Genomic DNA, 57671 nt, shown 5'->3' with positions numbered 1-57671 from the left:
AATAAAGGATTTCCAGATTCTACTTCCTACAATTTTAGAAAATTGATATACTACGCCTAGATTTTGAAATTTTACCAAATCGCTGAAACTATTGCAAGATCGTTGATAAATAGAAATTATTCTCAATAAAATATTAAGAAAATATGAATATGAAGTTATATTAATTTTTGTAGGATAGAAATATTTAAACTATTTTTCAAATATCTATAATTTAAACTTATAAATTAAGGAAATAACAGGGTTAAGAGCAAAATTTTTGTTGTACTCTATTAAATAGTATTTATATGTTATTAAACACTTATAGGCTTTAATTAAGTAAGTCTAATTGTTAGACTACTGAAAAGTAGTCATATTAAACATCGCTATTGAAGTATAATAAATTGGATAATATGTAATAAGTAATAATCAGAATTATGAATGTTGATAAAATTATCGTTCCTTTAGATGTACCAGATTTAGACAGTGCGATCGCTCTTGTTGATGAACTTCCTCAAGTCACTTTCTGGAAAGTTGGTTTGGAGTTGTTTACTAGCACAGGTCCCAAGATTCTGGATATCCTCAAATCTCAAGAAAAGCGGATTTTCCTCGATTTGAAATTTCACGATATCCCCAATACTGTTGCTGGTGCTTGTCGGGCTGCGGCTAGTTATGGGGTGGATTTATTGACAATTCACACAACTTGTGGTAAAGATGCTTTAAAAGCTGCGGCGGAAGCGGTGCAAATTGGGGCGGAAAAAGCCGGGACAAAACCACCTAAGTTAATCGCTATTACCTTGTTAACCAGTATTTCGGCGCGACAATTGGCGTTTGATTTGAAAATACCTTTAGAATTGCCAGAATTTGCTTTAGAAATGGCACTTTTGGCGCAAGAGTCTGGTTTAAATGGGGCGGTTTGTTCTCCCCAAGAGGTGCAACAATTAAGAGCAAGTTGTGAAAAAGACTTTTTGCTGGTTTGTCCAGGGGTGCGGCCAACATGGGCTGAGAAGGGAGATCAAAAGCGATCGCTCACTCCCTCTCAAGCTATCACAGCGGGTGCAGACTATCTCGTTATCGGTCGTCCCATTACTGCGGCGGCTGTTCCTGAGTTAGCTTGGAATCAGATTTTAGAGGAGTTGAAGATATAATCTGATTATCAAGATAGTTCTTCCTCGTCATCTTCATGATAACAAATTCAAAATCAATTGTCAACCCTCTTAATACTATTTTTTTGCTTTTGTTGGGAGTAAATTAATAACGAGCAAATATTTGAATCAAATCGGTTTTACGTTTTAGGAAAAAATATCTGTCTAACAATCAAGATTTATCAATTACTGCCAAATTTGCAGATAGTTCATCTTCTTCAAACGCATCTGAATACAGTCTTTTATTAAAGACGTTCATTAGATCCTGAACTGCAACTTCTTTAACGCGAATTCCGTCAACATCATACAATTCTCTAGTATTGTTCTTAGTAATTATCCATACCTGACAATTTTTACCCTGGATTTGCAGAGTTTTTTTTCTAACATCGCCATTTGTTAATCTAAAATCAATTGTGATCTGAGAGTTCTTCAATTTATTGACATAATTTTCAATTTGTTCTTTTTTGTGTTCTTCAAAAGTGTTTCTGAGAGTACAGTCATACATCACTGCTAGACTACCAATTATGAAAAAACCATCGGCTCTACCAGCTTGGTTTTTTTTATCGTATTGATATAAACTGTGAATACCAAGTAGCCTGAGAATCATAAATGTATAATCCTCAAACTCTGCTGGATCTGATAGTGTCTTATGATTACCCAAAAATAAACAAATTTTTTCCTTGAGTTCTTTTAAATTGAAAATATTGTTATTATAAACTTGTAAATTGGTGATTGATTTTTCTATCTCAGAAGTTTGTGAATTGATTGGTGATACTATATCAGAAGTTTGTATATTAGTAACTGAATGTATAGGTTGATTTGTTCTAGGTGACAGCAATTGGATATGTTTAACTGATTTTATAACCCTCCCATCTCTATAATTTATAATTTTTACTACAAATCTAACTTTATCTCCTTTTACAATATTTTCTATTTGTATTTCCTCTAAATCTTCTTTAAAAAAGAATAAATCTTTATTTAGATTGTCTAATGGTTGGTCGGTTTTGATAAAACCGTTACCTTTTTCTATGCTTACCCAATTGATAACACCTGTTAAACTAATGGTCTTATTCAAGAAACGCACTTCCTCGGCAATTTTTTGTATAGTCCCATCTTTTCTATTCCATTCAGTAATACTGAATTCTACTACATCTGCTCGTTCAACATATTCAATACTGATACCAATCAGTTTATCAGCAAAGAAAAGTATGTCACCTTCATGACCAGGTATTGGTCTATCGGGATCAATAAATCCCAGACGACTTTTGCCTTCCTTAATACTAATAGCTCGGATTTTTCCTGTGAATTTCACGCTCATTGACTGACAACTCCTAAAAGTGGTAAATATAGGCCTGCCTAAAAACTGCACAAGCTAACAGTTCTCGGTGTTAGTATTTTATACTATACATTTTGGTACAAAAGATGTCAAAGCTGTTATTGCTTATCAGTACAAGTAAATAGAAAATCGGGATCACCATAAAGCGATAGGTTTAGGTTAATTAGACACCAATTATGGCAAAAACAAGCAATGCTAAAGCCTTTCTGTAGTTTAGGAGTTCAAAAGCAAGAAAGAAGAAGGAAGAAGAAAGTAAATTTCTCTCCTGCTTTTTGGTGCTTATATTTGATAGCCTGTAATTGCTGGCTATTTATTGCTCCTGGATTTCATTACTCCGCTTATGCTAAAAATATTCCTCCCAAACCTGTAAATCCCAAAATTAGTAATTCTTGTTCTGAGCAAAGTTTAGAAACTTTAACAACTCAGCTAATGTTAGATTTACCTAGCTATACTAATCGTGTTATCCAGCGTGCGCGTATTCTGAAACGGAGTGTTGATACTTTTTCCTATATCTTAGCTGCGGGTAAACCAGAGTTTGAACCTTTACCATTAAATCCAAGTATTGATAATGGGGATAAGTATAACGCCGAAGGAGTAAAACAGGTTTTCTTTACTACCCTAGAACGGACATATATCCACAAAAAACCTGTGGAATTACAAGAATTTCACAGGCTATTTTTGACAAAAACGAACATTGGTTGGACTGTGGTAATGATGTTTACCCAAGACGGTAGTTATCCAGTCAAACCACCTATTGCACCACCCAGGGATAGTAGTAATAGTGCGATCGCTCAAGGTGTTAAACTGTGGTTACGAGATTGTCAAACAATTGATTAAAGAGTCAGGAGTCAGGAGTCAGGAGTCAGGAGTCAGGAGTCAGGAGTCAGGAGTCAGGATAAAGAAGAATAAAGAAAATTTCTCTCCCTGTTCCCTGTTCCCTATTCCCTATTCCCTTCCCGATAAGTTCTCAACTCAACTAGAATTGCTATATTTTTACAGAGTTTGGAAATACTTCTCCAAAGCCTCATGTACCAAATCAGTCATCGGTCGTTCTTGTTTTTCCGCAGTTTCCCTGAGTTGAGCGTAAAAATCATCCCGCAGACTGACACGGTGACGGGATTTACCACTGCTGGTAGAGTCTCCTGGGGTGTATTCAGCCACAAATTCCCGAATCGCATCAAAACCCAATCTGTCGCAAAAATCCCCAAAACTTTCTTTTGGCGTGCGGAACTTTTTAAAGAAGACAAAAATCGGTTCTAGGAAACTTTCAATATCATCATGGTGCAATTTTTCTGTAAAAGGTTGTGCTAACCGGGTTTGATGTGGTGAACCACCCAACCAAACTTGATAGGATTCTGGCGCACTACCCACTAAACCCAATTCTGCCATATAAGGACGAGCGCAACCGTTAGGGCAACCGGTCATTCTGACCACAAAATGTTGATTTTGTAAACCCAGTTTATCTAATAAAGCCCTAATTCTCTCTAAAATTCCAGGAATGGCTCGTTCTGATTCTGTGATGGCTAAACCACAGGTAGGTAAAGCCGGACAAGCCATAGCATATCTTGTTAATGCTGCTATTTGATCAGGGTCAGCAACAACGCCGCAGTTATCCAGAATCTCTTGAATGGCTACTTTATCTTCTGGTGCGATGTCGTAAAATAGTAGGTTTTGATTACCTGTGAGGCGAATTGGCAGGTTAAATTGTTCAACAATTGTCCGCAAAGCGGTTTTGAGTTGAAATGTGCCATCATCTTTGACACGCCCGTTATCAATAGAAATACCTAAGAAGAGTTTACCGTCTCCTTGTTCATTCCAGCCCAGGAAGTCCTTATATTTAAACTGGATTAGGGGTTTAAATGGTTCGAGTTTTTTGCCAAGGTATTCTTCTACTTGAGTGCGGAATTTATCTACACCCCAATCATTAATTAAGTATTTTAATCTCGCGTGTCGTCTGTCCGTGCGATCGCCATAATCTCGTTGTGTCGCAACTATAGCTTTTACAAGATTATATACATCAGCTTTGGCTACATAGCCAATCGGGTCAGCGGTTCTGGCAAAGGTTTCTTCTTTATTATGAGTTCTACCCAAACCACCACCAGCAAAAATATTAAATCCTGCTAATGCGCCTTTTTTATTGGTAATCACTACCAAAGTCAAATCTTGGGAATATAAATCAACAGAATTATCGCCGGGAACTGTGACGCAAATTTTAAATTTGCGGGGCATATAGTGAGTTCCATAGATAGGTTCTACGGAATCATGAACAATAGTACCATTACCGTTGCTGTGTCGGGCTGCTTTAACATCTGGATGTTCTTCGGCACTGACGGCTTTTTCCCCGTCTAACCAAATTTCGTAATAAGCACCGGTTTGGGGAGAAAGTAAATCAGCGATATTTTGGGCATATTCCCAAGCATACTGATATTCTGAGCGATTTTTAAAGGGGGCTGGCGGAGCCATGACGTTGCGGTTAATGTCACCACAAGCGCCCAAGGTTGAACCGAGATTTTCGACAATTGTAGCGATCGCCGCTTTCAGGTTCTTTTTCAGGATACCATGTAGTTGAAAGCCTTGGCGAGTAGTAGCTCTGAGGGTATGATTACCATATTCATCAGCCAATTTATCCAAAGCCAAATATAGCTCAGGGGGTACTAACCCGCCGGGATTTTTTGTCCGCAGCATCATTTGGTAATCTTTTTCCTGACCCTTAACGCGGTTATCACGGTTATCCTGTTGATAAGAACCATGAAACTTGAGAATCTGAATTGCGTCTTCAGTAAAGTGGGTGGTGTCTTGGAGGATTTCCGTCGCCACAGGTTCACGCAAAAAATTACTATTTTCTTTGATACCTTCAACTTTAGAAGGCTTACGATTAGTTACAGGAGAAGCAGCAGAGTTAACCATTACAGTAGATACTTGTGTCAAAAAATAAGGCGTAAGTTGAAGCAGGTAAAAGGGGGTAAGAGACGGATGCAAACCCCGAAAAATCGGTCGGAATTATGAATAATATTTTAATTTTAACATGGTGAGAGGCCAGCTTGATTCATGATGTAGCTTATCATTTTAGTTGACACTGAGATTAATATTTAAAATTATGCTAGATACCACTAAAATACTATCTGGTTTCATGGGTGTATGTGTGGGTGATGCCTTGGGTGTACCTGTGGAATTTTCTCTTCGTACTGAACGCATCAAGTCACCAGTCACAAAGATGTTAGGTTATGGAACATGGAACCAACCTCCTGGAACTTGGTCTGATGATAGTTCGTTGATGTTATGTTTAGCAGATTCTTTATGTAGTGGCTATGATGTGAATGATATAGGCAAATCCTTCTGTCGCTGGTACAGAGAAAATTACTGGACTGCTCATGGTGAGGTATTTGATATATTTAACGGTAAAATTGCCGCATTACCCATAGAAGAAATTAATTCTGGTGGTTATGTCATTGACACACTAGAAGCGTGTATTTGGTGTTTATTAAATAGCTCATCTTACGCTGAATCGGTTCTCAAGGCTGTTAATTTGGGTGGAGATACAGATACTACTGCTGCGGTGACAGGTGGGTTAGCAGGAATTTATTACGGGGTAGAAAATATTCCCCCGGAATGGTTTCAACAAACCGCACGGAAACAAGACATTATTGATTTATCTCATCGTTTTGCCGCAGTTTGATCAAGCAGAAGTTAGAGTAGTGAACTACTCTAACCAGCAAGTACCTGCATGACCTTTAAACTAAAGACAAAGAGTAGACTTGACCATCAATTAACAGTCTGGTAATCCCCTTAGCTTGTAGATGGCTACTAGCCTTATGGAGCATTTGACTATCGGGGACTTTAATCACGCGATCGCGCTTAGTAGAAAAGCGTTTAGCTACACGATGATTATCAAAAATCGGCAGTGTTTTCTGTTGATTTTCCAGACTCGGAATCAGACCCAAATCACCAAAGTCCTTGAGTGGACGGGTAATTAACTCCGCAGAGCGATCAATTACCAAATAGCAAGTTTTTGGTAAATGGGCAACCGACAATGGTAAAACCTGAACAGATACTTCCCCATTTCCGCGTCTGGTAACTAGGGGTTTTGGGGCTTCATAGTCTTCGTCCTCAAAATCCTCCTCATCCTCATACAAATCATCATCTAAATCGTCATCCAAATCATCAGGTTCATCCAGCAAATCCTCATCCAAGATTTCCGCAAACAAATTGGGCTGTGAATATGGAGATTCTACACCTATCTTAGATCTGGGGACAATTGGTGTTTCTGTCGGCTTGTGTCTGACAATTTCTAATTCTTTGACAACAGGAGTTTCCTTAACAACGGGAAGTTTGGGTTTTTCCACTGCTGAGGAGCGTGTTTTTACCCGTCTAATAACTGGAATAGGGTGAGTAAAATCAGAATCACCTTCTGGTTCTGGTTTTGGTTCTGGTTTTGGTTTTGGTTCTGGTTCTGCTGCTATTGTCGGCTGTTCTAGTTCTAGATCAGATAACCTCTCCACCGTATCAGCAGTGCTAGAAATTTCCACTGTCAATGGTGGTTGATTCAACAGCGGTAACTGCTCATAACTTACCTGCGCTCTGCCTTCAGGGGTTCTAGCAGCACGTTTTAAAGAAACGAGAAATTCATACTCTTCTTCTGGTAAGGTACTTTTGAGCAGTCGGCTAATTGTGGAATTACTCACACCATAGCGTTCTGCCAAAGTCGAGGTTGTTTCGGCAGTTTCTCGATATAGCTTGAGAATTTCTTGTTTGTCAGAATCTGTTAATTTTCTCACGGTAGACACCAAAATTTGTTAAGTTCGTTTGCGTCCACGGTCTCGGCGTTTAAGACTCAATGATGCGTCGTATTCTAGGACAGCACCCAGACCGAATAACACTCCACTAAACACCCAGAATACTTCTAGTATGTCTCCACTTTGATAATCCGGTCTTTGAGCGAATTTAAACCACATATCTGCAATGTAGAGCGAAAATGCGGCTGCGGCAATCATTCGCCAAGACAAGGAGACTTTACCTACCCAAAAAGCCAGTAGCATAGTTGTGGCAATCATTAGTAACGCCACATCGCTAACTATGTAAAACAAATTCAGCAAAAAGGCAATTTGTTCAGTTGATGCTTTTTCCTTTTGAGAAATCAACCAAGCTAGAAAACTGCCTAATGCTCCAACTGCCGCCACAATTAGCCACTGCCGTGCTGCCAGGTTAATTCGGCGAGAAACCAAGGCTAAAGCCATACCATTCCCTAAACATAAATATGTGAGGACAAAAAATATATCAGCAATAGATACATCTGGATCTTGTTTTAGGACGATTTCTGTATAGCCGAAAACGAGTCCACCTATAAAATAGGCAAACATTCCTAACCCGATTGACAGCCAGACTTTTCCACTACTAACCATTTGGGTACCCCGCCAGTTCCTCCAGCATAAGAGACTTGCGACCAAATAAGCCACAGCTTTAAAAATATTTGTGCCAATTACATACCACTGAGCGTGGACTTCTATTCCTCTTTGCACTGGGTCGGGGATTTTGGCACTAAACAACAAAAAGTATAACAATGCTAAGAAAGCCCAGCTAACACCAGCTAAAATAAGATTTTGAGTAGTTGATAGGGACTTAACGGGAGATGAATTATTGTAAGATTTACTCATAGAGACTAACTAAGTAAATGCTCTGAATGTAATATTTTTTGCACATTGAATAAAATATATACTGCAATTGGTTCATAGTTTAACCAAATATGAAACCCCTCTGGTAAACCTCTCCCCGCAACGGGGAGAGGCTTTGAACCTTGTTCTTTGTATGACAAAAAGTCCAGATTCTAGCCGTTTTGAGTATAGCAGATGGCAGATCAATATCACTTGCAGTTTATTACTAAAACTAGGAAATTAAAAATTTCCTCTTGCCTATTTAGACAATTTCAGATATAATGGTGAAGGTTTCATGGGTACGTAGCTCAGTTGGATAGAGCATCCGCCTTCTAAGCGGACGGTCACAGGTTCGAGTCCTGTCGTACCCATTCATTAAATACAGCAGAATTCAGGAGTCAGGAACTAGGTTGCTGTCTGGCTTTGAATAGAGGGCGTTGCTGATAGCCTGCGTGGCGAAGCCATATTGAGGCATGAAAATCAAAAATTCTATTTCTCAATCTCTTACTCTCTGCGACTCTGCGCCTCTGCGTGTTAGCGAAGCGGGGCGAAGCCTGATAAATTCACTAACGCCGAATAGAGAATTGTTGGTTTATTTACGCTGTGTTGTACTAGATTTAAACAAGAATAGTTGAGGGTGTTAGGGCTAAAGTTTTCGTTAAATCTGTCAGGAGAAAGCGATCGCAGAGTTTAAATAATTCTATCTCTGTAGAGGTGTGTCGCATCAGCCGCAGAAAATGACCGTCAGTATCAACATTCAAAGCAATGTAGTTAAGAAACATTTTCAGGTAGCCTATCCGCGCTCGTTCTGGCATAGTGGAAGCTGTAGGGGTTTGCCATAAGCGATCAATGTAATTGCGTACCTCTGCTAACGGCACTAGTGTGATCTGTTCTCCCCGTAAAGCCTGACGAATTTGATTAAACAGCCAAGGATTTCCAATCGCCCAACGTCCCACCATCACCCCCGCTGCACCTGTTTGCGAAAGCACTTCTAAGGCAGTTGTCGCCGATTTGATATTGCCATTAGCCAGCACTGGACAGTTAACCCGTCTCACCGCTTCCGCAATCAAATCATACTTAACTTCCCCGTGATACATATCTTTCACCGTGCGACCATGCAAACTCAATAAATCAATATTGTTATCAGCAATTATATCTAGGATTTTATAAAAGTTATCTGTATTTTCAAAACCTAAGCGCATCTTCACCGTTAAGGGTCTATCATTAACCACAGAACGCAGTTCTCCCAAAATCCGCTCGACTTTTTCCGGTTCTCGGAGTAATCCACCTCCAACATTTTTGCGATAGATTCTCGGCGCAGGACAGCCCATATTTAAGTCTACTCCAGCGATATTATAGCCGCAGAGTTCCTTTGCGGTTCTGGCTAAATCGGGGATACTTTCGCCAATCATTTGGGCAAAAACCGGGCGACCTGTATCGTTTTCGGTAATTGCTGCCAGGATTTTCCGATTGAGTCGTGAGGTATCATTGACACGAAAATACTCAGTAAAGAAGTAGTCAGGGCTACCGTAGTGGGCAATGACTTTCATAAACCAGAGATTGGTTACATCCTGCATAGGTGCAAGGGCAGTAAGTGGTAAGTCTTGCTGAAGCGATTGGGGGAGCAATACCTGGGACATAGAGTTGCAAAGCGTTCAACGGTAATTGAGAATTAATTATAACAAAATCCTTACGGAGTAAAGTTTTGACTGTGGTATGGGCATTTCTAAATATAAGGACGGGCAGGATGCCCATCCCACAAAATTGGGTAATTTATTTTTTGGTGTTCTCTTGAGAGAACTAAGTAGGTTGGTGTTGAAAATTGTCGTTATGGCAAGGCACTCATGCAAGAGGCAAGAGTGAAGAGGGTTTGGGCGATTTTACATTTCTTTACACAGTTTGGTTTTATTGTGTTCACCTACTTATGAGCCTTATTCTGTCTGCATCTTAACTCTTTTTGTCATCCCGTCAGCTATCAGACAAATTGATTAATTCGTTGCCAAACACTTTTTAATAAATCAGAATTATCCATATTAACATATTCAAGATTAGGAGATTGTCTAAACCAAGTCCGTTGACGTTTAGCGAATTGTCTGGTATGTAAAACAATTAATTCTTTTGCTTCTTCTAAAGAAAGTTCACCAGCTAAATATTGCTTGATTTCTTGATATCCCAAAGTATTTAATAAAGATAAATCAGTACCATATTTTTGACAAAGATATTCAACTTCACCAACTAAACCATCTGCTATCATTTGCTCAGTTCGCTTGCGAATTCTCACGTCTAAATGTTCTGCATCAGAATCTAAACAAATTTGCAAAATTGGATAATCCGGTGGGTTTTCTCCTTGCTGTTCAGAAATAGGTATACCAGTTGTATAATAAACTTCCAAAGCTCTTAAAGTTCGCACCAAATCGTGAGCATGAATTTTTTGGGCAGCGATCGCATCAACTTGTTGTAATATCTGGTAAAGTTGAACTTGTCCTAAAGATTCTAATTGCGATCGCAATTCTGGTTGTGGTGAAACCCTGGGAATCTTCATTCCTTGCACAATGGAACGAATATATAAACCAGTTCCACCCACTAACAACAGTGTTTCACCCCCCAATCTAGCAATTAAAGCTTGTGCTTGTTCCTGATAATTTGCTAATGTCATTATTTCAGTTGGTTCACAGATATCTATTAAATAATGGGGAACTGATTTTTGTTCAACCATATTTGATTTAGCCGTACCAATATCAAACTCACGATATACTTGACGAGAATCAGCACTAAGAATTACAGAATTTAACCTTTGTGCTAAACTCAAAGCCAAACCAGATTTACCCGTCGCTGTCGCTCCACAAATTACAATTAATTTAGTCATTGGTCATTGGTGATTGGTCATTGTCTCTTGAATTCCCGTTAGGGTTACAACCCCTAATAAACTTCTCACAAAATTGCGCTACAGACGGCAGGAAGGCTTTTGTGTTATAATGTTGGGGTGATTTGACTTTTTTAGCCTTTTGGCGATATTAACCCCAAGCATCAGGAGAATTTTCATGACGAGCAGTTACAGTGCCGATCAGATTCAAGTTCTGGAAGGTCTGGAAGCCGTCCGCAAACGACCAGGGATGTACATTGGTACTACAGGTCCGCGAGGACTCCACCATTTAGTTTACGAGGTAGTGGACAACTCTGTTGATGAAGCTTTGGCGGGTCACTGTACCCATGTTGAAGTGGATATTAATGCTGATGGTTCTGTGACAGTAACAGATGATGGTCGGGGTATTCCCGTAGATATTCACCCAAAAACCGGAAAATCAGCTTTAGAAACTGTGTTAACTGTTCTCCACGCTGGTGGTAAGTTTGGTGGTGGTGGCTACAAAGTTTCCGGTGGTTTACACGGGGTGGGGATTTCGGTTGTTAACGCCCTGTCCGAGTTTGTAGAAGTTACGGTTTGGCGCGATCGCAAGGTACATACCCAACGATATGAACGGAGTTTCCCTGTTACGGAATTGGTAGCAACGCCTTACAAAGAAGATAGAACTGGTACTTCTATTACCTTCAAGCCAGATACACAAATTTTTACCACCAGCATAGAATTCGATTACATTACTTTATCAGGAAGATTGCGCGAGTTAGCGTACTTAAATGCAGGTGTCAGAATTACTTTTACCGATCATCGTTTAGAAATCATTAAAAGCGATACACCGAGAATAGAAACTTATGAGTACAAGGGTGGTATTAAAGAATATATCGCCTACATGAACCGTGAGAAGCAACCTCTCCATGAAGAAATTATCTATGTCCAAGGGGAACGTAATAACGTCCAGGTAGAAGTTTCTTTGCAGTGGTGTACTGATGCTTATACAGATAATGTCCTCGGCTTTGCTAATAATATTCGGACTATTGATGGTGGTACACACCTAGAAGGTTTAAAAGCCGTTTTAACTCGGACATTAAATGCAACCGCTCGCAAACGGAATAAAATTAAAGAGAATGAATCTAACCTCAGTGGTGAACACGTCCGTGAAGGTCTAACTGCTGTAATTTCTGTTAAAGTCCCTGATCCTGAATTTGAGGGACAAACTAAAACTAAATTGGGAAATACAGAAGTTCGCGGTATCGTTGATTCTTTTGTGGGGGAAGTTCTCACTGAATATCTAGACTTTCATCCGGCGATCGCTGATGCTATTTTAGATAAAGCTATCCAAGCGTTTAAAGCTGCTGAAGCTGCCCGTCATGCGCGGGAATTAGTCCGTCGGAAATCAGTATTAGAATCCTCTCCTCTACCTGGTAAGTTAGCAGATTGTAGTTCTCGTGATCCGGCTGAGTCTGAAATATACATCGTGGAAGGCGATTCAGCGGGAGGCTGTTTTCATGGTGATACATTAGTAGCATTAGTTGATGGGCGATCGCTCAGTTTTAAAGAAATCGTCGCCGAACAAGCAATCGGCAAAGAGCATTTTTGCTACACCATTCGTAATGATGGCACTATTGGGGTAGAACGGATTATTAACCCCCGCATGACTAAAGCCAATGCTGAAGTCATTAAGGTGACATTGGATAATGGCGAAACAATTGTTTGCACACCAGATCATCGCTTCATGTTACGCGATGGCAGTTACAAGCAAGCCGCATTATTAACCCCTGATGATTCCCTCATGCCTCTATATCGGCAAATATCTGATATCAGCAATCCAGGGATTACCATTGATGGTTATGAAATGGTTTGGAATCCCCGTTCTGATTCTTGGTTGTTTACCCATACCTTAGCGGATTGGTATAACCGTTATTTAGGTGTTTATCAGCTAACAGATGGAGAACACTGCCATCATCTTGATTTCAACAAGCGTAATAATAACCCTACGAATTTACAGCGGTTATCGGTTGAGTCACACTTAGCTTTGCATCGCGCTCATATTGAAAAAACATTACATCGTCAAGATGTAATTGAAAAGAGCCGGAAAACTCGTCAAGGTAAAGAATTTCGTGCCAAGATGAGTCAAAGAATGCAGCAGCCGGAAACGCAGCAAATTTTGTCAGCACAAGCTAAGGAACAATGGCAAGATGAAGCCTATCAAAGTTATATGCTGGGCAAATGGAGAGAGTTTTATGACAATAACCAAACTTATCGTCAGGAAAACCATAAACGCCTCAATCAAGCACAGCAAGACTATTGGAGTGATGAAGCTAATCGGTTAGCCCAATCCCAAAGAGTTAGCGCCTATTTTGCTAATAATCCCCAAGCCCGTGAAACTCAATCACTTTTGGCTAAGGAACAATGGGAAAATGAAGCTTTATTGGCATGGCGGCGAGAAAAAACACAGCAGCAATGGACACCTGAATTTCGCGCCCAACGTCATGCTACTTTGCAGCAAACCTACTATCGCAAAACTATTACTGTCCTCAAGCAGATTGAAGTTGAGCAAGGTAAGCTTGATTTAGAAGCTTATAATACGTACCGTCAACAAACAAAAGACAAGTCTTTATTACGGTTTGATAATTTTTGTCAACGCTACTTCGATGGTAATCCAGCGTTAGCCTATGAAGCTGTTGCTAATTACAATCACCGCATTGTCAGTATTGAACGTTTAGCAGAACAGGTAGATGTTTACGATATCGAAGTTCCGCAAACACATAACTTCGCTTTAGCCAGTGGTGTATTTGTTCACAATAGTGCCAAGCAGGGACGCGATCGCCGAACCCAAGCAATTCTGCCTCTGCGTGGTAAAATCCTCAACATTGAAAAAACCGACGATGCCAAAATCTATAAAAATAACGAAATTCAAGCCTTAATTACCGCACTGGGTTTAGGTGTCAAAGGTGAAGAATTCAACGCCTCGCAGTTACGATATCATCACGTAGTATTAATGACTGATGCTGACGTAGATGGGGCGCACATCCGCACGCTGTTGTTAACTTTCTTCTATCGTTATCAACGGGCATTGATTGAACAAGGTTTCATCTATATCGCTTGTCCTCCCTTGTACAAAGTCGAACGGGGTAAAAATTACCAGTATTGTTATAGCGAACGGGAATTGCAACAGCATTTAGGTACTCTTCCCAGTAATGCTAACTATACCATTCAACGTTTTAAAGGTCTGGGAGAAATGATGCCAGAACAACTCTGGACAACCACCATGAATCCAGAAACCCGTACCCTCAAACGAGTGGAAATTGAAGACGCAGCCGAAGCTGATCGGATTTTTACCATTCTTATGGGCGATCGCGTTGCACCCCGCCGGGAATTCATTGAAACCTATGGTTCTAAACTGAATATGACAGATTTAGATATCTAAGGTAATGAGTAATGGGTAATGGGTGATTGGTAATTACGGATCTACCTCCCCCGTTCCCTTTCTCGATAAATTTTTCCCTAAAAATCATAAATTTTCTCCACAAAGGGGGAAAGCATTTGCTATGCTTATAAAGCGCAACTAGATATTATCTACAAAGCAAAGCTTAGTAAGTATACACAAAACTTTTCATAACCAGATGACAGCCACCTTCTTAAAATCCGAAGTATTCATAACTACAATTGACATACGTTAATTTACCCAAATATATCTTTGGGCAACTTTAGCAGCAATATTATTTATCACCTGATTAAAATATCGTTGTATACCATAAGAACAGTTTGTCAAGTTGCACAGGGTAGAAATCTCAACTCTGCGCTAATGTGTGAATAAGGCTAAATCGAGAGAAATCTTAATTCATCTCTTACCTCGCTAAAAATATGCCATAACTTTAACTCCTTAGTTCAAGTTCTTGGTATAGCATATACAAGAGTTAGTGCCTGGAAACAAACACCAATCACTAGCTAATAGTGAATATGTACAATTAGTTTAACCAGAACTAATTTCTGTAAACAAATATCCGCCTTCGGACTAAGTTCAAGCAGAACATAAATACTATTTGTTCAGTTAGGAACAATTTGTATAAGTTTTATAAAGCAGCAAGTGTGCCTACCTTTTAATTTAATAAGAATGCCACTGACCAACCCAAAAGTTTTCGACAAGATTTAATGGTATTACCACCATTTTTAATGTCTTTTTGATAAAGGTGGCTTAATCTTAGTAAATAAGTTCATAAATAATGCACGAAAAGAGTGTAATTTTTGTGAAACAGGCTACAATTGGAACAGTATTTACAGTTAAATCTGCTAAATGTCATACACTGTATCCGCACCGGGAAACTTTTTGAAAAAGATGGATCTAGGTTTATAGATTCGGTTAATCAAAAGTGATATGTAGGATGATCGGGTATGACAATTAAAAAAAGCGGCCAATTCGCTTTCAAAGTGATATTTGCCACTTTTACTCAACAATCCTGCATCAAACAGGAAAAAAATCACCGAAAATATCTGAGGTTAACCAGCCAAAACCCGATTTTCGGTTCACAGATTACTCCACACTAAAAGTAATCGCAATGTCTTCAGTAACTGATTCTGCAAGGAGCATGAGGAACGCGGCATGAACCAGGCTAACAACGTACTCGATAATATTTATCAGCCTGACCTAGAAATGATAAATCCGCCTGAGATCGAATTACAAGCACTCTTAATAGAAGAAGAGGACTTATTGCTGACTGATGACGGCGAAATTGATGATTTTTTAGAGCCTCAGTCTGATGAGGACGACGCAAAGTCTGGAAAAGCCGCTAAATCGCGTCGTCGGACACCAATCGCCAAGAAAAAGCACTATACAGAAGATTCAATTCGTCTGTACCTGCAAGAAATTGGACGGATTCGTTTGTTACGCGCAGACGAAGAAATTGAACTAGCGCGGAAAATCGCTGAGTTACTGGAATTAGAACGGGCGCGGGAAAGGCTTTGTGAACGCCTAGAACGCGATCCTAGAGACAGCGAATGGGCAGCAGAAGTATCATTACCATTACCAACCTTTCGTTACCGTCTGCACGTGGGACGGAGAGCGAAAGACAAGATGGTACAGTCTAACTTGAGACTTGTAGTTTCCATTGCCAAAAAATACATGAATCGGGGCTTGTCCTTCCAAGACTTGATTCAAGAAGGTAGTTTGGGTTTGATTCGTGCGGCTGAAAAGTTTGATCACGAAAAAGGCTATAAGTTTTCTACCTACGCTACATGGTGGATACGTCAAGCAATTACAAGAGCGATCGCTGATCAGTCCCGCACTATCCGTTTACCGGTTCATCTCTACGAAACCATTTCTCGGATTAAGAAAACTACCAAACTCCTCTCCCAAGAAATGGGACGCAAACCCACAGAAGAAGAAATTGCAACTCGTATGGAAATGACCATCGAGAAACTGCGGTTTATTGCCAAATCTGCCCAGTTACCAATTTCTTTAGAAACACCTATCGGTAAAGAAGAAGATTCTCGTTTAGGTGATTTCATTGAATCTGATGGTGAAACTCCAGAAGATCAAGTTTCTAAGAACTTGCTGCGGGAAGACCTAGAAAAAGTCCTTGATAGTCTCAGTCCTCGGGAGAGAGACGTTCTCCGACTTCGCTATGGTTTAGATGATGGGCGCATGAAAACTCTGGAAGAAATCGGTCAGATTTTCAACGTTACCCGCGAACGCATTCGCCAAATCGAAGCTAAAGCACTCCGTAAATTACGCCATCCTAATCGCAATAGCGTATTGAAAGAGTATATTCGTTAATTGTTAGGGGTGGGTTTAAGTCATTAATCTCTTAAACCTGCCCCCAGCATTAATTACATCTTGCCTTTCTGCATCACTTCTTGGAGATGATGACGAATTTCGTGCGCCTGTTCAATTTCCGATTGCCGTAATTTTTGGAAAAGTTCTACACAGGGTTGAGAATTAGCTTCCTTGGCATCTTTGATATAATTTTCATAAGCTTGAACTGCTACGGCTTTAGTATGCAGGACGCTGATAAAATCATACTCTAAATTGCTAATAGGTTCTTGAGTTTTAGTTTTAGTCATGTCTCTACTCCGTTACTTATTTAATTAACTTCTACTTATTTCTCTAGATTTATTCATCTGTCCAAAAGCTGAGAAAATATTGGATTAGTACCTGATGAAAGAGTAGAGACGTTCCCGATAACGTCCCTACCTACTTATTTAAGTTTTTCAATTGTTGTAATAACTCCTGGGAATTTTTCACCCACTGTAAATTACCTTGAATATTATATAAATCTTGAGCATATTGGAAGACTTGTACAGCTTCCTTGTATTGTTTCAACTGCATAAAAACTAATCCTGCACCATAATAAGCGTTAGCATAAGTAGAATTAGCTGCGGCTGATTTTCTGAAAGCTGCTAAAGCTTCATTTAATTGACCTTGATTAAACAAAATTGAGCCAAGATTATAGTGTGCTTCCGCATATTTGGGATTTATTTGAATTGCTTGATTAAAAGCTGCTTTTGCTTGTTCAGTTTTCCCTTGTTGCAAATAACAGATACCTAAATGATATGCTGGTTCGGGAGCATTTTGACTATAGTTTCTAGCTTTTTTAAAAGAAGCGATCGCACTTGCCCAATTTTTCTCCTGTTCCTTCAGCAACCCCATGTTATAATGGGCAAAACCCAGATTTGGATTTAACTTCAAAGCCTGATTTAAATAATCTTGCGCCAATTTTAAATTATTTCCTTCTAATAGCGCCCCACCTAAATTTGCAAAAGCTAAAGCAAATTGAGAATCAGCTTGGGTAGCTTGATAAAAAGCATCTGCCGCAGGTTGTAATTTTCCTGATTGTCGCAGTGCTAAACCCAAGTTATAATGCGCTGCTGCTAATTTAGGATCTAGTTTAATAGCTTGACGAAAAGCGGTAATTGCTGCTTCTATTTTTCCCAATTGAATCGCTTGTAACCCTTGATTTAAAGAATCTGTAGCCGCTTTACTATTGGTGTTTTGTGCCAGTATTAGAGTCGGAGGAGAATTGGAAAATGCTGGTTGAATATTAATACTTAATAATAACAAATTGATTATTCCCAAGATGGGATATTTAATGAGTGATAATTGCATGGATTTATTTCGCGCAAAGGCACAAAGGATCAAAGATGCAAAGGAAGATATTGATATCTACATCTAGATAAACATATTAAAATAATAGGCGTTGCTGATTAAGGGTATGAATTTTAGTCTCACGCAAAGGCGCAAAGACGCACTGAGGTTTGAGTTTTAAAGGTTCAATTTGGGAATTTCATACCTCAATTCAGCAACGCCAAATAATACTACTTGTATTTAGCCCATGCACCATTACTCAAATTCCTCAATAAAGGTAAATCTTGAGTAGCCTTTATAAATATCTCCGTTTCTCCAAATACATCCTCAAGGCTTAATAAATGAATCTTTAGCTGTGTATTAATCTGCTTACTTTGAATAGCTTTATTTAAACGAGAACGAAATCCGTCTGTATAACCAACACCAGCTAACATTATGCCAATATTAGCTTCATGGATTATCATATTACCAATCAATTCTGCTGAATAAGTGCCATTTTGAATGGCATTATCAACAAAAAAATTTTTACTTTGAGTAGTTACTTTATCTTCTCTAGACATAATTCATCTCCCAACATTATCCATCTAATAAATCAACAAAGTAATCGTATAAATGTTCTAAACCTTCATAGTCCCAAATGTATTTTCATATCTTTCCCAATCTTTTAATTTTTCTGGATTGCGATCAATGTAAAACTGCCAAAAATCTGCCTGATCATCACAATCAACTAGAAGTGTACTATCTTGTCTGTTAATAAGAACACCAGCAACATGAACAGCAAGGGTAGTTTTTCCCACACCACCATCATTATGAGTACATAGAATAATCAATGGAAACAGCCTCCCTAAAATCCAGGTATTAAGACATCAAGAGAATAACATATCATCATTACTAAATTACCAAAAGACACACAAGGACTATCAATTTCTACTGCTGGAGTGAATGAATTACAAAAAGTGACAGTAGCACAATTAATTGCCAACTCATCAGGGTGAGTGCATTCTAATTTGATATAAAAAGCACACTCTTCACAAATAGTTTTATGTAATAATTGCATTATTATCTTGCGTTTATTGTAAATTGACAACAAAAGAGCAGTTACGAAACTGGACTTTATTAACTTATCTTGTTTTGATTAGTTTGTAGAATTAAGCTATTTTTGGTACATAGAATAAGTAGCCTACATAAATAATTGGCTTTTATCCCATACGTGACATCAAACAAGCGTGAGTGCTAAACGTCTGCCAGAAACTACTGCTCATGTGAGAGTTACCCGCCAATCTTGGCAACAAGGCTTTCTTGAAGGTGAAGTTAGCGCCGGTAATTTTCAGTGGCATTTCCAGTGGCATTTCCGTCGGGGAGAACTTTCTGTAAAGCCTTCCCAGGGTCGTGCTTTAATCAAAGAACCTCTAGGGCGGTTTTTAGAACAACAGGACTATCAGTTAGAACCTGGAGGGGATTATGCTTTTACAATTCGGGCTGAATTGTAAATTAGTTGTCAGTTAGTCGGTTAAGATATCGTTCAATCAGGAGAATGGCCACAATGTCATCTATTGGCCGGGGGGGTTGACGCAAACCCTTGGGTAATAGTTTAGTGATGCCTTGGGGTGGATACATCTGCCAATAGCGATCGCGTGCTTGTAAAGTGGAATAACGTTCATCAACTAAAATGATATTGGTGGGTTTGCTTAATTCCTGATTAAGTTGCTGTTTCCACTTTTTAGCCGTTGTTTGATCTCCCATCACCATTAAGGATACAGGGAATTTTTGCAGTTGTGTTTCAATATTAGCGATCGCCTCATTTGCCAAAACAACTTGATGATAAAATAGTTGTCTATCCAATCCCATCACCGCAATCCCGCATTTATCACGACCGGGATCAAATCCTAAAATTACAGGTTGTGTATTTGTCATTGGTCATTAGTCAGTTGTCATTGGTCAGTTGTCATTGGAAAAATTCTTTCTCCCCCTACCTCCCCTACCTCCCCTACCTCCCCTACTCCCCTGCCCCCTTGCCTACTTCCTCACGTACTAAAAAGAATTTGTCCATTCAAGAGGGCTACTAACTTGACTCTTAGCGGACCTACAGTATAAGTATTTTCTGCGGCTACAGCTTTGATTTCTACTTCCTGTTCCGTTTGCTGTAATTGGGTAACAAAGCGCGGAAAAGTTCCTTCTATTTGGACACTTTCGACAATTCCCGCATTGCGGGCGCGAAACTGGGAAGCGGAAATTAGTAAATCTAAGCGTTGACGCATTTGTTCAGATGTCATATTTTTTAAATCCGCTGTAGTAGTAGCCAGCACTTCCCCTGATGAAAATACGAGTTGATTTCTCGCTGCATCTGCAAAAAATTCTATTTGCTTTTCACCTCTGACATAGTTACCTGCGGAGAAAATTCGGACTACATATTCTCGACCATCTTTAATTTGTGCAACTAGTGCTTTAACCTGATCTTTAGTGACACGGAGTATTTCTTTATTAGCCGGAATAGCACCAGGTTCAGTTAATTGAATATTGGCATTGCGGTTAGCTTCCTGAAGAATTTGGATAATTGCCTGCTGTGCTGCATCAGGCTTGTCTACAGTAATTAATCCTGCCGCTATTACTTGACCCTTTACTAAGGCTAGTTTACCCAAGCGGAGGTCACGGTAGGACTGATAATATTTTTCTAGTCTGGCTACTTCCTGCTCTAAAAATTGTTGTTGTTTCTCTAATTCTTTTAAGCGAGATTCTCTAGTCATAATAACTTCTTCCCGCTGTTTAATTTCGAGGTTACGATTTTGAATAAGTTTATCTAATTTAACAATTTTGCGATCGCGTTTTTCAATTACCGTCTTCGCTTCATCAATTGCCTGTTTTGCTTCAGCGTATAATCTTTTCCGTTCCGCCTTTAACTCTTCTACTGCCGTTTGTAATGTTTGTCGCTGATTATAAAGAGTTTGTAATTCACTTCTTGCCTGTTGATACTGAATCACAATTCCACCAAGATGGCTTTGAGTTGCATTAAGTCGGGCTTGGGTTTTGGCTTGCTGATTAAGAGTGCGATTGAGTTGAGCTTGTGTGGTCTTTTGTTTAGTATTTGCTGCCTGTAATGACTTATTAATTTTCTGTAATTCTTCCTGTGCTTGACTTTGTTCTTGTTTGGCTTTATTTAACTCACTCTCAACCTGACTTTTTTGCGCTTCTGCGATTTTTAGTTGTTCCCGCTTGTTCCCCAAATCTCTTTGAATATCCTCTAATTCAAATACGCCCTTTCGCAATCCGCCATCAGCCGCAAAGAGAATTGCTAAAGTTGATGCAGAAATTAGACCGCCTGTAAAAATAGTCACAATTACAGCAGTTTTTTTCGGACGTAAATTGAAAAGTGAGAGACGAGCTTTGCCAACTCGTGTGCCGATGCGATCGCCAACGGTAGCAATTACGCCTCCCAAAATAAGAATTGCTGCAATAAGGATGTACCCGGTGGCCATTTTTAACTACCGCAATGCTGACCGATACAGCCTACTACGTTCAACCATTGTCTGTGAGTAAATGGAGTTAGGCCAAAGTAGGAATTATACAATTTTGAGACTTTCCTCCACATTAACGGTTTAATCTCTATGGTAGTGACGCTACTTAGGGAGACCCTAAGACCGCATTACCTCAAAAATAGAAGCCGTGCCAACTCCATTTACCCATAACTTTTAAGTAAATTGCTTACTTAAAGCAACAGGTTTATGCACAGTAATCTTCTTTTTATGAATGGAAATCATTTTCTTCTCGCGTAGATCTCCCAGCAGTCTAGTGACTGTAACGCGAGTAGAGCCAATTGCCTCAGCGATCGCCTGATGGGATAACTTCAGATCAATGGTAATACCATCAGCGCAAGGAACGCCAAAATCTCGACAAAGAATCAACAAGAAACTAATTAACCTTGAACCCATATCACGGTGAGCAAGAGTTTCAATCATCATCTCCGTCTGCAAAATCCGCGAAGAAAGACCTCGCAGCATTAACATTGATAACTCTGGGTTTTCCTTCAGTGCCTGTTCAACTTGTTCAATTGGGGCTGAAAGTAATTCTACAGTAGTAAATGCCACTGCATGATAAAATCGATCAGACTTATTGCCTGTCAGCAACGACAGCACACCAAAGACGCTATTTTCTCGCAGCAGAGCCACCGTTATTTCTTCTCCTGCCTCGTACACCCTTGAGAGTTTCACAGCACCCTTGAGAAGAAAATAAACTCGTTCAGCAGGATCTCCCGGAAAAAAGATCGTCTTGTTCCGTTCAAATGTTTCCACAACCGGAGGAAAAGCCCCGGTCGCCATTTGACGAAAAACATTTGCTAGGGCTTTATCTTGTGTCACTATCATTTCTCCCTTCCCCTACCCAATGCCAGAAAAACAAAAACTAATTACCTAAGAATACACCCGAAAAATCAATAAATCACCATTAACCTTGCTGTTTTTTCCTATACCTAAACGCGGAATTCCTAGCCTTCCGTTTATAATGATACATAATTGTTGTTCCGTTTAGCTAGTAATTATTGATAAGTAGTTTCACCAATTATACTCCAAAAGTTTTGCCTCTAAAAATTGTCAATTTCTTGAGAATTTTTGTAAACATGGGCATGATTTTTTGGGGCTTACTGCTTGCTTATGGAGCATTTTGGAAAATCCCTAGCCCAATGCAGTCAAACTAGGCTCAGATTCTAGTATGCTCCTAATGATGAATTAAATTAGCAATTTCTATGCTCAATCTATCTGGAAAAAATGCCCTAGTTACAGGTATTGCCAATAACCGTTCTATCGCTTGGGGAATTGCCCAACAACTACACAAAGCCGGGGCTAATTTGGGCATTACCTACTTGCCAGATGACAAGGGTAAAATGGAAAAAAAAGTTTCTGAATTGGTAGAAACGCTCAGTCCTAGCCTATTTCTGCCCTGCAATGTTGAAAATGACGAGCAAATTCAATCTACTTTTGAAACCATCCGGCAAGAATGGGGGAAAATAGATATTCTAGTGCATTGTTTAGCCTTTGCAAAAAAAGAAGATTTGACCGGAGGTTTTAGTCAAACTTCTCGTTCTGGTTTCAATACGGCTCTGGAAGTTAGCACCTATTCACTGGTACAGTTAAGCGGTGCAGCTAAACCTTTAATGACTGAAGGCGGAAGTATTATTACTCTTACATATTTGGGAGCAGTTCGAGCAATTCCTAACTATAATGTCATGGGTGTGGCTAAAGCTGGTTTAGAAGCCAGTGTTCGCTACTTGGCAGCGGAACTCGGACCCGATAATATTCGCGTCAATGGTATTTCTGCTGGACCTATTCGCACCTTAGCGTCTTCAGCCGTTGGTGGCATTTTGGATATGATTCATCACGTCGAAAAAGTAGCACCACTCCGTCGCACCGTCACTCAACTAGAGGTAGGCAATACAGCAGCTTTCTTATGCAGTGATTTAGCAAGCGGTATTACTGGACAAATCCTGTATGTAGATGCGGGATATGAAATTATGGGGATGTAGGGGATGTAGGGGATGTGGGGGATGTAGGGGATGTAGGGGATGTAGGGGATGTGGGGGATGTGGGGGATGTGGGGGATGTGGGGGATGTGGGGGATGTGGGGGATGTGGGGGATGTGGGGGATGTGGGGGATGTGGGGGATGTGGGGGATGTGGGGGATGTGGGGGATGTGGGGGATGTGGGGGATGTGGGGGATGTGGGGGATGTGGGGGATGTGGGGGATGTGGGGGATGTGGGGGATGTGGGGGATGTGGGGGATGTGGGGGATGTGGGGGATGTGGGGGATGTGGGGAGAAAGAATTTTTCCAATGACAACTGACAACTGACAACTGACAACTAACAACTAACAACTGACAACTGACAAATGACTAATAAACAAACTCATCGGATAGCTTCAGTTCACCGCACTACTGGTGAAACAGATGTTCACGTTACTATCAATCTGGATGGTACAGGGATATGTAAAGTTTCTACAGGTATTCCTTTTTTAGATCATATGCTCCATCAAATCGCTTCTCATGGGCTTTTTGATTTGGACATTCAAGCTAAAGGTGATTTGGAAATTGATGATCACCACACTAACGAAGATGTGGGGATTACCTTGGGACAAGCTTTATTCCAAGCTTTGGGTAATAAAAAGGGAATTGTCCGGTTTGGGAATTTTCTTGCGCCCTTAGATGAAGCTTTGGTACAAGTTGCTTTAGACTTTTCTGGTAGACCTCATCTCAGTTATGGTTTAGAAATTCCTACTCAACGGGTGGGGACTTATGATACTCAGTTAGTGCGGGAGTTTTTCGTAGCCTTGGTGAATCATAGCCAAATGACGTTACATATTCGCCAATTGGATGGAATTAATTCCCATCATATTATTGAAGCCACATTTAAGGCTTTTGCTAGAGCCATGCGAATAGCAGTGGAAATTGATCCTCGGCGGACAGAAACAATTCCTAGTTCTAAAGGTGTGTTATAAAAATCCTCAGCATCGGTTAATCTGTAGTTAGCTCTAAATAGTCAGTAGTTGGTAGTTTCATCGCTATGAATTCTGTTGTAGACAACCCCGATTCTCAGCAAAATCCCTTAGATAAACAACCCGTAGTCCTGACTTCTGAATTGCGAAAGGTCTATCGCACGGGGTTTTGGCTCAATCAAAAGGTTGTATCGCTCAAAAACTGTTCTTTACAAGTGTACCCAGGAGAAACCTTTGGTTTGTTGGGTCCTAATGGTGCGGGTAAAACCACGTTGTTAAAATTATTGTTGGGAATTATCCGCCCTACATCTGGAAGGGGATTATTGTTAGGTAAACCCATAGGCAACGCTAAAGTCAAGCAGCATATTGGCTACCTCCCAGAAAATTCCTATTTATACGAATATCTGAGCGGTTGGGAATTTTTGCAATTAACAGCGGGTTTATTTCAAATTCCCCAAAAGTTACAACGTCAACGCATTCCCCAATTGTTGGAATTAGTGGGATTATCCCAAGCCGATGCTCGTAAAAAGCAAATGCGGCGCTATTCTAAGGGAATGCTTCAGCGCGTGTGTATGGCTCAGGCATTAATCAATGATCCAGATTTAGTTTTTTTGGATGAACCTATGTCTGGACTTGATCCTCTGGGGCGTTACCAAATGCGAGAAATTATTCTTGCTTTGAAAGCATCTGGTAAAACCATATTTTTTAATAGTCATGTATTGAGTGAAGTGGAACAAATTTGCGATCGCGTGGCTATTCTTGATCAAGGAGAATTAATCTGTTGCGGTTCTCTCAATGAACTTTTAGGTAATCAAAACACCTATCATGTTAAAGGTCAAGGCGGAGACGGGGAAATCTTGAGAAAATGGATAGGTAATTTAGAATTTCGGTCTGATGGTTCTTGGCAGGGTATACTCCAAGAAGATTATTATGATTTTCTGTCTAGTTTGAGGTTAATGGGGGGAAAAGTTATCACTATGAATCTGTCACGTCAATCTCTAGAAGAGTTTTTTATCCATCAAATTCAAATCCGAAATCATCCGCTTAATTAGTACAAACAGGTAGAAAATAAGAGAGATAAATCACCCATAAGTAGTAATTTTTGCGAATTATTTGATGATTCTAAAAGTCAGTTACTTATGTGTTAATAATTCCTGATAAATTTAGTGTTATGACTGTACCATCAGCGGATGAATTAGTTGTTGACATAGGACGAAAATTGTTATCAGCGAGGAACCGTAACTTGCAAAAAGCACTGAAAATATTTCCTAACATTCAGAGAAGATTTAAAATCAAATTCCTTACGCAACAAATTATTTATGTCCGGAAAACTAAAGATTTATTAGAAAATAAAATTGTTGAGTCACTAGGATTCTTCAGTATACTCGATGTTAAAATGTTTCCGAATAACTCTAAATATCGTCATTTTCAATTCTCAGGTAAATATGCTTAATAAAGATTTGTGTAAATTTCTCACCCACTCAACTATGGGTTTAGCATTGTTAACAACAGTGAATATCGCTTTGCCATCGGTGAGTTTAGCGCAAAAACAGCCAGTAAAATCAACACCCAGTATCGCTACAGATTATTTATTAGGCGGCGGCGATCGCATCCGTGTCAATGTATTTGAAGTACCAGAATATACGGGTGAATATCAAGTTCCTCCTGGTGGTTCAATTAATATGCCTTTAATTGGCAGTATCCCCGTTTCGGGCTTAACCACAGAACAAGCTGCTGATACAATCGCCAGAAGATATGCTCGCTTTCTCAAACGTCCGCTCATTTCCGTCAACTTATTATCACCCCGTCCCATTAATGTGTTTGTTGCTGGGGAAGTAACAAGACCGGGTGCTTATACCCTCAGCTTGGAAGGGGGAGCAGGAAATAACCCCGGTGTCCAATATCCAACAGTATTAGCTGCCCTGACCAGCGCTCAAGGTGTGACACTAGCAGCAGATGTAACTCAAGTACAATTACGCCGCAAGGTAGGACGTTCTGGAGAGCAGACAGTTTCCCTAAATTTAAAGGAATTGACGCAAACAGGTAGAATATCTCAGGAGATTACCTTACGAGATGGAGACACCATAATTGTCCCCACTGCTGCCAGTTTGAATGTGGCTGAAGCCCGGAATTTATTTGCAGCTAACTTTGCCGCTAGTCAAAGTTCACCCCGCACAGTGGTGGTAATTGGTCAAGTTTACCGTCCTGGTTCTTATCTTGTTACTGCTGGAAATGCCGGTGGGGCAGAGGGTGGTGGTGCTGGTGGTGGTTTACCCACTGTCATGCGGAGCTTACAACTAGCAGGGGGAATTACGTCCATTGCGGATGTTCGGAAGATTAAATTACGCCGTCCTACCCGAACTGGTACGGAACAAACTATAGATATTAACCTATGGGAATTACTACAAAGCGGTGATATCAATCAAGACATAGTGGTGCAAGATGGCGATACTATCATCATTCCTACAGCTACGGATATTAGTGCCGCTGAATCTACCCAATTAGCAACAACAACTTTGTCCCCAAATACTATTGAAGTGGGTGTAGTGGGTGAAGTCAAAAGAGCAGGGGCGGTAAGATTACAACCAAATAGCTCTTTAAATCAGGCATTATTAGCCGCTGGTGGTTTTAATGATAGTAGAGCCAGTAAAGGAACTGTAGAATTAATTCGCCTCAATACCAATGGTACAGTTACTAAACGTCCAGTTAAAGTGGATTTAGCTAAAGGAATTAATGAGGAAACCAATCCGATCCTTCGCAACAATGATGTTGTCGTAGTTGATCGCAACGGGTTAGCTAAAACTGGTGATAGAGTTAATACTGTAGCCGGTCCTTTAGGTACTATCTTGGGGATTATCAGACTATTTACTACTGGATTTTAGTTTAAGTCGAAAGGTTGGTTTTCTAGGTTTCCACTCAAAAAATCTAGACCCAAAACATAATTATTATACATCTTAGGTTATTTTTTTCGGCAACTCATGATTAGAGGTGTAGCGATCGCCTATAATGCGATCGCAGGTTTATCATTTTTATAGTTAACAATCGGGAAATTACGCAATTAACCCATTTTAATTTACAGTTAATGCCAGCCATCACCCTAACAATCAATTCTGCCCGAAGCCGAAAGAGGAGAATAACTGAATGGACCCAATAATTTTTATCATATTTTTAGCTCTAGTAGGTTATGCCTTCGCATCTGCAAAGATGGTAAATCAAGGAGATGTCGCCTTAGTTGAACGCTTGGGGCGGTATCATCGCAAACTAAATCCTGGACTAAGTTTCATAGTTCCCATTCTCGATCAAGTTGTGATGGAGAATACAACCAGAGAGCAGTTATTAGATATAAAACCGCAAAATGTAATTACTAAAGACGGAGTTTACTTAGAAGTTGATGCAATTCTTTACTGGCGGATCAAAGACATTGAAAAAAGCTTTTATGCTATTGATGACTTAGAAACAGCTTTAGCTAACTTAGCCACAACCACCCTTCGGGAAAATATCGCTCAAAATTCCTTAGAGGATACTAATATGTCCAGAGCCGAGATGGACGGAAGCATATTAGGTGTATTAAATCCAATTACATCCGCATGGGGAATTGAAATTATCCGTTTAGATATTCAAAGTATCACCCCACCAGAAGCTGTACGCAAGTCAATGCAAGAACAACAAACAGCACAAATTAAAAAAAAGGCAGCAATAGAAGCAGCAGAAGGAGAACGACAAGCAGCAGTTAAACGAGCGGAAGGAACTAGAACATCAATAGAAATAATTGCTGAAGCCTTGCGTTCTCACCCCGAAAGTAAAGATATTTTAAGGTATCTTGTTGCCCAAGATTATGTAGATGCTAGTCAAAAACTGGGTGAAAGCAATAATGCCAAAATTGTCTTTGTAGATCCTGCTAACTCAACAGAAATGTTTCAGGAATTGATTTCTGATTCAGTACAAGAAAATCATGGTAAAAATCCCACTAATGGAAAGGGTAATGGCAATGGTAAAGGTAATGGGAATGGATCTAATTAGAGCTTGACACCATTAACTGGGCGCGAGCCCCGCGCCCCTACCTCCTAACCTATGGCTAACGCCACGCTGCGCTATCACGAAAAATAGCATCTGCTACCAGAGTAACTTCTTGCATTTCTCGAACATCGTGGACTCGGAGAATATCTGCACCATTAAAAATAGCCGCACAACAAGCTGCGGCTGTTCCCCAAACCCGTAATGTTGGATCTGGTTGATTAAGAATATTACCAATAAAACTTTTACGAGATGCTCCCACCAAAATTGGAGAATTAAGTGTTTTTAGTGATTCTAAACAGCGAAAAATTTCTAAATTCTGGTCATGGTTTTTAGCGAAACCAATACCAGGATCAATAATTATTTTATTTTTGTCAATTCCCAAAAGTGTAGCCTTTGTAATTTGCTCAGATAAAAATTGATAAATATCAGGAATTAAATCTTCATAATCAGTACATTTTTGCATAGTTTGGGGTTTTCCTCGGATGTGCATTAACACAATCGGCACATTTAAACTAGCAACAGTTGGCAACATTTGGGGGTCAAATGTACCAGCAGAAATATCATTAACTATATCTGCTCCAGCGGTAATTGCGGCTTTGGCTACTTCTGCTCTAGTTGTATCTATAGAAATAGGAATATCAATAACTGGACGTAGCAACTCCAAGACAGATAGCACCCGCTCAAGTTCTGCTTCTAGGGATATTTGTTCTGCCCCTGGACGGGTTGATTGTCCACCAATATCAATAATATCAGCACCAGCCGAAACCATTGCTTGTGCCTGGGTTAAAGCCGCTGAGGTGGTGTTAAATTTACCACCATCACTAAAACTATCCGGGGTGACATTCAAAATTCCCATGAGATAAGTCCGCTTTCCCCAGGTAAAACAGTGATCTCGGATAGTTAAGTTGTTAGACATGAAATTTTTTAACTTTTAATTGATGTATCCCCAATCCCCAATCCCCATTATTGATAGTTGACAATTCTGGCAAAACTATCAGCTTTTAGACTAGCGCCACCAACGAGAGCGCCGTCAATTTCTGGTTGTTCCATAATTTCATCAATATTATTCGGGTTGACTGAACCGCCATATTGGATAGGAACTAGGGGATTAGTTAATTGACTGCGAATTAAGCCAATTACCCGATTTGCTTCCTTCGATTCACAGGTATCACCAGTACCAATAGCCCAGATTGGCTCATAGGCAATGATCAAGTTAGTTTGATCAATATCTACTAAGTCTTTTTTTAACTGGGTGCTAATTATTGATTCTGTTTCCCCCGTATCTCGCTGTTGTTTAGTTTCCCCAACACAGAGAATGGGTGTGAGTCCATGCTTTTGAGCAGCTTTAAGACGGAGATTGACAGTTACATCTGTTTCCCCGAAGAATTGCCGTCTTTCACTGTGTCCCACAATGACAAAACGCACACCGATTTCTGTTAGCATAGAGGCGGCGATTTCGCCTGTATATGCTCCACTTTCTTCCCAATGGACGTTTTGTGCGCCCAAATTTACACGGCTACCATGCAAAGATTTAGACACCAGGCTTAGGTCTGTGAAGGGAGGAAATAATACCACTTCTCGTTCTGAGGGGGTTTCCTCCAGGTGAGGCAAAAATCCGCTTAAAAATTCTGCGGATTCTGCCTGGGTTTTGAACATTTTCCAGTTACCAGCAATAACGATTTTCCGCACAGGTGATTTAATCAAAATTTTAATGTTACTAGATGCACTTTTTAATGTACTACTTTTTCAGGACTATTCACGAAGCAGAATTTATCGGGCTACAGAAACGGTAGTCAGTAGGAATATAGGCAAAAGTGTTGGTCTTTATAATAAATGAGATGCTTTATAAGTTATTTGTTTATATGCTATCAATCAAGAGGAGGATGCCAACCACTAATTACCCAACGCTTTCGAGCAATCAGAATTACTGGATTATTGATTCGTAGCTTAACTATTGTAGTCCGACCAATAGCATTTATACCTTCTAATCTTGTACCATCAGCGCTCCATCCAAAATGGTCAGTCCATTTCTGTTGACGAGGGTTAAAAAGTTGTATAGTTTCACCACTCAAAGGATCTATAGATTCAACTGCATCACTTTTGAATTCGTTGCATGAACGACAAGCTAAACAAAGATTTTCAAAAGTTGTTTCTCCACCCTTAGAAACTGGGTGAATATGATCATAAGTCATAGGAATACCGCTATTTGCTTCAGATGTCAAGCAATAACAGCAACGTGATTTATCCCTTTCTATGATTTTTTGTCTTAAACTTTCAGAAATATATGTAGACACAACAATTTAAGAATTTGATAAACGATACCCTCGCCAACTGAGTAATACTGCTGCTTGGGCTTTACATAACATAAATAAATCAGCCTCATGTCGAAGTGACATCAACTCTAATTGTTCTACTTCTGTAAGTATACCCCTAGAGTTATGATCAAGCAGGATGTTATATCTGTCCATATCATCTGCTGTTTTTCGACTATTGGCAATTTGCCAAAGAGTATTGTCATCTAGCTTATCTAATGCGGCAATTTCAGATTGAAATTCTTCCGGGACATCATCCCAAGCTGGTGGACTACCAACTTGCAAAGCATGAAGCATTACTTCTTCTAAGGGACGTTGAATAGCATTAGCAGTATTAACTAATCGCTGATAGATAATTTCTGGGATTTGGAGAGTTACTGTTTCAGTGGGCATAGGGTGAACGTTAGAGTTTATTTTATATTGATTATATTACCTATTATCAATCATCAATCCACTTAAATCTGAATCGTGCATCCCTGTACCATTCTTTACCACCCTCTTGAGTTCTAAATTGTTGATAATATCGTTTGTACAACTTTTCAATATCTGTATAACCTATTATATATCCTAGAAGTTTTAAATCACTAGGATTTCCTGTTTGTAACTGTTTTATTCTCCGAGGCAAGTTCTGAGTTTTGCCAATTTTGACACAGTTACGATCTGCTACTGAATAAATAAAATAAACTACCCCAGGTTCACCTATAGGAGCTTGTTTACAATCTTCACACCAAATTATTCTTGGTAATGGAACAAGAGTTTCAAAAAATTGAAGTTCTTCTTCTAGTCTTTGTCTAAGATTTCTTTCTATTGTAAGGTCTTGCTCTGCTCTTTTTCTCAAATCTCTTTCTCTTTCTAATTCTGCTTCTAAGTCTTGGCTCTTATTACGGAAAATATTTAAGTATCTTTTTCTTAATTCTTCTGTCATTTTTTTTGCTTGCCTATTTACTAAATTATTTTTACTGTAATTACATCTTACACAAATGTATGAAAATAGGCAATGTTTTTATACAAGCATTTTCAATCATAACCAACGTACTGTATAAAATACTTACATATAAGGCAGGCAGATCAGGATAAACCTGCCCTAAATACCCAGTTATAGCTATCCTATGCCAAATACAGAACCAACTGTAGACTTAATCGAGTTTCCAGCATCTTTTAAAGCTTGAGTAAAAGGTTGCTTATTCTGCAAAAATACCCTCGCACAATTGCGTCCTGGCATACCGGAAATTGAGCCACCTGGATGTGTTCCTGCACCTGTTAAAAAGAGATTATCAATGGGGGTTTTATAATTAGCTAATTCGGGTAAAGGTCGGAAAAAGATCATTTGATCCATTGTCATATCAATATGATAATAATTCCCTTTGTATGCCCCTAATCTTTCTCCTAATTCTGCCGGACTTTCTACTCTTCTAGCGATAGTTGCTTTCTTCACATTGGGGGCGTAAGTTGCTAATTTGTCAATTACTCTATCTGCAACTTTGTTTTTCAATTCATCAGTCCAACCTGTCCCTTTTAAACCTGTACCTTTTGCATTAGCAATTTGATAAGGAGCAAAAAATTCAATCCATAAAGTATGTTTACCAGGTGGTGCTAAACTAGGGTCAAGAGCGCTAGGCATGACGAGATACATGGAGGGGTCAGAATCGGGAATTTCGCCTAATGTACATTTACTATGAGCCTGTTCTACATGATTCATAGAATCAGCAATGAGAATTGAACCAATGAGATATTCATCTTTATGATCATGATGAGAAAAATGCAAGGGTTCATCTAATGCTAAATCTATTTTCAGAATGGTTTCATTGTTATTGATAATCCGTCGTTCTAACCTTTCCCACAAATCAGGATCAACGGCATCAATATCACTTTTTTCTGTCATTTGTAAGAACAATCTTTGAGCATCAATATTAGAAATTACTCCCTGTTTAGCTCGATATTCTTTACCACCTGCCACCCGCACACCCTCGGCTTTAGCATCATTAATTAAAATCTTTTCTACGTGCTGGTCTGTGAGAATTACCCCACCTTTACTATTAACTAATTTCACCAATGCTTGGACTAATGCACCTGTACCGCCGCGAGGTCTAGCCATTCCAGGATTATGACGCATAGCCATCATCATCACCCCAATTGCCAGATTTTTTTGAGAAGGTGGCGCACCTAATTCTGATGCTAATCTAGATAGGGGAGCTTTGAGAAATTCTTCATCAAACCATTCATTAAGAATATCTTCGGCGCTGTTTAACATTGTTCGCACAAAATCAAAACTTTTGGCGGGAGAACCAACTACAGAAAATAAATCTTTAACTTGTTGCAGATTGTAGTTACCGAAAATATCTATAATTGATTTGGGTGGGGCATTAAACATGGGAATCATGGCGTTAATTGCCCGTTGCCAATAATTTGTAAACTCGGCATATTTTTTAGCATCTCTTTCATTGTAACGAGCGATTTCTGCACAGGTTTTTTCTAATGATTTATGTGCTAAGAAATATTTACCGTCGGGGTGAGGACAAAATACAACTGGGTCACATTCTAGATATTCTAAGCCATATTTTGTCAGTTCTAATTCTTCTACTACTGGACCCAAATGAATAAATTCATGGTCAATGGCACACAAGTTAAATTTAAAACCTGGTGCTTTGTCTGGGATACATTCTTCTGTTGTGGCTGCACCACCGGGAACAGGACGTTTTTCTAGTAGTAAGACGCTATAACCTGCTTTGAGTAAATAAGCCGCACAAACTAAGCCGTTGTGTCCAGCACCGATGATGATAACGTCGTATTCTTGCATATCTCTTATGACATAGAAACCTGGCTTTTTTATATTATTAATATTTACGGCAAATTGCAAGTAAATTAGGTAAAATTTTAGTGGAGATTAGTTACAATAATATAGCAATCCTATTTGAGTTGTTGCCGGAGAACGAACCACAGAGGCACAGAGAGCGCAGAGGTAGAGAAGGAAGAGATGTATGTTTACGGCAGGTTATACAAATACGTCTTATTTAGGATTACTATAGATCCCCAATTTATTCAATAAATCAGGGATCTTGTTTGAGAAATTATTGCTGTTAAACTGTGACTGTTTCTAAGTTTACATATTTTGGTTGACGAAGATTCTGAATTTCTAAATTTATGGGACCATTTGGACCTGTAACTAAACCCCGTCTTTGTGGTTTAATTTCATCGGTATTCACTAATTTCATTGACCATGTTTTCAGAACTTTAGCTAATATTAATTTCATTTCCATTTGGGCAAATGCTAAACCGATACAACGTCTTGCACCACCACCAAAAGGTAGAAATTCATAGGGAGAAAATTGTTTTTCTAAAAAGCGTTCTGGGTTGAATTTTTCGGGTTGAGGATAAATATCTTCCCGTTGATGAGTTAAATAAATTGAACCCATAATAATTGTGCCTGCTTCAAGTTGATAACCACAAAGAGAAATAGGTGTTTTTACTTTTCTGGGAAAAGTTAGCATTGCTATGGGATAAATCCTTAATGTTTCATTACAGACAGCAGTTAAATATGGCAATTTAAAGATAGTATTAGAATCAGGATTTTCTCCTAAACTATCCAATTCGACTAATAGCTTTTCTCGAACTTCTGGGAGTTTATGAATCCAGTAAAAAGCCCAAGAAATTGCTGTAGCTGTAGTTTCATGACCTGCGAATAATAAAGTCATTAATTCATCTCTTAATTCTTCATCCGTCATAGGTTCACCATTTTCATCCCTAGAGGACATTAGTAAAGTGAGGATATCTGTCCGCTGAGGATCAAAATTTTCTCTTCTTTGTTGAATTTCCTGATAAATGAGTTGGTCAGCTTTTTCCTGTTTCTTTATTTGTTGTTTCCAAAGTTCCGAAATACCAATTACCTCTTTCAATTTGGGAAAATAGAGAAAAGCAACTCTCCAAGGAACACTACTTTGTTCAATAATTTCACAAAGTAAATGTCTCAGGTTTTCAGCTTGTTCTCCTTCATAAATCCCAAAAACAGCTTCCATCATAATCTGAAGAGTAATTTCTTGGAAAACATTTCTAATATTAAAAGGTTGATTTTTTGGTTGTTTATTGATAGTCTTTGTGGTAATATTTTCAATTAATTCAGCATAACTTCGCATTCTTTCCCCATGAAAAGGTGGCATAATTAATTGCCGTTGACGTTGATGCTCTTTACCACTCAGGCTAATGACAGATTTTTTACCGAGTAAATATTCAAAAATACTATTTAATTCTCCTGGTGCTTCCAAGTCCTTGTGATCATTACTTAATATTTGCTGGATAGCTTCAGGAGAATGAACAAATAAAATTGGTGGTAAATTACTTTCCAATTTTAGAGTAAACAAATCACCATAAGTCTTGGCACATTCTGTCAAATAACTCATGGGTCTGAATATCCAGTTTAAAACTTGAATAGTAGCTGATACTTTTGGTCCTGGTAGTAGTTGCATAATTTTCTCCTGTTTTGATTACACAATTAATTACAGAATAACTCAACTTCAACTATAAACCCTTGAGATTTGAATTTTCACAAGATTATAAAAAAAACTAGATGTGTAGGGGTTTAGCAGTGCTAAACCCCTACGTATACTGATGTAATGACATGAAAGGAAAAACAAGTAATCATGTGAGATGAGTATTTAACCTACTTATGGTGATATTGCGAAAAAGCAATTAACTATTAGATCCTCAAAGATGTAAAATCTTGGTTACATTAAACCAGAAACTCAAGTTTTTCCGATTTTATTCAGGTACTCAACATGACAGTAATTACGACAAAGGCAGCTTCCGCAGTTCCAAATTTTTGTGAAGGGATACAATATTTTGGGGAAGCATTGCCAGATTTTGAAATTTATGGGGCAACTCCCGTGATAGAATCGGGCAAGAGGGCGATCGCATCCCCAACAGATCTAAATGCAGTATATCAAACCTTACTGGCCGCTGATGCCCTGCGCTACTTAACTCTACAAATCAGTGCTAGTAAGGCTTCTGGCCATCCCGGCGGTTTTGCCAGCCAAGCGGAGGCTTATGCAGCTTTGGTCATGCTGGGACATAAAAACATTATCACCGAAGTAGGACATCACGCCCCCGGTTTTTATAGTGCCATGTTCTTAGACCGTTCCTTAGAAGACATGGGCATTTCTACAGTACAACAATTGGGCGATCGCTTTCGAGAAAAGCATGGATTATTAGGACACCTATCCGGCTACATTCCCGGTATTCTCGCACCGGCTGGACCCCTGGGACAAGGACAACATTTCGCCATGGCCGCAGCCCTCTTACACCGTGATAAACTCTTCCCCTTCACCCTGGGAGACGGGGGACTGGGTGAACCCTATATCATGAGTTCAATGGCACATTTCAACACCGCTTACCCCACTGTTACCAACTTCTTACCCGTATTGGTGTGGAACGGTTACAGCCAAGAACACCACAGCATGGTATCTTTGAAAACCAACGCAGAGATGATCGCCTATTGGCAAGGTAACGGTTTTGCCGAAGTTGTATTAGTCAATGCTAAAGATTTTGACGACCAAAATCAAGCCGGTGAATACGTTGATAGTACCGCATTTTCTTTTGAGAAACGCCTAGAATTTACCAAAGCGGTATTAGTAGGTATGGATAAAGCTGCCCGTTCTGCACTTAGCGGTAAATTGACGGTATTTATTATCAAACAACTCAAAGGGGCAGGGGTTCACGCCTTGGGGGCAAAATCACACAACCTCTATCCTAAAGATACATTAGACGCGCCCCATATTGTCAGCGCCTTACAAAAACGGGCATTATCAGCCCCAGCATGGCAAATTGTGCGGACAAATGCCGAACGGGCTGGAGGTGGTCCGGCTGCGAAAACTGTAGTCACAGAATTTGAATTACCCTTAGCAGAAATTGGCGAATTACCATTAGTAGAATATCAAGTTGGCGCAGTTCCCCAAGTTTCTACAACTGTCATGGGTAAGCTGGTGGGAGTAGTAGGAAATAAAGATAAAAACTTCCTTGTGACTAACGCTGATGGTAACGCCGCTTCAGGAATTGGTAATATTAATGAGGCATTAAAAATCATTCACCCCACCACCGATGACACCTATCATCAAGCCCCAGGAGGTCAAGTTTACGAACCTTTGAGCGAAGATGCTTGTGCTGGTTTAGCGGCTGGATTATCCTTAATGGGGGCGAGAACTTTGTGGTGTTCCTATGAATCTTTTGCCATCAATGGTTTACCAATTTGGCAAACAGTAACCCAAGCAATGGCAGAATTACGCCGTCAAACTCCCTCGACAATTACATTATTTACAGCCGGGGCTTTAGAACAAGGACGCAACGGTTGGACTCACCAAAGACCAGAAATTGAAGCTTATTTTGCATCTTTGATGAGAACGGGAAATGTCTTCCCATTATTTCCCCCAGATGCTAACAGTATTCAAGTCTGTTATGACTGGGCTTTGCAAACAAAAAATAAAGGCATTGTCATTACTGCTAGTAAGTCTCCATTGCCAATTCGTAGCACCTTTGCCCAAACTGAAAAAGGCTTAATTGATGGTGCGGTGTTATTACATGAAGTGGCTGGTGGGAAGACTGTTGTATTTGCTGTAATTGGCGATTTGACTTTAATTCCTGTGTTTGAAGCGGCGGCTTTTTTAGAAACTGAAGGTATTGGTGTGAAGATTGTTTCTATTATCAATCCTCGTCGTTTATATCGTCCTCATGATACTGCTTGGGATACTTGTTCTGAACCTGATAACGGTTTTCTAAGTGATGCCGATTTTGAGCAATTGTTTGGTGGAGATGCCTTAATTGGTGTGACAGGTGGCGCTGCGGCGATGTTAGAACCAATCATGTTACGCAGTAATTCTCAGCGTGATTCTTTTGCCTGGAAGCGTGGGGAAACTACGGCTAGTGCGGGTGAGTTGATGGCTTTTAATGGGTTGACTGCGGAAGCTTTGACTAAGCGGGCTATTGAGTTGGTGCATTAATATCATAAGTACCTGGACAGAATTAATTACATATTATTTATTTATCAATTCTTTGTCAGTCAAGGATTTCAGTCCAGATGTTTGTGTAATTAATTTTGTCTCATTACTTATTTCATTTAGGGTGCGTTACACTGTTGCTAACGCACCCTACAATACTACAGTTTTTTGATATTTCTAAAGAGATTTATGTTCGTTTTGTCCTCTAAAAAAGTTAGTCTCAAGAGGTGTTTTTATTAACCACTCAATAAACTCTCCTTTGTATTCTTCAGTTTTTTTAATCATAAAGAAAATTGAAAATGCGAGAGAAGGTAATATAGTAGATAAGGGTCTAGCCATGATTTTAGGAAAAGGATAGAATTGAGAGCCAGAGAATTTCTCAATAGATGTAAATCTTCCAGCAATATTACTGTAAAAATTGATTGTATCATTTTTAGAAAAGACTCTTACATGAGCAGAAATCAATTTTGTAGAAGTCGGATGAACTCCAAAAATTCCTAGAATACGATTATGCAAAGAAAGTACATTTGGCACACCCAAATATAAATAACCACCAATTCTTAGGCTTCTAAAAATTTCGTGATTAATCCAAAATATTTCCTTGGTGTGTTCTAAAATCTGGTTAGCTATAATAAAATCAATAGATTCATTTTCAAAAGGAAACTGCTGATTCTCTATATTAAGTGAAATAGGCTCAATACCCATTTGTATTAATTTTTCCAAATTCCAACTACCATAATCTATACCTATACATTTTGCTTTCGGATAATGGTGTTTGACTATTAACAAATCTTCTCCACTACCACATCCTAAATCTACACATCTTGAGATATCTATATTTTTAAGACCTTCTTGTAAAATATGCCTTCCATAGGTTTCACTATGGTCAACAATAGTCAATCTGCTTGTAGTACCGGGTATCACATTTTTCAAAATTCAATCCTCCTATTGATATTCTAGAAAATAACATTCAGAAAATAACCCGCATGAGAAGTATCAATATTCCCTTACCTGACACCATGCGAGCTTATATATAAAATTAGCACAAGTAAGTAGGTTAGGTTGAAACAAGGAAACCCAACAATACCCACCATTAATAACCCTAAATTACAGTCCAAAAACCCTGTATCTGTTCACATTATCTCACTCAACCATTACTAGGGATTAATAGAGCGATCGCACCTGAAAAGCTTACTCTGTATCTGTTTACGTTATCTCACTCAAGTATTACTAGGGATGTTTATGGCGATCGCACCTGAAAACCTTACCCTGTATATGTTTACATTATCTCACTCAACCATTACTAGGGATTAGTGGAGCGATAGCGAAGCGCTGCTGCAAGCAGTTCGCACCTGAAAACCTTACTCTGTATCTGTTTACGTTATATCATTCAAGCATTACTAGGGATTAGTAGAGCGATCGTGTCCCGAAAACCTTACCCTGTATCTGTTTACATTATCTCACTCAAGCATTACTAGGGATTAGTGGGCGATCGCACCTGAAAAGCTTACCCTGTATCTGTTTACGTTATCTCACTCAACCATTACTAGGGATTAATGGGCGATCGCATCTGAAAACCTTACTCTGCATCTGTTTACATTATCTCACTCAAGCATTACTAGGATGTTTAGAGCGATCGCTGTGATCGTGTTGGTGCATTAAGATTTTAACCGCAGATGTACGCAATATCTTATATTTTTCTTAACGGGTGACAAGGCGGTTGAAGATGAGATGTGGCAATAATTTGAGAAAATAAGGGAGTAAAAAAATAGGGACAAAGAAGCCCCCGAAGCAAAAAATGTTACCACAATCATATCAAACAATTTTCCGAAAGCATTTGAGTGAACAGCAGTATTTGACACTAGAGATATTGTTGTTATTAATACAGGCTCATCGCCAAGTAAAACTGTCAAAATTGGCCAGCTTGTTTCCCCAACCAATTAAATATGAAAGCAGGAAACGTAATCTACAAAGATTTTTAGGAATAGGTAAACTCTGCGTAAAATTATTATGGTTTCCATTGATAAAATATTGGATTAGACAATCGTTAACACCAAAACAACTGAATCGAGAACAGCGCCGTTATTTTCATAAAAAACAGTATCAAAAATATGGTTATTGGATGGTAGCACTGGATAGAACACAGTGGAAGGGGCGAAATATATTTATGGTGACATTGGTATGGGGTACTCATGCCCTACCACTATATTGGGAAACATTAAATCATGTCGGAAATAGTAATTTACAAACACAGAAAAGATTAATAAAAACAGCAATAAAGTTGTTAAAAAAATGTCGAATTGTGGTGTTAGCAGACAGAGAATTTCATAGTCCAAAACTGGCTAAATGGCTTGATGAGCAAGGAGTTTACTTCGCTTTACGCCAGAAGAAAAACCTTTATTTTCAAGAAAAACCTGAACAAGAATATCAAGTTCTTAAAAATCAAGGATTTAAGCCAGGAATGTCGAGATTTTATGAAAAAGTTAAATGTGGTAAAGGGGATGAATTAGGCTTATTTAATATCGCTGTTTATTGGAAGAGAAAATATCGGAACTCTGGACCAAAAGAACCTTGGTATATCTTGACGAATCTACCAACTCTCCAACAAACTTTATGCCTCTATAGATGTCGATGGGGAATTGAGCAATTCTTTAAGGATTGTAAAACTGGTGGTTATAATTTAGAGGATACTAAAGTAAATGAAACTCGCTTTTTAGCTTTAGTATTATTGATTGTCATTGCTTATAGTTTAGCCACTATGCACGGTCAACGGATGAAAAAATTAGGTATAGAGACTTATGCCGGACGTATTCAACAACATCAGGACAAGTACCCACGTCAAAGTGATTTTAGCTTTGCTCTCTACGGACAACTATGGATTTATGGTATGGAATTATGGGCTGATTTAGCTCTGAATTTAATCAATCTCAAGCCTCATAAACGCCTCTTTTTTCAACGGGGCTTTCAGGCTCTATCCCTTATGAAACAAGCTCTTTAGCCGCCTTGTCACCCGTTAAGTATATTTTTAGAGTGTACATTTGCGGTTGAGCGTATGGTAAAGAATTTTACTTTATTTTTCTTTACATTTAGTTTTGTCTTGATCCATTAATTTAAGACTATTATAAGACTATAAAATTTATTGCTGTTAATTTTCATGAAAATACTTTCTCAAATCTTCGATAACAGAATAAAAGCATACAATATTCTGACAGAAATTTCTATTTCTGAATATTTAGAAATAGCTAAAATTATTCTTCAAAATAATCCTTTTCAAAGAAAAAGATTAAGATCATATTCGTCAATATATAACCTACTCAAGAAAGATTTAAAAGTAGGATGTACTATACCTCCCCTAGTTTTAGCACTCGGTAATGAAAATATAGAAATTAATTATGAAGATGATAATGAATCTCTCAATTATATAAATAACCATAAAAATAAATTAATCATTCTTGATGGATTACAAAGAACATACACTTTACTCGATGTAGAAAAAGAGTTAGATTTTGAAAATGATGAAAATAAAAGAAATTTTTATGATCATAAGTTAAGATTTGAAATTTATTTAGGTCTTAACAAAATAGGTATATTGTACAGAATGCTGACACTTAATACGGGTCAATCACCTATGTCGGTGAGGCATCAAATAGAAATACTTTATTCAAATTATCTCGATGAAAATATTCCTGGAGGAATAAGATTACTTAGAGAAGTTGAGGAAGAAACTCCGCATCAAATTGGCGAATACAGATTTAATGATGTAATAGATGGTTTCACTTCTTATATTCTTAGGGATGAGTCTAGTTTGGATAGAAGAGACTTGCTTGAAAGTATAAAAAGTTTAGAAAAGCTTGCTCTAGAAAATCAAGATAATGATCTATTTCAAAATTACCTCATAACATATAATAATTTGGTTAAAAAAATACATGAATTAGCAGGTGATTGGAATTGTAATAATGAAGAAATCATATTATCGGGTAAGCCGTTTGGTTCTAGCGTAGATAAAATATTTTCTAAATCACAAGTAATGACAGGTTTTGGTGCTGCCGTAGGTTTTTTGAAAGATAAAAATCTCATTAATTCATTTGATGATATAAATAGAGGTATTGCAGATATTAAACCTAGCAAAGATGACTACAACTTTCTTGACGAGTTAATTAGAAAATTAGATGAAATCAGTAAAACTGCCAAAAAAATAGGCAACTCTCAAAGAATGTATTTTTATTACTTGTTTAGAGAATTATTTAGCTCTGCAAGTGACTCATTTTTATTAATAGATGAATCAATAGAATCTAGTTATAAAAGATACAAATTAAATGAGTAAAGTTTTTATATGTCTCTCAAAATTATAGATGAAGTTTCAAATACAACATATTTGTTAACAGAAGTTACATCAACTTTTAATGATGATGAATATCATTTTGAGCTTTCTGATTCAAGTGGCACTAAGGTCTATATTGATTATGTTTTAACTCCCTACAATGATTATAAACCTGAAGATTACTCATTGTTCATATTTAAGTCATGGATTTTAAATAGTGAAAATAACATTTTTCAGGCTTATGAAAAAGACATTAATGAGAGAATTGGTTGGATGTTTCCTATTCAATCTCTTGTATCTAATGAACATAAATATGTAGGTAATTCTCATTTTTTAAAATATGCCTATGTTGCATTTCTCAAATTACTAATAAATCGAGAACAGTATGAAACTTTTACTCCATATCTCCAGACTACAGACAGTTATAGATTAACAGAATTTTACGGAGATGATATAATAATATTAGTTTTATCTAATACTCAAATTCAAAAACTTGATAATTTTCATATTGATAATTACCTTACTTCTTTATATTCATATAGTTATTACTACTGTCAACCTATTGATAATTTTAAAGAAATTAATAGTAGAGCTAATTTTCAATCTCCTGGTGATACTAGATTAATACTTCAGAGAAATTCATCCTATTTACAAGGAGAAGTTTATCTACATAGACTTTTCAAAAGTTTGTTAAAAACAGAGGAACATCCTTTGGTTCGGTTTTATCTTCTTTACCAAGTAATTGAACTAATTATAGAGATAATTTTTGAAAAAAGTTTTTCAGATACAATCACTAATTTCCATAACAATACAGATAAAAATATATATGAACTTAAGGAATCAATAGCATCTATTTCTAGTGAAAAAGAAAGAATATCTAAATTAATAGCTACTTTAGAAAAACATTTTGATGGAAATACTAAAACCAATCTACTTCTTTATTGTAATGACTTACTTGTAGCATTTAATAGTGAGAAAAAAGATAGCTTGGCTTTAGCTTTGTACGCTGTTAGAAGTTTAATAGTTCATAAGTTTAGAAAATTGCCAGAGAAGGATTTACCAAAAATCGCAGAAATTAATAAAGAATTTGAAAATATTGTCATTAAAATAATTTTAAATTACGAAGAAATAAGTATTTAGATTTTGTAGGTTTAAATTAGTAAGTACAGTATCTGTTCACATTATCTCACTCAACCATCACCAGGGATTAGTAGAGCGATAGCGAAGCGCTGCTGCAAGCAGTTCGCACCTGAAAACCTTACCCTGTATCTGTTTACGTTATCTCACTCAACCATTACTGGGGATTAGTGGAGCGATCGCAGAAGCATGACAGATACACCTGGAAAGATTCACCTCACCTGAGAATTATCACCCGACCATGAGTTATAATCAAGATTAAAGTCATAACCATAAAATTACTATGACTCTCCAAATCCTAGACAAAACTACCACAATTTCCGAACAGCGATTTCTTCTACCTGGTTATTACACTTGGGAGGAATTTGAAACAATAGAAACCTTAACCGCAGATGCAGCAGGTTTGCGGATAACTTATCTTGATGGGTGCATTGAATTTATGACACTTGGTGAACAACACGAAACTATTAAAAGTGTAATTGCTATATTCTTAGCATTATACTTTTTTGAAAAAGGTATAAACTTTATTCCAGTAGGCAGTGCTACTCGTCGCGCAAAAGAAAAAAGTGCTTCATTTGAACCTGATGAATCTTATTATATCGGAGAAAAAAAAGCAAATCCAGATTTAGCAATTGAGGTTAATATTACCAGTGGCAGTATTGACAAACTAGAAAAATATAAAAGGTTTAATATTACCGAAGTCTGGTTTTGGGAAAATAATCAATTCTCTCTATATCATCTCAAAAATGATAACTATGAGCAAATTAACCAAAGTGAATTATTGCCAGATTTAGATATAGATTTATTGGCAAGTTGTGTTTTAATGCCTTACATTATTGATGCAAGAACAGCATTTATTAAAGGTATTAAGAAGTAGTAGTTTTTAGTTTGGGTTGACACAAGGAAACCCAACAATACCCACCATTAATAACCCTAAATTACAACCCAAAAACCTCACATCATCTCACCGAACTATCACCAGCGATTATTGGGGCGATCCGCAGTTGAAAAACCCTGTATCTGTTCACATTATCTCACTTAACCATTACTAGGGATTAATGGGGCGATAGCGAAGCGCTGCTGCAAGCAGATCATGTAAATAAGAGAAGACAATAGAACCATGACAGATACACCTGGAAATATTCATTTATATTAAATTCACTAAACCCAAACTAATCTGAATTGCTCTATCTACCTGTTCCATTGTGACTGATTCTAGAATACCCAACCGTTTAATTAATCGTTGTTTATCAATAGAACGAATTTGATTAAGAAGTGCAACAGAATCAACCTGTAAACCTCCTTCTGGTACTTTAATTAGCACTTCAGTAGGATACAAAGGTTCTGTAAACTGAGAAGTAATAGCAGCTACAATAGTTATAGGACTATATTGATTAGAAACGTCATTCTGCAAAATTAAAGCTGGGCGTGTTTTTTTGATTTCTGAACCTATAGTTGGATCAAAATTAACCAAGTAGATTTCACCACGCTGGGGATAGATTATTTTTCCCTTACTTAACACGCTTCCTCTTCCAAATTAAACCACTCTTCAACTAATCCTAAATCACGTTCTGCTCTTTTAATAGCTCCTTGTTTTAACTGTTCTTTGATATTAAATTTACTATAACTACCATTCGCATATTCATCACGGACTAATTGAATTTCTTTTTTAGTTTCTTCATCTTCTTGCCAATTTTCCTCCTCATTATCAGCGATCGCTTCATTAAGAAGTTGTGAAATCTTTCGTTTTTCTGATAAACTTAGCGCATTTAAGGAATCAATCAGTAACTCTATCGGAATGAATAGATTTAATCCAGTTTGTGACATGGCTTTTATCATGATGTGATTGTCGTTCTACATTATATCAAACGATGGCGAATTAGTCTATAAAAACCCTGTATCTGTTTACATTATCTCACTCAAGTATTACTAGGGATTAGTAGAGCGATAGCGAACGCGAGTGCGTCCCGGAGGGAACTAGTGCTGCTGCAAGCAGTTCGCACCTGAAAACCTTACCCTGTAATGTTTACGTTATCTCACTCAAGCATTACTAGGGATTAGTGGAGCGATAGCGTTCGCGAGTGCGTCCCGGAGGGAACTAGCGCTGCTGCAAGCAGTTCGCAGTCCGAAAACCTTACCCTGTATCTGTTTACGTTATCTCACTCAAGCGTTACTAGGGATTACTGGGGCGATAGCGTTCGCGAGTGCGTCCCGGAGGGAACTAGCGCTGCTGCAAGCAGTTCGCAGCCCAAAAAGCCTGTATCTGTTCACATTATCTCATCTAATCATCACTAGGGATTACTGGGGCGATTGTGTAAATATTCACCTCATCTGAGAATTATCACCCAAACTAAATCAAATCCTATATTTACAAACTACTAGACTAAAAATATCAAATTAAGCTATACTACTTATAGTATGACTGTGGGTAGGATATGGCTAAAATCTCAATTTCATTGCCAGAGGAACTACTAAATTACATTGACCAAAAAGTTGAAAACCGTAGTGCGTTGATTGAAAATCTCTTGAAACAATGGCAAGAAAAACAACAAGATGAAGCACTAGCCGCAGCTTGTGCTTTGGTTGATGAATTAGAATTAGGTTGGGAAAGTGAATGGCAAAACATAGCGATTACCGAATGGGAAGCATCTGGATAGTAACATTTGATCCATCTGTAGGTACAGAAATTCAAAAAACTCGTCCAGCACTGATAATTTCTGGGACTTTGTTTAACAACCAACGCAGCAAAGTCACTAGAATATTTGGTTTTACGTGCATTTGAACTTGATGGTGCTGATATAGCTTGGCCTTATACTGTGACAATTCAAGGTAAAATAGTAGAACAAATTGATGGAGTAGTATATACAAACAGCCTAGCCTGCCTGATAGAATGTAAAGATACAACTGAAGAGGTTAATATTGGACCCATAGCTAAATTACGAAATCAATTACTACGAAGACCGGCAACAGCGATTGGTAGCGTATTTAGTCGAACTGGATTTACAGAAGCCACAGTAACTTTAACTGGGTTTGTCGCTCCTCAAACTATTCTATTATGGGGAGGAGAAGAAATTGAATATTCACTAGAAAATAAATGTGTATGTGAATTTCTAGTCAAAAAATATCGTGTTTGTGTTCAAAAATGTATCCCCAATTACGACGTTACAACGGAGAGTTTCTAATGACACTAGCATACATTCTTACAGAAAGAGATAGAGATATAGTAATTTTACAGAAATTACTACCAAAAAATTTGATTCAAGACATCAAATTTATAGCTGGTGCAAGTTCTTATAGAGCGCGTTCTTTAGCTAGTTCACTGCTTGCTACTCGAAAAACACCAGTTGCTCTTGTCATAGATGCAGATACAAATAACGAATCTCAAGTATTTGAAAAGCAAGATTTAATTAATTATGTATTAAATCAAGCATCATCTGGTATTCCTTTTCAAGTTTCTCTAGCAGTTCCAGAAATAGAATCCATATTTTTACAGGATAAATCATTAATTGAAAAAATAGCAAAAAGAAAAGATCCATTTAATGATTTAGAATGGCAATTTGCTCAAAGTAACCCTAAAGAATTTTTAGAGGCAATCTTAGGTAAAAAACACTCACTCAATGACACAATACTTAGAAATCTAAATGATGATGAAATTAAGATATTGCAACAACATCCATTAATACAAAAAATCAAGGGTTTCTTGTCATCAGTTATTGAGCCTTCTGTTGCTATTAATTAATCTAACTGGATCTAGAATTTCTATTCATCTAATAACGCACTTATTACAACCCGAAAACTCTGTATCTGTTCACACACATCATCTCACCCAACCATCACCAGCGATCGCAGTCCGAAAACCTTACCCTGTATATGTTTACGTTATCTCACTCAAGCATTACTAGGGATTAGTAGAGCGATAGCGAAGCGCTGCTGCAAGCAGTTCGCACCTGAAAACCTTACTCTGTATCTGTTTACATTATTTCACCCAACTATTACTAGGGATTAGCGAAGCGCTGCTGCAAGCAGTTCGCACCTGAAAACCTTACCCTGTATCTGTTTACATTATCTCACTCAAGCATCACCAAATATCATGTAAATAAGAGAAGACAATAGAACCATCACAGATACACCTGGAAATATTCACCTCACCTGATTTAGATCCCCGACTTCTAAGATTAATTATGGATATGATAGAAAAATCTTGAAAAGAAGTCGGGGATCTTTGGCTACTATAACTACTAAATATAAATACTTATCTTGATTATAATGGCAGAAAATGACAAAAACTGCCATGATATAAAAAAGTAGATTTAGGAAGTCAGATTATGAAAAGTATGAATATTTCCTTACCTGACACTATGCGCGATTATATAGAAGAACAGGTAGCGCAAGGAGGTTACAGCAGCGTTAGTGAATATTTTCGGGAATTAGTGCGACAAGACCAAAAACTCAGAGCCAACGAACGATTACAAACCATGCTTTTAGAAGGATTAAACTCAGGAAATGCAACAGAAATGACTGCACAAGATTGGGAAGATATTCGTCAAGCAGTTCGTGAAAAAACTAACAAACGTCAAAGTGCAATTTAGCCATGATGTATGATGTATTAAATTAAAAAAACACCTCCCAAAAAAATGCTATGAAATTTCAAGTAATATTCACTTATGATTCAGAATATCTAGGTTACGTTGCTGAAGTACCAGAACTTCCTGGTTGTGTCAGTCAAGGTAAAAGCTTAGATGAAGCAATTGAAAATATCAAAGATGCTATCAAAGGCTATCTTCACGTATTAGAAAAACATGGGAAACCCTATGTAACCAAAGAATCTCAATCTTTTGTAGGGGAAGTAGTAGTATAAATGGGACGCTTATCAAATATTTCCGGTAAACAAACAGTCAAAATCTTTGAAAAATTTGGCTATGCTGTAGATCATCAAACCGGAAGTCATATCATACTGTGGCACGAATCAAAACCTATTTTATCAGTTCCCAATCATAAAGAACTAGCACCAGGGTTACTCAGAAGTTTAATTAGACAAGCAGGAATTACCGTAGATGAATTTTTAGGAAATAAGTAATATTTTCAGTGGGTTAACAACAAAATAACCCACTATTAATAACGCACTTATTACAGCCCAAAAACCCTACCCTGTATCTGTTTACATTATCTTACTCAACCATTACTAGGGATTACTGGGGCGATAGCGAACGCGAGTGCGTCCCGGAGGGAACTAGCACTGCTGCAAGCAGATCGTGTAAATATTCACCTCACCTGATAATTATCACCCGAACTAAATCAAATCCTATTTTGTGCTTCTTCTAGTTTAAAATGTAAAGAATAGCTTAATACTCCCTTAACTATCAATCAATAGTAATCAGGGTAGAAATATTAAAATTTGACAACGGGAGTGATTTTGAATAAAGAGGATATCATCTATCAACAAATTATAGCAATTGCCAGTAGTTACGGAATATTTGATTGTATACCCTGTGCTAGAGCAATCAAAGAATTTTTAATCAGACAAAGTATTCATGGTAAGCATATTAAAATAAATACAAATTCTCAAGATCCAATTTATGGCAGAATTTATGATGATAGTATTGGAGAATTGATTGCTACCACTGGTCATCATGAAGGTGTTATAATAGAGATAAATGACGGAGAACTTGTTTTTGACAATATTCACCATCAAGGCATTACCCGATTAAACTGGATACAGAATCTCTATTCACCTATATTAGATGCAGGATTAGAGTTTCAAATCACAGAAACTTACTTTTAACCTAGAAATTTAGTGAGTTAAATATGGATAATCTTTACAAATTGCTGCAAAAGATCAAAAAAAGACCTGCAATGTATTTAGGTAAAAACTCTATTTTTAGCCTCCAAGCATTTTTAGATGGATACTATTTTGCCCGTCGAGAAATTGGTATTCCCTTAACAGCAGAAGAAACAGAATTTCAAACTTTTTTACAATGGATAAGACACAAATTCAATGTAGAAACAGGTCAATTATGGTCAAGTATTCTTCTTTTCCATTCAGCCGATGAAAAAAGCGCAGTAGATAGATTTTTTACTTTGTTTGAAGAATTTTATCAAAATCAGAAAAATCACGAAACAGCAAAAATTGATGAACTAGTTTCATGAAAATAAAAATTAATGCGTAGGTTGGGTTGACACAAGGAAACCCAGCAATACCCACTATTAATAACCCTAAATTACAACCTAAAAACCCTGTATCTGTTCACATTATCTCACCCAACCATTGCCAACTATCATGTAAATAAGAAAAGACAATAGAACCATCACAGATACACCACCGAAACATTTACCTCACCTGATTTACATCTTTACATCCCCGACTTCTAAGATTGATTATTGATATGATAGAAAAATCTTGAAAAGAAGATTCAGCGAAATCACATTATGAAAGTTATCGGACTATATTGATTAGAAACGTCATTCTGCAAAATTAAAGCTGGTCGTGTTTTTTTTGATTTGGGGAACCTATAGTTGGATCAAAATTAACCAAGTAGATTTCACCACGCTGAGGATAGATAATTTTTCCCTTACTTAATACGCTTCTTCTTCCAAATTAAACCACTCTTTAACTAATCCTAAATCACGTTCTGCTCTTTTAATAGCTCCTTGTTTCAACTGTTCTTTGATATTAGCCTGGAACTGAATTTCCAGGCGGGTCTGTCAGCCAAACAAATAAGCTATCTGTAGCTTAAGTTCACACCAATCAGCATTGCTAAATCCTAAATTAATCAAGTCTTTGAATTTGTTTTAAGACTGAATTGGATTATCTCTAGGATTTACCAATTTCAATAGTTTCTGTTTAATTTGTGCGTCGAAAACTTCCCATTTGATTTTGGCATAAGCTGAATTTTCATTACCACCAGATAAGAAACCCATCGGAATTTCAAAGCCTCCAGCACCCGTCCTCCCACCACCAAAAAATCGCCCAGCACTATCTTGTCCAAAGGCTTCTTTAATAAATTCATCAGGATCTAACGTCAGTTTGGTGGTTCTCAGAGAACCTATCACTACTTCTAATTCGTCATCTTCATCATGAACAATTCCATAAACTACTGCTGTATGCACATTTTCCTCAGTAACGAGAAAATCAGCCGCTTGGGGAATTGCATCCCGGTCATCATAGCGCAAATAACCAACACCAGCTATAGAAAAGTTATTTTGAACGATGCGGTTTTTAAGCGATCGCTCGATCACATCCATTACCCGCTTAGAACGATTTGCTTGCAAAATAGCATTTAGTAACTGAGCATCATAAAACCTGCTCAAATACCCAGCAGCCATAAAATCTTCTTCCTGTGCCTGCATCAACCGATTTGTATCTGAGCGTAACCCGTGCATTAAAGCTGTAGCACATTTAACGTGCTGGCTAATGCTATTATCTAAAGTTAATAATCCTGCTTGTAAGTATTGAGTAAAAATTGTCGCTGTAGCTCGCACATAAGGACGAACATCAACAAATTCTGACTTGAGTTCTCCTTGTAAACTATGATGATCCACCAGCACTATCAGGGGAATTCCAGCTTGTTGGATGGCTGGTAATAATTGAGACGTAGTTCCCTGGTTGTCAATTAACACAAACCCTTGATAGCATGACAAATTTTTATTTTTTAAAGTTTGTATTGTCCAACGTTGAGCAGGTAAATTAGTGAGCTTAACTAAAGCAATATTTTCCTGATGACTTAAAGTTCCCGCGTAAACAATATCACACTTGATATCATACTGTTGGGCAATTAATTGGTAAGACCAAGCACAAGAAAGAGCATCAGGATCAGGAAAATCCTGTAAAATCACCAACTGACGTTCATGACGATGTGCAAGCAGCGTCTTCTGTAACTCCTCTGATTTTTGAGATGCTAGAGAATTGCCACGCTGGACTAAATAGATACCTCCATCACCATTAGAGGATGGTAAGGAAGTCCGGTTTAACGGTGGAAGTTCAATTACCTCTTTCTCTATTTCTAATTCCTCTGGATGGGGATCTGTGGTCAATGATAAACTTTCAAATTGAGAAGGTGGATAATTCACGTACATAAGTAACTAACTGTATTTCTAAGCGGGGAAGATAGGGTTATCCATTCAGATACAATCCAAGTAGTAGTGCGCTGATAAAGCTACATGAAACTTGGCAAAATCTAAGATTAATTCCTTTGGCACTGTGTAAAGCGGTTTATTTCTGTCAATAGCATGAGATGAGGATCTATTGCATCCAACTAAGTAGGTGAACATAATAAAACCAATCTGTGTAAAGAAAAGTAAAATCGCCCAAACCCTCTTCACTCTTGCCTCTTGCATGAGTGCCTCTTGCCTTGCCATAACGACGATTTTCAATGCTAACCTACTTAAAGTGCTACAAAAATGTTGAAAGTCAAGTATGCTGTACCTCTTGTGTTATATACAATTTCATAATTTGTGACTTTGTCTAAACAAATATGCAGATTTTTATGAAAAAATTTGATAATTATCTTGAATATTTATTTGACTTGTGCTACTATTGATGTCCTGTGTCTAAATTGATATCTCAATTTCCTGGTGGCAAATCATCTACTCATAATTGTAACAAATTATCAGTTAAGAACAAAATCTATCTATATATCGTTTTTTTAGAAGATAACGCGCCACCTCTGGAAATTAAGGTAATCGGATACTGCGGTCATGAAAATATCAGCTTAGTGGAAACTTGCCACAAGCTGTAGTAAGTGCTGGACAAAACCAAGTGAAACACCTGCTTGTAGTCACTATCATTGACCCAGTTTGGTCAATCAGATATATCTACAGGTGAATTTTGTCCTGAGTTTTTGTAGTTAATTATGTGGGATGTCAAAGACCTATGACATACTTTTGCCACTCCTGGTGCATTCCACTTTTAAGATGCTTTGTCACCTCAAAGTAGAGACTACTGTAAGGTTGACGGGGTAAATGACGCAAGGGCATTCGCGCCTCTTGCGGTGTACGACAGCCTTTTTTGATATTGCAGCGGACACAAGCCGTGACAATATTTTCCCAAGTGTCTTCACCCCCTCGTGATCTTGGCATGACATGATCGAGAGTTAAGCCGTCTCCTGTGTGACCACAGTATTGACAAGTATGGCTATCACGATGCAAGATATTTCTCCGAGTCAGCGGAATTTCCATATAAGGAACACGGACATAATGACGCAACCGAATTACGGTTGGCATCGGAAAATCCGAGTAAAGGAATTTACCGTTGTATTCTAAGCGTTCAGCCTTGCCTTTAATCAACAACACGGTGGCACGTCGCCAACTGGTGATGTTGAGCGGTTCGTAAGAGGCGTTCAGGACTAAAACCTTCCTCATGAATCTGCGCTCAAGGTATTAGTTTTACATATATTAACACAAATACACCCCGCTGGGGATATGAGAATAATTTATACTTTTGTCCTGAACTAAGAAAGATCCCCGACTTCTTGAAGAAGTCGGGGATCTGAATTTGCCAAAAAAATCGCCATAAAGGAGTATTTAGGGGTTGACATTTGATTTTATATCTGTTATCGTAGAATTGATAAGGAAGAACTATTTTCTAATAATCAAAAGATTTTTGAGTGTGCGGATACACTAATTATTGCTCATACTACTATCTTGTATAAATCGCCGGATCAAAGTTAAACTTCCTGATTAAAGTGATATGGCTTCTAGTACACTGCGGCGTAAATAACCCAACCATTCTAAATCGTTCAAAAGCCTATACTGTCTTCGTTTTGACTTTTAACTTTTGGCTCTTGACGAACGCCCTACGGTACTAGGGGATGTGAGCAGCTTTTCGGTGGTGTGATAGGAGTAAAGTGTAATGTTAAGTCGCAAGCAAACCCCGATTTTTGCCAACAATCAGGAATGTGATGCTTATGCTTGGTTTTCTCAGCGGGCTTGGGTAGAAATTGATTTAGGGGCTTTGTCTCATAACGTCAAGCAGTTGGTCAAGTTTTTATCACCATGTACCAAATTAATGGCAGTTGTCAAAGCTGATGCCTATGGACATGGGGCGGTGACAGTTGCGAGGACTGCTTTGGAGGCGGGTGCTAGTTGGTTAGGTGTGGCAACAGTTCCCGAAGGTATTCAATTACGAGAAGATGGTATTAAAGCCCCAATTCTGATTTTAGGGGCAACCAACACACCAGAACAAATTCAGGCGATCGCCCATTGGCAACTTCAGCCCACACTATGTAGCCCTAAACAAGCTTTAGAATTTTCTAACACCTTAGAAACTATTAACCATAATTCCTCTTTATCCGTACATATTAAGTTGGATACAGGAATGTCTAGATTAGGTACTAATTGGCAACAAGCCGCAGATTTTGTCCAGTTAGTACAGGGATTACCCCATTTAAATATTGCCAGTATCTATTCTCATTTAGCAACTGCCGATAGTCTTGATACCACGGTGATGAAAGAACAGCATAGAAGATTTGCAGAAGCAACTGCACACATCAAAGCTAAAGGGATCAAAATTCCCAGTTTGCATTTAGCAAATTCCGCCGCTACCTTGACAAATCCAGAACTGCACTATGACATGGTGCGGGTGGGTTTAGCTATTTATGGTCTTTATCCTGCCACTCATTTACAAAATCAAATCAAACTGCAACCGGTTTTACAACTCAAAGCCAGAGTTACCCAAGTTAAAACCATAGCCGCAGGAACTGGAGTTAGTTATGGACATCATTTTATTGCTTCTAAAGAAATGCGTCTGGCTGTAGTTGGTATTGGTTATGCCGACGGAGTTCCCCGTAGTCTTTCTAACCAAATGCAGGTGTTAATTCGTGGGCAGCGCATACCGCAAGTTGGCGCAATTACAATGGACCAAATTATGTTAGATGTGAGTTCCATTCCCGATTTGCAAGAGGGGGAAATAGTCACTTTGCTAGGAGAACAGGGAAAAGAGCAAATATCCGCTGATGATTGGGCAAACTGCCTCAATACCATTTCTTGGGAAATTCTCTGTGGTTTCAAACATCGTCTACCTCGTGTGGCTGTGATGTAGATAATTAGGGACATGGGAAAATATCACCAATACCCCATACCCTAATTTAAAATTGGGACTGAAATTTTGACTCTTTTGCCTATTGCCATAAATAATTTGTTGTGCTAACATAAGTTATCAATGCGGATATGGCGAAATTGGCAGACGCGCTAGATTTAGGTTCTAGTTCCGAAAGGAGTGAAGGTTCAAGTCCTTTTATCCGCACTTTTAAACAGATAGTTCAGTTAATAGTGATTTTGTGCAGCGATTAATTATATGTCGTCCATGACAAACTGTTATTCCTCTTTGGGGCGATAGCGAAGCGCTGCTGCAAGCAGTTCGCATTCATCAACAATTGAGGGATAATCTCAGTAATATCCTCAGCCTAGTAGTCTGTCAAGCTTGAAATTGTGAGTTATTAAATTTTATAACCGTTTGTTAGCAATACTTTCAAACACCCTCTAACACACAAAATTAATGTTGACAGACCACTAGCGAGAAACGGAAGTTCATGGTTAAAGCATTACAGCAGTTGCCGATTAAATGCAATACAATTAAGGGCGCAGACCCTGCGCCCCTACAGGATTGGCGATGAAACTTTGTACCTCATAACATCAGGAAGTGCTGTATCATCTCACCCTCATAATTTGGCTAAGGTATTATTAATGATATATTTTGGGTTAGGTTTTGAAAACTTGTGATTATTATGTTATACAGCAATTTGTAGTAAACAATGCAAGATTCATTTTCTAATTCAGCAGGTAGGCATCTACAGGATGCCCAAATTCTTTTGGGAGAGCAACGATGGGACAATGCCGTTTACCTAGCAGGTTATGTTGTGGAATGTTGTTTCAAGGTACTTGTTGAGCAAAACTTTAAGCATGATCAAGATGCGGCAAAAAAATATAACCATAACCTCGCTGAACTTGATGGAAGGTTAATGGAACGCTTACGGGTTATCTACCCCGTTTTGGATAAACAACTACCGACTTCACGAATAGTTGATACTGTTCTGGCTGAAAAACATCCAGATAGGAGATATTTCAAATCTGGACATTGGACTGAAGCTCAAGCAACAACTGCTGTTCAACGTGCGGAAGAAATTTACCGAGAAATAATCTCCAAATTAGTGTTAGACGGCTCAATTCTCAGCAAAGATATTTAAGAAATGATGATCAGTTTTAGTGAAACCTTTGATAAAGTACGCGAATGCTTTGAGGAACAAAGCATTGTAGATGCACTTATACCTAAACTTGAGTCCGTAACTATTATTCGTGACGTTAATGGAAAGATTAGAATTTTTCTTGAATCATTAGACAATAATCCCATTGAAGAATCAGAAACCACTGAACTTAATACGCTTTTATCTACACAACTGGGAAAGTATTATGGGAATGATATTTGGCTACCACGAAGAAATAACGATGCTTACCAATCTTTAATTAAAACTATCAAGGATGAAAGAGTTTTTGCATCTTGGGATAATGGATCAAGTCCTCGCTGGTATATTCTTGAACGCCACATTGCTAAACAGGCATGGATAGATAATAACGTAGGTGAACAACCTTGGACAGAGGCCGTAGTCTATCAAAAATACAAACCCGCGATCATATCTTTTTTCTCCTTTAAAGGAGGTGTGGGACGAACTAGTAGTCTAGTTGCAACTGCCTTGACTTTAGCCCGTAATGGTCATAGAGTTGCTATTGTTGATCTCGATTTAGAAGCACCAGGATTGGCTACAATTTTTTCACCAGATAATCCAGATAATCCAAATAATCCAAATAATCCAGGTGTAATTGATTATTTATTGGAAAAGAAAATTCAAGAACAAGATTGGAAACTGCGTACTCATTTGATCAGCATTAATGAACGGATTTTGCTAGATGATAATGGTGAGAGTATACAATTACTTCCGGCTGGAACAGTAGATAAAAATTATTTGGAAAAATTAGCTAGATTAGATTTTCAGAACCTTGTAAATGGTGAACTGGAAAGTACAATGGTAAGTATGTTAAAAGAATTGGAAAGTGCAGTCAGACCTTTAGATTTTATTCTAATGGATGCGCGGGCTGGGTTTCATGATATTGGTGGATTAGCGATCGCTAAACTCTCCCATGCGGCAGTGATCTTTGGCACTCAATCACGTCAAAGTTGGGCTGGACTAACTCATGTTATTCGACATTTAGCAAGTCCTGGAGTTGATGAGCGTTTACCGTTGATTCTTGTACATTCGATGGCTCCTGCAACAGGAATCCCAGGACGAGAAACAGAATTAACAGAATTTCGGGAACAAGCCTACGACCTTTTTCGAGAAAACTATTACTCCGAAGATGAAGATGTCCCTGATGCTAACAATAGAGAAGAACCATTTTTTCCGCTAGTTGTACCTTATCAGGAGAGTCTACGGGGGGACATAGCTCTATTTTCTCGCAACTCAACTCCAGAAGAATCCACTCGACTATCAAAGCTTGCAGAAATCATGACCAATTCTCCTTATAAGGAGATTGCAGAAAAGTTGTGTAATCTTTTTGGGCGTGAATTTCAAAAAAATAATTAGATTAAAACCTATGTCTGAAATTAATAAACACAAATTACTAGAATTAATAGCGAATATCGCCCCTGGTAAAGGAATTGCTGAACATGAAAGTAATGATCATGAAACATTCTTAAAAAACTTTTTACCCATAGCAGATTATCGTCATGCTTTAGAACCAAATATATTATTAATATTAGGAGGAAGAGGAGTAGGAAAAACTGAATTATTCCGTTTACTAGCAATTCCTTCAGGACGAGCAGCTTTAGTTGAAAGCTTGGGAATTAGATCCTTACCCACCTTGAGTAAAACAACATGGGTAGCTGGCTTTTGCAAGGACAAAAAGCAATTTCCAGCACCAGAAAGTGTGGAAAGCCAAATGGATAAGGCTACAAATATTGAATGGCGCGGCTTCTGGATTGGTTTAATTTTAGGTGTGCTATTACAGCAAGAAGATTTTAAATTCAAAGATTTTCTGCTTGAACAACTAGAGACAGCAATAGTCAATATTCTGAGAGATGATTTATCTCTTTTATCAATTTGGCAACCTATTGTCAATCAGAATCTTGAAAAATTAAATTCTGTCTTAGATAAATTAGATCAAAAACTTATTGAAACAGATGATTGGTTATTTGTTACTTATGATGAATTAGATCGATTAGTGGTTTCCTATACTGCCTTAGCAAGTCCAATACGTCAACTTTTAGCTTTGTGGCTTGATCGATGGCGACGTTGGGATAGAATACGACCTAAAATCTTTTTGCGTACTGATCTATTTCGAGAGGATTTTTTGAATTTTCCTGATGCCTCTAAACTGCAAGGCCATCAAGTTCGATT

General features: G+C 38.2%; 56 protein-coding genes and 2 tRNA genes (1 of these 58 only partly in view). 33 read left to right on the top strand and 25 right to left on the bottom strand.

Annotation, left to right across the window (positions count from 1 at the left end; translation table 11 throughout):
- The first annotated feature begins 413 nt into the window (after positions 1 to 413).
- A complete protein-coding gene (gene pyrF / locus AA650_RS08650; RefSeq protein WP_053538702.1) occupies positions 414 to 1124 on the top strand; it encodes an orotidine-5'-phosphate decarboxylase in 711 nt (236 codons plus the stop codon).
- Between the two features lie 169 nt (positions 1125 to 1293).
- On the opposite strand, the gene AA650_RS08645 is transcribed toward pyrF, so the two are convergent.
- Entirely contained in the window at positions 1294 to 2439 is a 1146-nt protein-coding gene (locus tag AA650_RS08645) for a cold-shock protein (protein ID WP_053538701.1), read from the bottom strand.
- A gap of 210 nt (positions 2440 to 2649) precedes the next feature.
- Here AA650_RS08645 and AA650_RS08640 point away from each other — a divergent pair, with 210 nt between their 5' ends.
- Positions 2650 to 3294: a hypothetical protein gene (locus AA650_RS08640; RefSeq protein ID WP_053538700.1), complete on the top strand. Its 645-nt coding sequence runs from the start codon at positions 2650 to 2652 to the stop codon at positions 3292 to 3294.
- Positions 3295 to 3450: 156 nt separating this feature from the next.
- Here AA650_RS08640 and sir read toward each other — a convergent pair whose 3' ends face one another.
- The gene (gene sir, locus AA650_RS08635; protein ID WP_053538699.1) at positions 3451 to 5364 is read right to left on the bottom strand and encodes a sulfite reductase, ferredoxin dependent; all 1914 of its coding nucleotides are present in this window, start codon (positions 5362 to 5364) and stop codon (positions 3451 to 3453) included.
- Between the two features lie 190 nt (positions 5365 to 5554).
- Here sir and AA650_RS08630 point away from each other — a divergent pair, with 190 nt between their 5' ends.
- Positions 5555 to 6133 (top strand): ADP-ribosylglycohydrolase family protein, encoded by a 579-nt coding sequence (locus tag AA650_RS08630; RefSeq protein WP_053538698.1) that lies wholly within the window; start codon positions 5555 to 5557, stop codon positions 6131 to 6133.
- A gap of 55 nt (positions 6134 to 6188) precedes the next feature.
- On the opposite strand, the gene AA650_RS08625 is transcribed toward AA650_RS08630, so the two are convergent.
- Entirely contained in the window at positions 6189 to 7232 is a 1044-nt protein-coding gene (locus tag AA650_RS08625; RefSeq protein ID WP_053538697.1) for a transposase, read from the bottom strand.
- Positions 7233 to 7250: 18 nt separating this feature from the next.
- Positions 7251 to 8108, bottom strand: coding sequence for a hypothetical protein (locus tag AA650_RS08620; RefSeq protein ID WP_053538696.1), 858 nt, complete (start codon positions 8106 to 8108; stop codon positions 7251 to 7253).
- Between the two features lie 294 nt (positions 8109 to 8402).
- Between AA650_RS08620 and AA650_RS08615 the strand changes: the two genes are divergently transcribed.
- Positions 8403 to 8476 (top strand) — tRNA-Arg (locus AA650_RS08615).
- Between the two features lie 246 nt (positions 8477 to 8722).
- Here the strand turns inward: AA650_RS08615 and AA650_RS08610 are convergent.
- Both AA650_RS08610 and miaA read right to left on the bottom strand, forming a co-directional pair.
- Positions 8723 to 9745 (bottom strand): tRNA-dihydrouridine synthase family protein, encoded by a 1023-nt coding sequence (locus AA650_RS08610; protein WP_053538695.1) that lies wholly within the window; start codon positions 9743 to 9745, stop codon positions 8723 to 8725.
- A gap of 335 nt (positions 9746 to 10080) precedes the next feature.
- A complete protein-coding gene (miaA, locus tag AA650_RS08605; protein ID WP_053538694.1) occupies positions 10081 to 10971 on the bottom strand; it encodes a tRNA (adenosine(37)-N6)-dimethylallyltransferase MiaA in 891 nt (296 codons plus the stop codon).
- 175 nt (positions 10972 to 11146) lie between these two features.
- Between miaA and gyrB the strand changes: the two genes are divergently transcribed.
- Together gyrB and rpoD are read left to right on the top strand one after the other, a co-directional pair.
- Positions 11147 to 14389, top strand: coding sequence for a DNA topoisomerase (ATP-hydrolyzing) subunit B (gene gyrB, locus AA650_RS08600; RefSeq protein ID WP_053538693.1), 3243 nt, complete (start codon positions 11147 to 11149; stop codon positions 14387 to 14389).
- Between the two features lie 1173 nt (positions 14390 to 15562).
- Positions 15563 to 16735: an RNA polymerase sigma factor RpoD gene (gene rpoD, locus AA650_RS08595; RefSeq protein ID WP_027401183.1), complete on the top strand. Its 1173-nt coding sequence runs from the start codon at positions 15563 to 15565 to the stop codon at positions 16733 to 16735.
- A 53-nt stretch (positions 16736 to 16788) separates the two neighbouring features.
- Here the strand turns inward: rpoD and AA650_RS08590 are convergent, their stop codons facing one another.
- The 4 genes from AA650_RS08590 to AA650_RS08575 form a co-directional block, all read right to left on the bottom strand.
- Positions 16789 to 17022, bottom strand: a complete 234-nt coding sequence (locus AA650_RS08590; RefSeq protein WP_027401182.1) for a hypothetical protein — start codon at positions 17020 to 17022, stop codon at positions 16789 to 16791.
- A gap of 130 nt (positions 17023 to 17152) precedes the next feature.
- A complete protein-coding gene (locus AA650_RS08585) occupies positions 17153 to 18064 on the bottom strand; it encodes a tetratricopeptide repeat protein (protein ID WP_053538692.1) in 912 nt (303 codons plus the stop codon).
- A gap of 209 nt (positions 18065 to 18273) precedes the next feature.
- Positions 18274 to 18603 (bottom strand): hypothetical protein, encoded by a 330-nt coding sequence (locus tag AA650_RS08580; RefSeq protein ID WP_199924407.1) that lies wholly within the window; start codon positions 18601 to 18603, stop codon positions 18274 to 18276.
- Positions 18604 to 18660: 57 nt separating this feature from the next.
- The gene (locus tag AA650_RS08575) at positions 18661 to 18873 is read right to left on the bottom strand and encodes an AAA family ATPase (RefSeq protein WP_053538691.1); all 213 of its coding nucleotides are present in this window, start codon (positions 18871 to 18873) and stop codon (positions 18661 to 18663) included.
- 396 nt (positions 18874 to 19269) lie between these two features.
- On the opposite strand from AA650_RS08575, the gene AA650_RS08565 reads away from it, so the two are divergent.
- Positions 19270 to 19533 (top strand): DUF3146 family protein, encoded by a 264-nt coding sequence (locus AA650_RS08565; protein WP_027401177.1) that lies wholly within the window; start codon positions 19270 to 19272, stop codon positions 19531 to 19533.
- A gap of 1 nt (position 19534) precedes the next feature.
- Here AA650_RS08565 and AA650_RS08560 read toward each other — a convergent pair whose 3' ends face one another.
- The 3 genes from AA650_RS08560 to ntcA form a co-directional block, all read right to left on the bottom strand.
- Complete coding sequence (locus AA650_RS08560) at positions 19535 to 19957, bottom strand: pre-16S rRNA-processing nuclease YqgF (protein WP_027401176.1); 423 nt, start codon at positions 19955 to 19957, stop codon at positions 19535 to 19537.
- A gap of 110 nt (positions 19958 to 20067) precedes the next feature.
- Positions 20068 to 21516 (bottom strand): DUF3084 domain-containing protein, encoded by a 1449-nt coding sequence (locus tag AA650_RS08555; RefSeq protein WP_053538689.1) that lies wholly within the window; start codon positions 21514 to 21516, stop codon positions 20068 to 20070.
- A gap of 213 nt (positions 21517 to 21729) precedes the next feature.
- Positions 21730 to 22401, bottom strand: coding sequence for a global nitrogen regulator NtcA (ntcA, locus tag AA650_RS08550; RefSeq protein ID WP_027401174.1), 672 nt, complete (start codon positions 22399 to 22401; stop codon positions 21730 to 21732).
- 377 nt (positions 22402 to 22778) lie between these two features.
- On the opposite strand from ntcA, the gene fabI reads away from it, so the two are divergent.
- From fabI to AA650_RS08515, 7 genes are all read left to right on the top strand, one after another.
- The gene (gene fabI, locus AA650_RS08545; protein WP_053538688.1) at positions 22779 to 23555 is read left to right on the top strand and encodes an enoyl-ACP reductase FabI; all 777 of its coding nucleotides are present in this window, start codon (positions 22779 to 22781) and stop codon (positions 23553 to 23555) included.
- Positions 23556 to 23569: 14 nt separating this feature from the next.
- The gene (locus AA650_RS08540; RefSeq protein WP_053538687.1) at positions 23570 to 23872 is read left to right on the top strand and encodes a hypothetical protein; all 303 of its coding nucleotides are present in this window, start codon (positions 23570 to 23572) and stop codon (positions 23870 to 23872) included.
- 45 nt (positions 23873 to 23917) lie between these two features.
- Entirely contained in the window at positions 23918 to 24523 is a 606-nt protein-coding gene (gene hisB / locus AA650_RS08535; protein WP_053538686.1) for an imidazoleglycerol-phosphate dehydratase HisB, read from the top strand.
- A 65-nt stretch (positions 24524 to 24588) separates the two neighbouring features.
- Positions 24589 to 25572, top strand: a complete 984-nt coding sequence (locus tag AA650_RS08530; protein WP_039201786.1) for an ABC transporter ATP-binding protein — start codon at positions 24589 to 24591, stop codon at positions 25570 to 25572.
- 119 nt (positions 25573 to 25691) lie between these two features.
- The gene (locus tag AA650_RS08525) at positions 25692 to 25973 is read left to right on the top strand and encodes a hypothetical protein (protein WP_168465998.1); all 282 of its coding nucleotides are present in this window, start codon (positions 25692 to 25694) and stop codon (positions 25971 to 25973) included.
- On the top strand, positions 25966 to 27402 hold the full coding sequence (locus AA650_RS08520) for a polysaccharide biosynthesis/export family protein (protein WP_053538685.1): 1437 nt from the start codon (positions 25966 to 25968) through the stop codon (positions 27400 to 27402). Before AA650_RS08525 ends, AA650_RS08520 begins: the two co-directional genes overlap by 8 nt.
- A gap of 259 nt (positions 27403 to 27661) precedes the next feature.
- Entirely contained in the window at positions 27662 to 28540 is an 879-nt protein-coding gene (locus AA650_RS08515) for an SPFH domain-containing protein (RefSeq protein ID WP_053538684.1), read from the top strand.
- A gap of 55 nt (positions 28541 to 28595) precedes the next feature.
- Here AA650_RS08515 and folP read toward each other — a convergent pair whose 3' ends face one another.
- The 7 genes from folP to AA650_RS08480 all read right to left on the bottom strand — a co-directional run bounded on the left by folP (position 28596) and on the right by AA650_RS08480 (position 35309).
- Complete coding sequence (gene folP, locus AA650_RS08510; protein ID WP_053538683.1) at positions 28596 to 29453, bottom strand: dihydropteroate synthase; 858 nt, start codon at positions 29451 to 29453, stop codon at positions 28596 to 28598.
- Positions 29454 to 29500: 47 nt separating this feature from the next.
- On the bottom strand, positions 29501 to 30226 hold the full coding sequence (tpiA, locus tag AA650_RS08505; protein ID WP_053541230.1) for a triose-phosphate isomerase: 726 nt from the start codon (positions 30224 to 30226) through the stop codon (positions 29501 to 29503).
- 179 nt (positions 30227 to 30405) lie between these two features.
- On the bottom strand, positions 30406 to 30831 hold the full coding sequence (locus tag AA650_RS08500; RefSeq protein ID WP_053538682.1) for an HNH endonuclease: 426 nt from the start codon (positions 30829 to 30831) through the stop codon (positions 30406 to 30408).
- Between the two features lie 6 nt (positions 30832 to 30837).
- Positions 30838 to 31242 (bottom strand): hypothetical protein, encoded by a 405-nt coding sequence (locus AA650_RS08495; protein WP_053538681.1) that lies wholly within the window; start codon positions 31240 to 31242, stop codon positions 30838 to 30840.
- Between the two features lie 46 nt (positions 31243 to 31288).
- On the bottom strand, positions 31289 to 31774 hold the full coding sequence (locus AA650_RS08490) for a GIY-YIG nuclease family protein (RefSeq protein ID WP_053538680.1): 486 nt from the start codon (positions 31772 to 31774) through the stop codon (positions 31289 to 31291).
- Positions 31775 to 31951: 177 nt separating this feature from the next.
- Positions 31952 to 33646, bottom strand: a complete 1695-nt coding sequence (gene crtO, locus AA650_RS08485; protein WP_053538679.1) for a beta-carotene ketolase CrtO — start codon at positions 33644 to 33646, stop codon at positions 31952 to 31954.
- Between the two features lie 280 nt (positions 33647 to 33926).
- Positions 33927 to 35309 (bottom strand): cytochrome P450, encoded by a 1383-nt coding sequence (locus AA650_RS08480; RefSeq protein ID WP_053538678.1) that lies wholly within the window; start codon positions 35307 to 35309, stop codon positions 33927 to 33929.
- Between the two features lie 309 nt (positions 35310 to 35618).
- Between AA650_RS08480 and AA650_RS08475 the strand changes: the two genes are divergently transcribed.
- On the top strand, positions 35619 to 37832 hold the full coding sequence (locus tag AA650_RS08475; protein ID WP_053538677.1) for a transketolase: 2214 nt from the start codon (positions 35619 to 35621) through the stop codon (positions 37830 to 37832).
- A 174-nt stretch (positions 37833 to 38006) separates the two neighbouring features.
- Here the strand turns inward: AA650_RS08475 and AA650_RS08470 are convergent, their stop codons facing one another.
- Positions 38007 to 38753: a class I SAM-dependent methyltransferase gene (locus tag AA650_RS08470; protein WP_234413388.1), complete on the bottom strand. Its 747-nt coding sequence runs from the start codon at positions 38751 to 38753 to the stop codon at positions 38007 to 38009.
- 874 nt (positions 38754 to 39627) lie between these two features.
- On the opposite strand from AA650_RS08470, the gene AA650_RS08465 reads away from it, so the two are divergent.
- The 4 genes from AA650_RS08465 to AA650_RS08450 all read left to right on the top strand — a co-directional run bounded on the left by AA650_RS08465 (position 39628) and on the right by AA650_RS08450 (position 44164).
- Entirely contained in the window at positions 39628 to 40827 is a 1200-nt protein-coding gene (locus AA650_RS08465; protein WP_053537530.1) for an IS4 family transposase, read from the top strand.
- Positions 40828 to 40983: 156 nt separating this feature from the next.
- Positions 40984 to 42153 (top strand): hypothetical protein, encoded by a 1170-nt coding sequence (locus AA650_RS08460; protein ID WP_053538676.1) that lies wholly within the window; start codon positions 40984 to 40986, stop codon positions 42151 to 42153.
- A gap of 9 nt (positions 42154 to 42162) precedes the next feature.
- Positions 42163 to 43290, top strand: coding sequence for a hypothetical protein (locus AA650_RS08455; protein ID WP_053538675.1), 1128 nt, complete (start codon positions 42163 to 42165; stop codon positions 43288 to 43290).
- Positions 43291 to 43570: 280 nt separating this feature from the next.
- Positions 43571 to 44164 (top strand): Uma2 family endonuclease, encoded by a 594-nt coding sequence (locus AA650_RS08450; RefSeq protein WP_053538674.1) that lies wholly within the window; start codon positions 43571 to 43573, stop codon positions 44162 to 44164.
- A 270-nt stretch (positions 44165 to 44434) separates the two neighbouring features.
- Here the strand turns inward: AA650_RS08450 and AA650_RS08445 are convergent, their stop codons facing one another.
- Together AA650_RS08445 and AA650_RS08440 are read right to left on the bottom strand one after the other, a co-directional pair.
- Positions 44435 to 44809: a type II toxin-antitoxin system PemK/MazF family toxin gene (locus AA650_RS08445; RefSeq protein WP_053538673.1), complete on the bottom strand. Its 375-nt coding sequence runs from the start codon at positions 44807 to 44809 to the stop codon at positions 44435 to 44437.
- Complete coding sequence (locus tag AA650_RS08440) at positions 44803 to 45114, bottom strand: hypothetical protein (RefSeq protein ID WP_053541228.1); 312 nt, start codon at positions 45112 to 45114, stop codon at positions 44803 to 44805. The genes AA650_RS08445 and AA650_RS08440 overlap by 7 nt, the downstream gene beginning before the upstream one ends.
- A gap of 608 nt (positions 45115 to 45722) precedes the next feature.
- Here AA650_RS08440 and AA650_RS08435 point away from each other — a divergent pair.
- The 9 genes from AA650_RS08435 (at position 45723) to AA650_RS08400 (ending at position 49434) form a co-directional block, all read left to right on the top strand.
- Entirely contained in the window at positions 45723 to 45944 is a 222-nt protein-coding gene (locus tag AA650_RS08435; RefSeq protein WP_053538672.1) for a ribbon-helix-helix domain-containing protein, read from the top strand.
- Positions 45902 to 46069, top strand: a complete 168-nt coding sequence (locus AA650_RS26240; protein WP_335337441.1) for a type II toxin-antitoxin system PemK/MazF family toxin — start codon at positions 45902 to 45904, stop codon at positions 46067 to 46069. The genes AA650_RS08435 and AA650_RS26240 overlap by 43 nt, the downstream gene beginning before the upstream one ends.
- Positions 46050 to 46469 (top strand): hypothetical protein, encoded by a 420-nt coding sequence (locus AA650_RS08430; protein ID WP_233455361.1) that lies wholly within the window; start codon positions 46050 to 46052, stop codon positions 46467 to 46469. The genes AA650_RS26240 and AA650_RS08430 overlap by 20 nt, the downstream gene beginning before the upstream one ends.
- Positions 46469 to 47026: a hypothetical protein gene (locus AA650_RS08425; RefSeq protein ID WP_053538671.1), complete on the top strand. Its 558-nt coding sequence runs from the start codon at positions 46469 to 46471 to the stop codon at positions 47024 to 47026. The genes AA650_RS08430 and AA650_RS08425 overlap by 1 nt, the downstream gene beginning before the upstream one ends.
- A 586-nt stretch (positions 47027 to 47612) precedes the next feature.
- On the top strand, positions 47613 to 47876 hold the full coding sequence (locus AA650_RS08420) for a type II toxin-antitoxin system ParD family antitoxin (RefSeq protein ID WP_053538670.1): 264 nt from the start codon (positions 47613 to 47615) through the stop codon (positions 47874 to 47876).
- 50 nt (positions 47877 to 47926) lie between these two features.
- The gene (locus tag AA650_RS08415; protein ID WP_053538669.1) at positions 47927 to 48145 is read left to right on the top strand and encodes a type II toxin-antitoxin system HicB family antitoxin; all 219 of its coding nucleotides are present in this window, start codon (positions 47927 to 47929) and stop codon (positions 48143 to 48145) included.
- On the top strand, positions 48146 to 48364 hold the full coding sequence (locus tag AA650_RS08410) for a type II toxin-antitoxin system HicA family toxin (protein WP_053538668.1): 219 nt from the start codon (positions 48146 to 48148) through the stop codon (positions 48362 to 48364).
- Positions 48365 to 48682: 318 nt separating this feature from the next.
- A complete protein-coding gene (locus AA650_RS08405; protein ID WP_081424179.1) occupies positions 48683 to 49069 on the top strand; it encodes a papain fold toxin domain-containing protein in 387 nt (128 codons plus the stop codon).
- A gap of 23 nt (positions 49070 to 49092) precedes the next feature.
- The gene (locus AA650_RS08400; protein ID WP_053538666.1) at positions 49093 to 49434 is read left to right on the top strand and encodes a hypothetical protein; all 342 of its coding nucleotides are present in this window, start codon (positions 49093 to 49095) and stop codon (positions 49432 to 49434) included.
- A 642-nt stretch (positions 49435 to 50076) separates the two neighbouring features.
- Here AA650_RS08400 and AA650_RS08395 read toward each other — a convergent pair.
- Entirely contained in the window at positions 50077 to 51360 is a 1284-nt protein-coding gene (locus AA650_RS08395) for a DHH family phosphoesterase (protein ID WP_053538665.1), read from the bottom strand.
- Between the two features lie 786 nt (positions 51361 to 52146).
- Positions 52147 to 52644, bottom strand: coding sequence for an HNH endonuclease (locus AA650_RS08385; protein WP_039203468.1), 498 nt, complete (start codon positions 52642 to 52644; stop codon positions 52147 to 52149).
- A 490-nt stretch (positions 52645 to 53134) separates the two neighbouring features.
- Here AA650_RS08385 and alr point away from each other — a divergent pair, with 490 nt between their 5' ends.
- The 5 genes from alr to AA650_RS08360 form a co-directional block, all read left to right on the top strand.
- Positions 53135 to 54322, top strand: a complete 1188-nt coding sequence (gene alr, locus AA650_RS08380) for an alanine racemase (protein WP_053538663.1) — start codon at positions 53135 to 53137, stop codon at positions 54320 to 54322.
- A gap of 122 nt (positions 54323 to 54444) precedes the next feature.
- Positions 54445 to 54526 (top strand) — tRNA-Leu (locus tag AA650_RS08375).
- 508 nt (positions 54527 to 55034) lie between these two features.
- The gene (locus AA650_RS08370) at positions 55035 to 55466 is read left to right on the top strand and encodes a HEPN domain-containing protein (RefSeq protein ID WP_053538662.1); all 432 of its coding nucleotides are present in this window, start codon (positions 55035 to 55037) and stop codon (positions 55464 to 55466) included.
- Between the two features lie 3 nt (positions 55467 to 55469).
- On the top strand, positions 55470 to 56858 hold the full coding sequence (locus tag AA650_RS08365; protein ID WP_199924405.1) for a tyrosine-protein kinase family protein: 1389 nt from the start codon (positions 55470 to 55472) through the stop codon (positions 56856 to 56858).
- A gap of 10 nt (positions 56859 to 56868) precedes the next feature.
- Positions 56869 to 57671 carry the 5' portion of a P-loop ATPase, Sll1717 family gene (locus AA650_RS08360; protein ID WP_053541227.1) on the top strand. The gene runs 691 nt beyond the window's last position, so only the first 803 of its 1494 coding nucleotides appear in the window; it begins with the start codon at positions 56869 to 56871; its stop codon lies beyond the right edge, outside the window.

Source organism: Anabaena sp. WA102, from assembly GCF_001277295.1.
In the GTDB taxonomy this organism is placed as follows: Bacteria; Cyanobacteriota; Cyanobacteriia; order Cyanobacteriales; family Nostocaceae; genus Dolichospermum; species Dolichospermum heterosporum.
The sequence above is the reverse complement of the archived record's forward strand: the minus strand, read 5'-3'. Positions and strand labels throughout refer to the sequence as shown.

Excerpts from the sequence above, each read along its gene's own strand:
- pyrF (WP_053538702.1), top strand. The coding sequence starts at position 414 with ATGAATGTTGATAAAATTATCGTTCCTTTAGATGTACCAGATTTAGAC.
- AA650_RS08645 (WP_053538701.1), bottom strand. The coding sequence starts at position 2,439 with ATGAGCGTGAAATTCACAGGAAAAATCCGAGCTATTAGTATTAAGGAA.
- AA650_RS08640 (WP_053538700.1), top strand. The coding sequence starts at position 2,650 with ATGCTAAAGCCTTTCTGTAGTTTAGGAGTTCAAAAGCAAGAAAGAAGA.
- sir (WP_053538699.1), bottom strand. The coding sequence starts at position 5,364 with ATGGTTAACTCTGCTGCTTCTCCTGTAACTAATCGTAAGCCTTCTAAA.
- AA650_RS08630 (WP_053538698.1), top strand. The coding sequence starts at position 5,555 with ATGCTAGATACCACTAAAATACTATCTGGTTTCATGGGTGTATGTGTG.
- AA650_RS08620 (WP_053538696.1), bottom strand. The coding sequence starts at position 8,108 with ATGAGTAAATCTTACAATAATTCATCTCCCGTTAAGTCCCTATCAACT.
- AA650_RS08610 (WP_053538695.1), bottom strand. The coding sequence starts at position 9,745 with ATGTCCCAGGTATTGCTCCCCCAATCGCTTCAGCAAGACTTACCACTT.
- miaA (WP_053538694.1), bottom strand. The coding sequence starts at position 10,971 with ATGACTAAATTAATTGTAATTTGTGGAGCGACAGCGACGGGTAAATCT.
- gyrB (WP_053538693.1), top strand. The coding sequence starts at position 11,147 with ATGACGAGCAGTTACAGTGCCGATCAGATTCAAGTTCTGGAAGGTCTG.
- rpoD (WP_027401183.1), top strand. The coding sequence starts at position 15,563 with ATGAACCAGGCTAACAACGTACTCGATAATATTTATCAGCCTGACCTA.
- AA650_RS08590 (WP_027401182.1), bottom strand. The coding sequence starts at position 17,022 with ATGACTAAAACTAAAACTCAAGAACCTATTAGCAATTTAGAGTATGAT.
- AA650_RS08585 (WP_053538692.1), bottom strand. The coding sequence starts at position 18,064 with ATGCAATTATCACTCATTAAATATCCCATCTTGGGAATAATCAATTTG.
- AA650_RS08580 (WP_199924407.1), bottom strand. The coding sequence starts at position 18,603 with ATGTCTAGAGAAGATAAAGTAACTACTCAAAGTAAAAATTTTTTTGTT.
- AA650_RS08560 (WP_027401176.1), bottom strand. The coding sequence starts at position 19,957 with ATGACAAATACACAACCTGTAATTTTAGGATTTGATCCCGGTCGTGAT.
- AA650_RS08555 (WP_053538689.1), bottom strand. The coding sequence starts at position 21,516 with ATGGCCACCGGGTACATCCTTATTGCAGCAATTCTTATTTTGGGAGGC.
- ntcA (WP_027401174.1), bottom strand. The coding sequence starts at position 22,401 with ATGATAGTGACACAAGATAAAGCCCTAGCAAATGTTTTTCGTCAAATG.
- fabI (WP_053538688.1), top strand. The coding sequence starts at position 22,779 with ATGCTCAATCTATCTGGAAAAAATGCCCTAGTTACAGGTATTGCCAAT.
- hisB (WP_053538686.1), top strand. The coding sequence starts at position 23,918 with ATGACTAATAAACAAACTCATCGGATAGCTTCAGTTCACCGCACTACT.
- AA650_RS08530 (WP_039201786.1), top strand. The coding sequence starts at position 24,589 with ATGAATTCTGTTGTAGACAACCCCGATTCTCAGCAAAATCCCTTAGAT.
- AA650_RS08525 (WP_168465998.1), top strand. The coding sequence starts at position 25,692 with ATGACTGTACCATCAGCGGATGAATTAGTTGTTGACATAGGACGAAAA.
- AA650_RS08520 (WP_053538685.1), top strand. The coding sequence starts at position 25,966 with ATGCTTAATAAAGATTTGTGTAAATTTCTCACCCACTCAACTATGGGT.
- AA650_RS08515 (WP_053538684.1), top strand. The coding sequence starts at position 27,662 with ATGGACCCAATAATTTTTATCATATTTTTAGCTCTAGTAGGTTATGCC.
- folP (WP_053538683.1), bottom strand. The coding sequence starts at position 29,453 with ATGTCTAACAACTTAACTATCCGAGATCACTGTTTTACCTGGGGAAAG.
- AA650_RS08495 (WP_053538681.1), bottom strand. The coding sequence starts at position 31,242 with ATGCCCACTGAAACAGTAACTCTCCAAATCCCAGAAATTATCTATCAG.
- AA650_RS08490 (WP_053538680.1), bottom strand. The coding sequence starts at position 31,774 with ATGACAGAAGAATTAAGAAAAAGATACTTAAATATTTTCCGTAATAAG.
- crtO (WP_053538679.1), bottom strand. The coding sequence starts at position 33,646 with ATGCAAGAATACGACGTTATCATCATCGGTGCTGGACACAACGGCTTA.
- AA650_RS08480 (WP_053538678.1), bottom strand. The coding sequence starts at position 35,309 with ATGCAACTACTACCAGGACCAAAAGTATCAGCTACTATTCAAGTTTTA.
- AA650_RS08475 (WP_053538677.1), top strand. The coding sequence starts at position 35,619 with ATGACAGTAATTACGACAAAGGCAGCTTCCGCAGTTCCAAATTTTTGT.
- AA650_RS08465 (WP_053537530.1), top strand. The coding sequence starts at position 39,628 with ATGTTACCACAATCATATCAAACAATTTTCCGAAAGCATTTGAGTGAA.
- AA650_RS08460 (WP_053538676.1), top strand. The coding sequence starts at position 40,984 with ATGAAAATACTTTCTCAAATCTTCGATAACAGAATAAAAGCATACAAT.
- AA650_RS08455 (WP_053538675.1), top strand. The coding sequence starts at position 42,163 with ATGTCTCTCAAAATTATAGATGAAGTTTCAAATACAACATATTTGTTA.
- AA650_RS08450 (WP_053538674.1), top strand. The coding sequence starts at position 43,571 with ATGACTCTCCAAATCCTAGACAAAACTACCACAATTTCCGAACAGCGA.
- AA650_RS08440 (WP_053541228.1), bottom strand. The coding sequence starts at position 45,114 with ATGTCACAAACTGGATTAAATCTATTCATTCCGATAGAGTTACTGATT.
- AA650_RS08435 (WP_053538672.1), top strand. The coding sequence starts at position 45,723 with ATGGCTAAAATCTCAATTTCATTGCCAGAGGAACTACTAAATTACATT.
- AA650_RS26240 (WP_335337441.1), top strand. The coding sequence starts at position 45,902 with ATGGCAAAACATAGCGATTACCGAATGGGAAGCATCTGGATAGTAACA.
- AA650_RS08425 (WP_053538671.1), top strand. The coding sequence starts at position 46,469 with ATGACACTAGCATACATTCTTACAGAAAGAGATAGAGATATAGTAATT.
- AA650_RS08420 (WP_053538670.1), top strand. The coding sequence starts at position 47,613 with ATGAAAAGTATGAATATTTCCTTACCTGACACTATGCGCGATTATATA.
- AA650_RS08415 (WP_053538669.1), top strand. The coding sequence starts at position 47,927 with ATGAAATTTCAAGTAATATTCACTTATGATTCAGAATATCTAGGTTAC.
- AA650_RS08410 (WP_053538668.1), top strand. The coding sequence starts at position 48,146 with ATGGGACGCTTATCAAATATTTCCGGTAAACAAACAGTCAAAATCTTT.
- AA650_RS08400 (WP_053538666.1), top strand. The coding sequence starts at position 49,093 with ATGGATAATCTTTACAAATTGCTGCAAAAGATCAAAAAAAGACCTGCA.
- AA650_RS08395 (WP_053538665.1), bottom strand. The coding sequence starts at position 51,360 with ATGTACGTGAATTATCCACCTTCTCAATTTGAAAGTTTATCATTGACC.
- AA650_RS08385 (WP_039203468.1), bottom strand. The coding sequence starts at position 52,644 with ATGAGGAAGGTTTTAGTCCTGAACGCCTCTTACGAACCGCTCAACATC.
- alr (WP_053538663.1), top strand. The coding sequence starts at position 53,135 with ATGTTAAGTCGCAAGCAAACCCCGATTTTTGCCAACAATCAGGAATGT.
- AA650_RS08370 (WP_053538662.1), top strand. The coding sequence starts at position 55,035 with ATGCAAGATTCATTTTCTAATTCAGCAGGTAGGCATCTACAGGATGCC.
- AA650_RS08365 (WP_199924405.1), top strand. The coding sequence starts at position 55,470 with ATGATGATCAGTTTTAGTGAAACCTTTGATAAAGTACGCGAATGCTTT.